Source organism: Acetobacterium wieringae (assembly GCF_001766835.1).
Lineage (GTDB): Bacteria > Bacillota > Clostridia > Eubacteriales > Eubacteriaceae > Acetobacterium > Acetobacterium wieringae.
The window spans coordinates 115,344-173,014 of the sequence record NZ_LKEU01000035.1 but is presented as its reverse complement, the minus strand read 5'-3'; the positions used below and the strand labels follow the sequence as shown (position 1 = coordinate 173,014).

At 43.9% G+C, this 57,671-nt stretch carries 51 protein-coding genes and 1 riboswitch (2 of these 52 cut by a window edge); of the genes, 5 read left to right on the top strand and 46 right to left on the bottom strand.

The genetic code is table 11. The annotated features are described in order from the left end of the window. The 15 genes from fliR to ACWI_RS13145 form a co-directional block, all read right to left on the bottom strand. On the bottom strand, nucleotides 1–225 hold the start of the coding sequence (fliR, locus tag ACWI_RS13215; protein WP_139142372.1) for a flagellar biosynthetic protein FliR. 543 nt of this gene lie to the left of the window's left edge; the window shows 225 of its 768 coding nt (coding positions 1–225); the start codon lies at nucleotides 223–225; the stop codon falls past the left edge of the window. 22 nt (nucleotides 226–247) lie between these two features. Beyond that, the gene (fliQ, locus tag ACWI_RS13210; protein ID WP_070371901.1) at nucleotides 248–514 is read right to left on the bottom strand and encodes a flagellar biosynthesis protein FliQ; all 267 of its coding nucleotides are present in this window, start codon (nucleotides 512–514) and stop codon (nucleotides 248–250) included. Nucleotides 515–529: 15 nt separating this feature from the next. Continuing rightward, nucleotides 530–1,318 carry a flagellar type III secretion system pore protein FliP gene (fliP, locus tag ACWI_RS13205; protein ID WP_070371900.1) on the bottom strand — a complete coding sequence of 263 codons (789 nt, stop codon included), beginning with the start codon at nucleotides 1,316–1,318 and terminating at the stop codon, nucleotides 530–532. Beyond that, nucleotides 1,311–1,667, bottom strand: a complete 357-nt coding sequence (locus tag ACWI_RS13200; RefSeq protein WP_070371899.1) for a FliO/MopB family protein — start codon at nucleotides 1,665–1,667, stop codon at nucleotides 1,311–1,313. The genes fliP and ACWI_RS13200 overlap by 8 nt, the downstream gene beginning before the upstream one ends. Before the next feature lie 17 nt (nucleotides 1,668–1,684). Next, a complete protein-coding gene (locus tag ACWI_RS13195) occupies nucleotides 1,685–2,047 on the bottom strand; it encodes a response regulator (protein ID WP_070371898.1) in 363 nt (120 codons plus the stop codon). A gap of 51 nt (nucleotides 2,048–2,098) precedes the next feature. Then, the gene (gene fliY / locus ACWI_RS13190) at nucleotides 2,099–3,181 is read right to left on the bottom strand and encodes a flagellar motor switch phosphatase FliY (RefSeq protein WP_084633691.1); all 1,083 of its coding nucleotides are present in this window, start codon (nucleotides 3,179–3,181) and stop codon (nucleotides 2,099–2,101) included. Continuing rightward, entirely contained in the window at nucleotides 3,178–4,191 is a 1,014-nt protein-coding gene (locus tag ACWI_RS13185) for a flagellar motor switch protein FliM (RefSeq protein WP_070371897.1), read from the bottom strand. Before ACWI_RS13185 ends, fliY begins: the two co-directional genes overlap by 4 nt. Before the next feature lie 30 nt (nucleotides 4,192–4,221). Beyond that, nucleotides 4,222–4,962, bottom strand: coding sequence for an OmpA/MotB family protein (locus ACWI_RS13180; protein ID WP_070371896.1), 741 nt, complete (start codon nucleotides 4,960–4,962; stop codon nucleotides 4,222–4,224). 20 nt (nucleotides 4,963–4,982) lie between these two features. Beyond that, a complete protein-coding gene (locus tag ACWI_RS13175) occupies nucleotides 4,983–5,834 on the bottom strand; it encodes a motility protein A (RefSeq protein ID WP_070371895.1) in 852 nt (283 codons plus the stop codon). Between the two features lie 31 nt (nucleotides 5,835–5,865). Further along, on the bottom strand, nucleotides 5,866–6,060 hold the full coding sequence (locus ACWI_RS13170; RefSeq protein ID WP_070371894.1) for a flagellar FlbD family protein: 195 nt from the start codon (nucleotides 6,058–6,060) through the stop codon (nucleotides 5,866–5,868). 184 nt (nucleotides 6,061–6,244) lie between these two features. Beyond that, entirely contained in the window at nucleotides 6,245–7,720 is a 1,476-nt protein-coding gene (locus ACWI_RS13165) for a flagellar hook-basal body complex protein (protein WP_070371893.1), read from the bottom strand. Nucleotides 7,721–7,792: 72 nt separating this feature from the next. After that, nucleotides 7,793–8,203 carry a TIGR02530 family flagellar biosynthesis protein gene (locus tag ACWI_RS13160; RefSeq protein WP_084633690.1) on the bottom strand — a complete coding sequence of 137 codons (411 nt, stop codon included), beginning with the start codon at nucleotides 8,201–8,203 and terminating at the stop codon, nucleotides 7,793–7,795. Between the two features lie 31 nt (nucleotides 8,204–8,234). Continuing rightward, nucleotides 8,235–8,663: a flagellar hook assembly protein FlgD gene (locus tag ACWI_RS13155; RefSeq protein WP_070371892.1), complete on the bottom strand. Its 429-nt coding sequence runs from the start codon at nucleotides 8,661–8,663 to the stop codon at nucleotides 8,235–8,237. Between the two features lie 13 nt (nucleotides 8,664–8,676). After that, entirely contained in the window at nucleotides 8,677–10,119 is a 1,443-nt protein-coding gene (locus tag ACWI_RS13150) for a flagellar hook-length control protein FliK (protein ID WP_070371891.1), read from the bottom strand. A gap of 389 nt (nucleotides 10,120–10,508) precedes the next feature. Continuing rightward, a riboswitch (cyclic di-GMP riboswitch) is annotated at nucleotides 10,509–10,593 on the bottom strand. A 128-nt stretch (nucleotides 10,594–10,721) separates the two neighbouring features. Further along, nucleotides 10,722–12,458 carry a Na/Pi cotransporter family protein gene (locus ACWI_RS13145; RefSeq protein WP_070371890.1) on the bottom strand — a complete coding sequence of 579 codons (1,737 nt, stop codon included), beginning with the start codon at nucleotides 12,456–12,458 and terminating at the stop codon, nucleotides 10,722–10,724. 670 nt (nucleotides 12,459–13,128) lie between these two features. Here ACWI_RS13145 and ACWI_RS13140 point away from each other — a divergent pair. Beyond that, nucleotides 13,129–14,523 (top strand): glycine--tRNA ligase, encoded by a 1,395-nt coding sequence (locus tag ACWI_RS13140; protein WP_070371889.1) that lies wholly within the window; start codon nucleotides 13,129–13,131, stop codon nucleotides 14,521–14,523. 78 nt (nucleotides 14,524–14,601) lie between these two features. On the opposite strand, the gene ACWI_RS13135 is transcribed toward ACWI_RS13140, so the two are convergent. The 6 genes from ACWI_RS13135 to uvrC all read right to left on the bottom strand — a co-directional run bounded on the left by ACWI_RS13135 (nucleotide 14,602) and on the right by uvrC (nucleotide 21,018). Then, nucleotides 14,602–14,991 carry a 4Fe-4S binding protein gene (locus ACWI_RS13135; protein ID WP_070371888.1) on the bottom strand — a complete coding sequence of 130 codons (390 nt, stop codon included), beginning with the start codon at nucleotides 14,989–14,991 and terminating at the stop codon, nucleotides 14,602–14,604. A gap of 270 nt (nucleotides 14,992–15,261) precedes the next feature. Further along, nucleotides 15,262–16,332, bottom strand: coding sequence for a peptide chain release factor 1 (gene prfA / locus ACWI_RS13130; RefSeq protein ID WP_070371887.1), 1,071 nt, complete (start codon nucleotides 16,330–16,332; stop codon nucleotides 15,262–15,264). A 61-nt stretch (nucleotides 16,333–16,393) separates the two neighbouring features. Continuing rightward, nucleotides 16,394–17,272, bottom strand: coding sequence for a DegV family protein (locus tag ACWI_RS13125; RefSeq protein WP_070371886.1), 879 nt, complete (start codon nucleotides 17,270–17,272; stop codon nucleotides 16,394–16,396). A 48-nt stretch (nucleotides 17,273–17,320) separates the two neighbouring features. After that, nucleotides 17,321–18,088 carry a phosphatase gene (locus ACWI_RS13120; protein ID WP_070371885.1) on the bottom strand — a complete coding sequence of 256 codons (768 nt, stop codon included), beginning with the start codon at nucleotides 18,086–18,088 and terminating at the stop codon, nucleotides 17,321–17,323. A 37-nt stretch (nucleotides 18,089–18,125) separates the two neighbouring features. Then, nucleotides 18,126–19,100, bottom strand: a complete 975-nt coding sequence (gene hprK, locus ACWI_RS13115; RefSeq protein WP_070371884.1) for an HPr(Ser) kinase/phosphatase — start codon at nucleotides 19,098–19,100, stop codon at nucleotides 18,126–18,128. Between the two features lie 82 nt (nucleotides 19,101–19,182). Continuing rightward, a complete protein-coding gene (uvrC, locus tag ACWI_RS13110; RefSeq protein ID WP_070371883.1) occupies nucleotides 19,183–21,018 on the bottom strand; it encodes an excinuclease ABC subunit UvrC in 1,836 nt (611 codons plus the stop codon). Between the two features lie 118 nt (nucleotides 21,019–21,136). On the opposite strand from uvrC, the gene ACWI_RS13105 reads away from it, so the two are divergent. Together ACWI_RS13105 and ACWI_RS13100 are read left to right on the top strand one after the other, a co-directional pair. Further along, the gene (locus tag ACWI_RS13105; RefSeq protein WP_070371882.1) at nucleotides 21,137–21,385 is read left to right on the top strand and encodes a hypothetical protein; all 249 of its coding nucleotides are present in this window, start codon (nucleotides 21,137–21,139) and stop codon (nucleotides 21,383–21,385) included. 294 nt (nucleotides 21,386–21,679) lie between these two features. Next, nucleotides 21,680–21,880 (top strand): cold-shock protein, encoded by a 201-nt coding sequence (locus ACWI_RS13100; RefSeq protein ID WP_070371881.1) that lies wholly within the window; start codon nucleotides 21,680–21,682, stop codon nucleotides 21,878–21,880. Nucleotides 21,881–21,963: 83 nt separating this feature from the next. Here ACWI_RS13100 and ACWI_RS18555 read toward each other — a convergent pair whose 3' ends face one another. The 11 genes from ACWI_RS18555 to ACWI_RS13050 form a co-directional block, all read right to left on the bottom strand. Then, complete coding sequence (locus ACWI_RS18555; protein WP_084633687.1) at nucleotides 21,964–22,149, bottom strand: FeoB-associated Cys-rich membrane protein; 186 nt, start codon at nucleotides 22,147–22,149, stop codon at nucleotides 21,964–21,966. Nucleotides 22,150–22,179: 30 nt separating this feature from the next. Beyond that, nucleotides 22,180–24,201 carry a ferrous iron transport protein B gene (feoB, locus tag ACWI_RS13095; RefSeq protein WP_070371880.1) on the bottom strand — a complete coding sequence of 674 codons (2,022 nt, stop codon included), beginning with the start codon at nucleotides 24,199–24,201 and terminating at the stop codon, nucleotides 22,180–22,182. Between the two features lie 83 nt (nucleotides 24,202–24,284). Next, the gene (locus tag ACWI_RS13090) at nucleotides 24,285–24,509 is read right to left on the bottom strand and encodes a FeoA family protein (protein ID WP_026395981.1); all 225 of its coding nucleotides are present in this window, start codon (nucleotides 24,507–24,509) and stop codon (nucleotides 24,285–24,287) included. A gap of 434 nt (nucleotides 24,510–24,943) precedes the next feature. Next, nucleotides 24,944–27,757: an excinuclease ABC subunit UvrA gene (gene uvrA, locus ACWI_RS13085; RefSeq protein ID WP_070371879.1), complete on the bottom strand. Its 2,814-nt coding sequence runs from the start codon at nucleotides 27,755–27,757 to the stop codon at nucleotides 24,944–24,946. Between the two features lie 163 nt (nucleotides 27,758–27,920). Beyond that, a complete protein-coding gene (uvrB, locus tag ACWI_RS13080; RefSeq protein ID WP_276495646.1) occupies nucleotides 27,921–29,897 on the bottom strand; it encodes an excinuclease ABC subunit UvrB in 1,977 nt (658 codons plus the stop codon). 150 nt (nucleotides 29,898–30,047) lie between these two features. Further along, entirely contained in the window at nucleotides 30,048–31,247 is a 1,200-nt protein-coding gene (locus ACWI_RS13075) for a S41 family peptidase (protein ID WP_070371878.1), read from the bottom strand. A 102-nt stretch (nucleotides 31,248–31,349) separates the two neighbouring features. Beyond that, nucleotides 31,350–32,519, bottom strand: a complete 1,170-nt coding sequence (locus ACWI_RS13070) for a murein hydrolase activator EnvC family protein (RefSeq protein ID WP_070371877.1) — start codon at nucleotides 32,517–32,519, stop codon at nucleotides 31,350–31,352. A 36-nt stretch (nucleotides 32,520–32,555) separates the two neighbouring features. Then, nucleotides 32,556–33,473 (bottom strand): permease-like cell division protein FtsX, encoded by a 918-nt coding sequence (ftsX, locus tag ACWI_RS13065; RefSeq protein WP_084633686.1) that lies wholly within the window; start codon nucleotides 33,471–33,473, stop codon nucleotides 32,556–32,558. Continuing rightward, on the bottom strand, nucleotides 33,463–34,152 hold the full coding sequence (gene ftsE, locus ACWI_RS13060; RefSeq protein ID WP_070371876.1) for a cell division ATP-binding protein FtsE: 690 nt from the start codon (nucleotides 34,150–34,152) through the stop codon (nucleotides 33,463–33,465). Before ftsE ends, ftsX begins: the two co-directional genes overlap by 11 nt. A gap of 380 nt (nucleotides 34,153–34,532) precedes the next feature. Continuing rightward, the gene (locus ACWI_RS13055; RefSeq protein WP_070371875.1) at nucleotides 34,533–35,762 is read right to left on the bottom strand and encodes a murein hydrolase activator EnvC family protein; all 1,230 of its coding nucleotides are present in this window, start codon (nucleotides 35,760–35,762) and stop codon (nucleotides 34,533–34,535) included. 245 nt (nucleotides 35,763–36,007) lie between these two features. Then, complete coding sequence (locus tag ACWI_RS13050; RefSeq protein WP_070371874.1) at nucleotides 36,008–37,156, bottom strand: iron-containing alcohol dehydrogenase; 1,149 nt, start codon at nucleotides 37,154–37,156, stop codon at nucleotides 36,008–36,010. Between the two features lie 233 nt (nucleotides 37,157–37,389). Here ACWI_RS13050 and ACWI_RS13045 point away from each other — a divergent pair, with 233 nt between their 5' ends. Then, complete coding sequence (locus tag ACWI_RS13045; RefSeq protein ID WP_070371873.1) at nucleotides 37,390–38,541, top strand: 1-deoxy-D-xylulose-5-phosphate reductoisomerase; 1,152 nt, start codon at nucleotides 37,390–37,392, stop codon at nucleotides 38,539–38,541. Between the two features lie 119 nt (nucleotides 38,542–38,660). Here the strand turns inward: ACWI_RS13045 and ACWI_RS13040 are convergent, their stop codons facing one another. From ACWI_RS13040 to ACWI_RS12980, 13 genes are all read right to left on the bottom strand, one after another. Continuing rightward, entirely contained in the window at nucleotides 38,661–39,860 is a 1,200-nt protein-coding gene (locus ACWI_RS13040) for an MFS transporter (RefSeq protein WP_070371872.1), read from the bottom strand. A 354-nt stretch (nucleotides 39,861–40,214) separates the two neighbouring features. After that, the gene (locus ACWI_RS13035) at nucleotides 40,215–40,883 is read right to left on the bottom strand and encodes a TetR/AcrR family transcriptional regulator (protein WP_070371871.1); all 669 of its coding nucleotides are present in this window, start codon (nucleotides 40,881–40,883) and stop codon (nucleotides 40,215–40,217) included. A 79-nt stretch (nucleotides 40,884–40,962) separates the two neighbouring features. Beyond that, on the bottom strand, nucleotides 40,963–45,234 hold the full coding sequence (locus ACWI_RS13030; RefSeq protein ID WP_070371870.1) for a PolC-type DNA polymerase III: 4,272 nt from the start codon (nucleotides 45,232–45,234) through the stop codon (nucleotides 40,963–40,965). 10 nt (nucleotides 45,235–45,244) lie between these two features. Then, on the bottom strand, nucleotides 45,245–46,309 hold the full coding sequence (gene ispG, locus ACWI_RS13025) for a flavodoxin-dependent (E)-4-hydroxy-3-methylbut-2-enyl-diphosphate synthase (protein WP_175440952.1): 1,065 nt from the start codon (nucleotides 46,307–46,309) through the stop codon (nucleotides 45,245–45,247). Nucleotides 46,310–46,318: 9 nt separating this feature from the next. Next, nucleotides 46,319–47,113: a M50 family metallopeptidase gene (locus tag ACWI_RS13020; protein ID WP_070371869.1), complete on the bottom strand. Its 795-nt coding sequence runs from the start codon at nucleotides 47,111–47,113 to the stop codon at nucleotides 46,319–46,321. A gap of 8 nt (nucleotides 47,114–47,121) precedes the next feature. Then, nucleotides 47,122–48,006 (bottom strand): phosphatidate cytidylyltransferase, encoded by an 885-nt coding sequence (locus ACWI_RS13015; RefSeq protein WP_084633685.1) that lies wholly within the window; start codon nucleotides 48,004–48,006, stop codon nucleotides 47,122–47,124. Further along, nucleotides 47,990–48,700: an isoprenyl transferase gene (locus ACWI_RS13010; protein WP_070371868.1), complete on the bottom strand. Its 711-nt coding sequence runs from the start codon at nucleotides 48,698–48,700 to the stop codon at nucleotides 47,990–47,992. The genes ACWI_RS13015 and ACWI_RS13010 overlap by 17 nt, the downstream gene beginning before the upstream one ends. Nucleotides 48,701–49,086: 386 nt before the next feature. Next, a complete protein-coding gene (locus ACWI_RS13005; RefSeq protein ID WP_070371867.1) occupies nucleotides 49,087–49,731 on the bottom strand; it encodes a helix-turn-helix transcriptional regulator in 645 nt (214 codons plus the stop codon). Between the two features lie 118 nt (nucleotides 49,732–49,849). Further along, nucleotides 49,850–50,233, bottom strand: coding sequence for a Rid family detoxifying hydrolase (locus ACWI_RS13000; protein ID WP_070371866.1), 384 nt, complete (start codon nucleotides 50,231–50,233; stop codon nucleotides 49,850–49,852). Nucleotides 50,234–50,338: 105 nt separating this feature from the next. After that, nucleotides 50,339–50,977: an ABC transporter ATP-binding protein gene (locus ACWI_RS12995; RefSeq protein ID WP_070371865.1), complete on the bottom strand. Its 639-nt coding sequence runs from the start codon at nucleotides 50,975–50,977 to the stop codon at nucleotides 50,339–50,341. Next, nucleotides 50,962–51,675 carry an ABC transporter permease gene (locus tag ACWI_RS12990; RefSeq protein WP_242871622.1) on the bottom strand — a complete coding sequence of 238 codons (714 nt, stop codon included), beginning with the start codon at nucleotides 51,673–51,675 and terminating at the stop codon, nucleotides 50,962–50,964. Before ACWI_RS12990 ends, ACWI_RS12995 begins: the two co-directional genes overlap by 16 nt. A gap of 49 nt (nucleotides 51,676–51,724) precedes the next feature. Then, complete coding sequence (locus tag ACWI_RS12985) at nucleotides 51,725–52,723, bottom strand: ABC transporter substrate-binding protein (RefSeq protein WP_084633683.1); 999 nt, start codon at nucleotides 52,721–52,723, stop codon at nucleotides 51,725–51,727. 18 nt (nucleotides 52,724–52,741) lie between these two features. After that, the gene (locus tag ACWI_RS12980) at nucleotides 52,742–52,978 is read right to left on the bottom strand and encodes a TM1266 family iron-only hydrogenase system putative regulator (RefSeq protein ID WP_228882341.1); all 237 of its coding nucleotides are present in this window, start codon (nucleotides 52,976–52,978) and stop codon (nucleotides 52,742–52,744) included. A gap of 476 nt (nucleotides 52,979–53,454) precedes the next feature. Between ACWI_RS12980 and ACWI_RS12970 the strand changes: the two genes are divergently transcribed. Then, nucleotides 53,455–55,221 (top strand): S8 family serine peptidase, encoded by a 1,767-nt coding sequence (locus tag ACWI_RS12970; RefSeq protein WP_070371860.1) that lies wholly within the window; start codon nucleotides 53,455–53,457, stop codon nucleotides 55,219–55,221. A 75-nt stretch (nucleotides 55,222–55,296) separates the two neighbouring features. Here ACWI_RS12970 and ACWI_RS12965 read toward each other — a convergent pair whose 3' ends face one another. After that, a protein-coding gene (locus tag ACWI_RS12965; protein ID WP_070371859.1) for an FtsX-like permease family protein crosses the window boundary here: on the bottom strand, nucleotides 55,297–57,671 show its 3' portion. It continues 1,093 nt past the right edge of the window; the window shows 2,375 of its 3,468 coding nt (coding positions 1,094–3,468); its start codon lies off the right edge, out of view; the stop codon is at nucleotides 55,297–55,299.

Sequence of the window (57,671 nt, the reverse complement as noted above, 5' to 3'; positions counted from 1 at the left end):
GATAAAGCCCTGAAGCATCGCCCCGATAAACTCAATCCCACTGTAATTAATTACCTGGGTCGTTCCGAGTTCAAAGACAGCAAACATCGCAATGGCCAGAGATAAACCAACTTTCACGATACTGGGGACACTGTTTCGACCAAAAATCGGATTAAAAAAAATCACCCCGGCGGTTCGACAGCTGGCAAGCAAAAAAATCAAATACTGGTTCATGTCAAATGTCACATTTATCACCCATATTTATCTGTTAGATCTTGGTGGCAATCAGCTCAAAAATCCGAAAGACCAGATCCATCATCTGTTGAAGCATCCACCCACCGGCAATAATCATCATCAGTGCGGTGATGATCAGTTTGGGAACAAATGTCATGGTCTGTTCATTGATGGATGTAGCTGCCTGAATAATTGAAATAATCAAGCCCACCAGCATACTGATCAACAGGATGGGACCTGCCACCTTCATCCCGGTAAAGATTGCATCTCTAAAGATACCAATTAAATCACCTGTACTCATTAGCTGCTCCCTTCTTTAATTGTAGGTCATGATCAGGGTTTTGACGAGTAACCCCCATCCATCCACCACCACAAACAACATCAGTTTGAATGGCATGGAAATCATAACCGGTGGCAGCATCATCATCCCCATGGACATAAGTACACTCGAAACAATCATGTCAATGATCAGAAAAGGGATAAACAGCAAAAAACCAATCAAAAAGGCCCGTTTCAATTCACTGATGATAAAGGCAGGAATCACAACGGTCATAGGCAAGTCTGCTGGCGACACGTTTTCAATACCGGTTTGGCCTGCCTGTATTGCCAGACTTTTAAACAAATCCACATCCGTGGTGGTGGTTTGCATCAACATCCATTCTTTAATCGGCACCACTGCCAAATCCAAAAATTGCTGGGTGTTTATCGTACCGGCATTGTAGGGTTGCAATGCCACCTCATTGATCTCGGTTAAAACCGGTGACATTACAAAAAAGGTGATGGCCAGCGCCAGACCCACCAGAATCTGATTGGGAGGTGTTTGTTGCAAGCCTAATGCGTTTCTTAAAAACGACAGAACAATAATAATTCTGCCAAAACACGTCATCATTAAGAGCAGCGTCGGTACAATCGCAATCAATGTCATCAGAACAATGATTTTTACCGTATCCGAGCTTTCCCCAGCCAACAAACCTTCCACCGATAACTCGGCACCATAAGCTTTTACAGCAGTCAGAGAAAACAAAATGGCTAAGACCGTAAGGCTAATCAGTATTTTTTTTAAACGCACACTTCTATTTTTTGATGTCTCAATTATATCATTCATTCTGTTTTTCCTTTTGAGAAAATGATTTTACCATACTCAAAAAGCTCTCTTTAGATAGTTCCTGCTTTTTTTGATAAGGAATGGGCTCATCCAATTGTGATAAAATTTGAATGTTATGTTCCGTGACGCCAACCAGGTACTGAACTCCCTGGATGTCAACGATAATAATTGAACCGTTTTTCCCGACAATTAATCGTTCGATGACTTTCATATGGTGTTCGCCTGATAATGATCCTGGCCGTTTGATGAACCGTTCAATATACCATCTGCTTCCATAATAGGTTAAAACAATGACCCCGATGGTTCCCAATAGTGCCAGAATAATTGAAAATACATCACTCGAACCCAATTTGAACCTGCTCTCTTTTATTTGCCAAGGGCACTATTAACGGTTTGAAGGAGACGATCTGCTTTAAATGGTTTTACGATAAAATCCAGCGCACCATTTTTGATGGCTTCGACGACCATCCCTTCCTGACCCATGGCCGAACACATAATAACCTTGGATTGGGGCTCAAATCCTTTAATTGCCTGAAGCGCCTGAATACCGTCCATCACTGGCATTGTAATATCCAGAAGCACTAAATCCGGTCGATTTTCTTTGTATTCCGCCAGGGCAATTTCGCCATTTTCAGCTTCGATAAAATCGGTATAACCACCCTTTTTTAAACTATCCTTGATCATCATCCGCATAAAAGCCGCATCATCTACAATTAAAATTTTACTCATTTTCTTCTCCTTTAATTCATGCTTTGAATTTATTATCTATACTAATTTCTGCTATTTTTTTTGTTCAGAATTATCTCTGACTTTAATAATTTCGGTAATTTTTACGCTATAGTTATCATCGACAACGACCACATCACCCCGGGCAATTAATCGTCCGTTGGCAATGACATCCACCTGATCGCCTGCCTGGCGATCCAGCTCAACAATATTCCCCAGTGTCAACTCGGCGATATCTTTTATTTTTTTTCTGGTTCGGCCCAATTCTACCGTAATCTGAATTGGCACAGACATCAGTAAGTCCAGATTATCACCAGGGATATTCATTGGTTGCTCTTCACCAAGTTTTCGATATTCATAGGGATTGACCTGCACCGGTTGTTGGGGTGGGGCATAAGCCGCTGGTGGCGGATCATTTCGAACCACCCGAGCCGGTTCTGCTGGCGGAGCCTGGGGTGGTTGCTGGTAGGCCACTTCCGGTTGTACCGGCGGGGGCGGGGGCGGGGCAACTTTTTCCTCATCGTCCATGCCACTGGCACCCATCGACATGGTTACAATTTCCCGGGCCAGAGCAGGTTCCATGGCACTGATAAATTCACTTTCAACCAGGCCTTCAATGCTCAGATTAAACTTTATACTAACCAGATTATCGCCCTTCAAGGAAAACAAATCACGAATACTGGCTTTACTGGTAGTATCCAGTAGGGTTGGCGGTGAAATATTGACAACTTTTCCCAGAAATGAAGCTAATGCGCCTGCTGCCGCTCCCATCATCTGGTTCATGATTTCACCAATGGCACTTTTGCTGATTTCATCAAACTCAATATCATCACTGGTGTCCATATCAAACAACTGTGACAAGATTTTTTTCATGTCCGACTCTTGTAACAGCAGGACATTGGCCCCTTCGATTCCCTCAACATAGTTAATCAAAACCCCGATTACTGGTTCAAGGTAAGCGAACTCAAACTCTTCGACTCCGATTGTTTCAATTCTTGGCGTCGTAATATTAACCTTGGTATTTAAAATGGTTGACATTGCGGTGGCGGCTGTGCCCATACTGATGTTCATAACCTCGCCGATAACATCAACTTCCATTCCGGATAGCTTATCTGGATTTTCTACTGCTTCTGTCATATGAATAGTTCACTTCCCCTCTCGTTAAGCTCTTTTATCTGAATCGCTCTTTTTTTCTTGTAATCACCCATTTCTCCCCTAAACCAGACTTCATCGTTGACAACAATATCAACCATCGAATTTGCCGGTTTATTCAACTTGATGATATCTCCAACTTCCAGCTCATAAATATCCTGGGAGAGTACCTCCGTATCACCTAGGACACCTTTTATTTCCAACTCCGTCTTTCTGATTTCATTGATAATATTTAAGCGTCTCTTTTCCTCTGCCTGTTGATCGCCTCTTTTGATATTCTTCTTGGTTTGAGACATTTTCTTTTTAAAGAGCATATCCAGGGTTGTCGCCGGAATACAGATGTTAATCTTTCCCTGGGTTTCATTTACTTTAATACTCATAACGATAATGACGACATTTTCATCGGCCCCAATCCCCTGAAGAATTCGGGAATTGGTTTCAATTTTCATTAACCGGGGAGAGATTTCCAGATAATCAAACCAGACGTTTTTCATCAGGTTGATCATCCCTCTGAAAAAATACTCCATAACCCCAATTTCAATTTCAGTAAACTCCCGATCTTCCTTCAAGGGCTTTCCTGAGCCACCCAATAACCGGTCAAAACTGCAAAAACCAACGTCTTTGGAAAGATCCATGATGACCAGATCTTCTTCATCTTCGCTGTCTTTAATATCAAAATCAATCAGCCCCATTAAGACCGAATCGGGGAGGGCATTATTAAACTCGTAGTACTGCTGTTCTTCCACCTCGATTATTTCTACCAAACTGTATGTCTGCAGAATTCCTGTTATATGAGAAGACACCAGCCGGGCATAATTTTCATAAATACTGAATAAATGCTTAAGTTGCTCTCTGGTAAAAAGCTTTGGTCTTCTAAAATCGTAATCTTTAACCTTCTTACCGGCCACCGGACTTGGCGCTTCCGGCTCATCTTTACCACTGATCAGGCTGCTTAAAAGGCTATCAATTTGACTTTGCGAAAGAATTTCTGCCATTTCGTTTCTCCTAAGTGTTTGTCTCTAATTCTATTGTGCAACTGTATCTGTTCCTGTCGCAATGTCACTGAAGAAATCTTCAGTTTCGGAAATAATGATTTCAACCCGGCGATTTTTGGCACGGTTTTCTTCAGTATCATTGGGTGCGATGGGCCGATACTGGCCAAATCCCACTGACAATAATTTTGCCGGATCAGTAATATAGCCATTCTGCAAGAATCTTAGCACCTCATTGGCCCGGCTGCTGGATAAGTCCCGATCATCAACTGGTGAATCAGCCTGGGCCGTGTGTCCATCAATTCGGATTGATTTTATCGTCGGCTCCACAGCTTTAAAGGCCTGGCCAATGTCTGATAAGACCTGTTGTCCGCCGGGTTTAATCCGGGAACTGTCGGGTTCAAAAAAGATTGATGACATAAACTTGATCGAAACCGCTTTTTCATATTTTTCAATACTGACTGCCTCATCCAAGCCATTTTCCTTGGTATACTGACTCAGGTATTGGTAAAGATCTTCCAGATCAACAATCTCTTCCACCGAAATATCCTCGTTTGGCGATGTTGAACCGTCTGACTCGGTCGCTGTTCCGGTCGTTTCATATACTGCTGCTGGATTAAATATCTCAACCAGTTGCTTATACTTTGCTGCATCCAGCGTTGACATCGAAAAAAGTAGGATAAAGAAGATTAAAATCAGGGTGATCATGTCTGCATAGGTATTCAGCCAGGCATCTTTATTGATTCCTTTTTTGTTTTTATTTCGCTTACCCATAGTATATTATACCCCTATTTTTAACTTTCAACAGCTTTTCCTTTTTTACCTTTGGATTTTCCACCTTTTGAAGGAGATTCACCATTTGCCTTTCTGATTTCATCTTCCGTTAAAAAGTTCATTAATTTATCTCGGATGTACTTGGGATTCTCGCCTTCTTTTATGGCAACTACCCCCTCGATAATCAGTTCTTTTATTAGCAGATCCCGCTCCTGGGCAATTTCCAATTTACTGGAAACTGGCATAAAGACACAGTTTGCCAGTACCGATCCATAAAAGGTCGTAATCAATGCGACCGACATATCGGCACCCAGGGTGCTGGCGCCACCTTCAAAGCTCATGTTTTTTAACATGTTTACCAAACCAATCAGGGTTCCGATCATCCCGAAGGCTGGTCCCAGCGCAGCGCCCATATCATATATTTTTCGTTCGAGATCATTTCGTTCCGAAATATAATCGATTTTCTGATCAAACCAGGATCTTAATTTATCCGGTTCAATGGCATCGACAATTCGCAAAACGCTTTCCTTTAGAAACTCATCCTGAATATCGGCAGCCTTTGCTTCCAGAGCCAACAATCCCTTACGCCTCGCCTCTTTGGAAAGTTCTGTCAGAATATCCACATACTCCAGAGGGTCTTGTTTACTTTTAAAAAATATCATCTTTAAATGTTTGGGGATATGTTTAAACGATTTGATCGGAAAGGAGGCGATCAGCACGAAAAATGTTCCCCCGATGGTAATAAACATACTTTGAGGATCAATGAAATTCATTAATGCCCCGATGTTAAAACCATTTGCAGAACTGAATGTCATCCCAAAAAACATCGTAAAGACGACTAGGACATAAGCAATGATTGTTGAAATTTCCATAAATTTATACTTCCTGTCAGAAATTTAGTGGTTAACGGCTGAAAATGTTGCGTTTGTATGCGATTATCTTTGATAACACCTGGGCAGAACTTTCGTTTACCACATAATGTTTGCCATTCATCAGGCGAATGGTGGTATCTGGTTTTTCTTCAATAATTTCAATGATCTCACAATTAAGTAGAAACTTTTCATTCTTTTGTTTGTTTAATCTGGTTAATTCTATCATATTTCCACCTTAAAATATATTTTTTATTTTCATAGTATAACCTAAATAGAAGTAATTTTCAACTTTTTACTAAGTAACAGCCAGATACCAAAGGGGTACTAACCCCTTTGGTATCTGGCCAGGATAAAAAGCTCATCCCGAAGGATTTTTTCACTTCGGGTGAGCTCTTCTTAATTATTATTTGCTATCGTTTCAGGTTAATCAATTCTTCCAGAATGGAGTCAGAAACAGTGATGATTCGAGAATTTGCCTGAAAACCACGTTGGGCAACAATCATGTCGGTAAATTCCTGAGATAAGTCAACATTTGACATTTCCAGGTTGGCTGATTCGGTGCCGCCGGTGCCGTTGGTTCCGGCTTTAGTCGCAATGGGCGTCCCGGAGTTGGCAGATTCCATGAAGTAGCCATTCCCATCTTGCAGTAGACCATCGTTGTTAGCGAATTTTCCAAGTGCCAGGTAGCCCAAGGTTACGGGTTTATCACTTCCGGCTTCGATTTTTCCGATGATGGTGTTTGGTAAGCCACCGCTGGTATCCAGATCCAATAAATTTGCAAATTCTGTAGCATCAACATTTAAATTAATGCTACCAGATTCTCCTGTTAATGCGATATTTGGATTCTCTGCGTCAAACTCCCAATCTTCTGGAACTGAAAGATACTCTGTCACGCCACCCTGAGTTTTGATGGTTGCAAGTACTGTAACTTCGTCACTCGGGATAATTGTCGCATTAAACGGACCGTCTCCTGTAAACTGACTCGTATCAATCTTTAATCCGGGCATTCCGGAAAAAGTCAGAATTCCGGCACTTGAAACACTTGGGGTTCCATATGCTGTAAATGGGTCTTCATTTGTATCCGTTAACTCTGTTTCCTCACCAATAACATAACTACTTCCAGATTTCGCAATGCTTAAGGTTCCAATAATATCAGTAGTTGGCGGTATCGTAAAAGCGCCTGCAAAATCTCCACTTGTCGAGTCGACTGAAACAGTGTAACCAACCATCAATTCAACATTTCCGGTATAATTCGAATCCTCTGGCACCGTTACGGAATTTAACCAGCTAAATCCTGATGCTTTCGTAAATTCTGGATCCCCAGCTTTGATCCCGGTAATCTCGCCCGATTTACCAATGGTGATACCGGTATATTTAGCCAGTTCTGCTGGTGGAACGTTAATTGCCTGAAGATCGTCAATTGCCAGAGTACCATTGGCATCAAGAACAGGATTGTTATCCACATCCAGTGGTATTCCCATGACCTTGCTACCGGCACCATCGGTTAGATTTCCCAAGGCATCAAATTTTAAATTACCAACCCGGGTATAGCGGTTTGCTCCGGCCTCCGGTTGTACAACCAGGTAGCCTTCACCGGCAATATAGACATCCAGGGCTCGACCGGTGCTGGCTCCAGAGGAAATAGTATTGAGCATATCAATGCTGGCAACCTTGGCACCATAGCCCAACTGGCTGGCATTGGTCCCGCCAGTCGTGTTGGTTGCCTCAGTAGCGGTTGATAAATTCTGATAAAGCACATCACTGAAGACCACTCGACTGGCTTTAAAGCCGTAAGTATTAACATTGGCAATATTGTTACCAATTACATTTAATTTGGTCTGGTGGGCTGCCATCCCGGAAATTCCTGAGTATAAAGATCTGATCATTTTTGATTCCTTTCTGTGCCGTTCGAAGCTTATCTGTCGGTCAAAGCTTCCAGTCTCCTCATCGAGGTCCAACTATATAAACACGGCACCATCAATATCATTGAATAGTTTATTTTTCATTTCGTTTTTGTCCATTACGGTAATAACTCGTTTATCTGCCGCATTGACGATAAATGCTGAATTATCCATCATAATTAAGGCATTGCCAATCCCTTTTTCCTGAGCTTTATCACAGGCATCGCCCAATTTTTCCAAATCACTGTCGGACACTTCAATATTACGCTGTTCTTTTCTGATACTGGCGTGTTTTGTAAATGTAACACTGTTTTTAATTTGTTGATCGAGAAGCTCCTGAAAGCTGTTTTCCGTTTTATCTGGATTCGTAACTTTTGAGGTCTGATTCGTGGGATTGGTGATTTTTTCGGTTTGTCGAATGATGGCATCATTTAACCGATAAAAATTTCCATTGATTCTGTCCGTCATTGGATCACCTCTTCTTAACACTAAATGTCAATTATTCTGATTTCGCCTGAGCCACTTCCATAATACTACTCATCGGGTAAGACACACCGTTTACAATAACCTGAGCATCACCGTCATATAAATTAACACCTTCAACAACCCCTGATACCACATGGAGCGATCCGTCAGAAGCGTTTTCTGCCAAGGTTATCTCTTTTCCAATCAAGCTCATGGAATAGACTGTTTTAGTCATTTCATTCAGTTCAGTCAAGGCCTGCACCATTGAAAACTGGGCCATCTGGGTCGTGTATTGCGAGGTATCTGCGGTATTATTCATATCCTGATTCTGCAACTGGGCCACCATCAACTTGAGAAAATCATCCATATCCATCGATGTGCCGGTTTTCTTTGTCGAAGTAGCTGTTGTTGCTGATGTCGTTGCTGCAGTACTTAAATAATTATTAATACTATCAATCGCCATTATATTTTCCTCCTTAAATCAAGTAATTCACACGGTGGTTGGTATAGTTCTGGAGATTCTGGGGAATTAATACCGGTTCGTCTTCATCACCATTTGTTGTGATGCTGTTTAATACCCCGCTGTTTTTAATAAACCGTTCTCTTAACAGAGCCTGATTTTGATTTTGATTGGGATCAGAACCATTGTTCATCATAAATGCTGCGTTCTGACTATCGCCACTTTGTTCTACCGGGGTATTTAAGTGCACCGTTTCCACTTGAACATTCTGAAGCGCCAAACCTCTAACCAATTGATTAATTTGTTTTCCCAACAGTTTTTGGGTTTCCTGGCTGACAGCCATAATATCAATGATCAGTTTTCCCTGATCGTAACTCAATTTGACATCAATATCGCCTAAATTATCTGGTGACAGGGTCATTTGAAATACCATTGGCTTGTTGGGTTCGAAATTCTGAAGAATTTTCTGCTGAACCTGCTGAGCGACCTCAGTTTTGTTCGTTGCTTGAACTTCTGCGCTTTTGTTTGAATTAACAGCGGCCATATTAATTTCCTGAACACCCTTTTCACCCAGATTCTGTTTTTCTGTTTGATTGATCTGGTTGGTTTGAACATCGATTAATTTAAATTGGTCGGCCTCTGATTCATCCGTTAATACAGGTTTGTTTGCGCCATCAACCGCAATTTCAGATTTGTTTTCCAAAGGTTGATTCCCCTGTAGCTGTTGGCTTTCATGAACGGTCTTTAAATCGGAACCTTCGACTTTGATTGACTGGCTAACCAATTCCTGATCCGGGTTGCGTCTATTGGTTGTTATTTCAACTGAATCTAACTCAGACCCAACGAGTTTTTGCAACTCCGGTTCACCTTTAATTTGGAAAACCGTTCCATCATTCAAACCTTCACTGTTTTGCACCACTACCGGTGTGACTTCTTCCCCGATTTCTTCAAATGGTGTCATACCTTCTAACGCAGGTGACAGTAATAGCTGACTACTCTCCGTTGTCACGGTGAGCATTTGCCCCTGTTCACCCATAGCTTCCGGCTCTTCAACTCCTTGAATACCTAATTTCAGGTTAAGCCGTGTCAGCGCTGTTTCGATACCTCCCTGAAAACTCTGGATAGCCATTAACTGTGCTGAATCCAGTGTTGATAAAGAACTGCTTTGCTGTCCTTCATCACTTTTTAGCTCCGCTTCCTTCGGTTCTTCAACTTGATCATCAGCAGTCGTGACCGCATCATCTTTTAGTGATGTTTGATCGCTTTGCCGTCGATTGTTTTCTGCAATCGATTTGGCTTCCCGCTGATTCTTTCGAACCTTCTCCAAATGATGATCCGCCTGGTTGATCGTCTGTTTTGACTGATTAAGCAAATCCTTAAATTGAGCACTGTTTTCATGTCCACTTGACTGACTGGTGGATGGATTTTCTGGTCCACTCATTCCTCTCAATCCTGCCATTGTCGACCTTCCTGTCGCTTGAAACTCTAAATTCATTGCCTACCTCCCTTCGTAAGTTTGATTATTACCGATACACAATCGTACCGCTAACATGATCGAACAATTCAAATTGTTCGTTTATTATAACAGCCGTAACGGCTGTGATAATCATATGTATACTATATAAGCCAAAATAACCGCTGTAAACATCTAAATCACAAATTAAATTGGATTTTAAGAAAACTCCTATTTTAAATAATAATTGTTCCCGTTAAAAGAATCTTTCCTGAAAAACAAACCGTTCATTATTATATAACAGTCAAGGAAAACCCTGCAACTCATTTTATGGTTAATTTCTGACAAAAAAAAGCAGCGACAATGCCGCTGCTCATTATGGTAATCACCATCTTAATTGCAACTGGCTGTCATGTACCACCGTATTTAGACCCTGTAGTTTTGCGTCCTTACTTTTCAATAAGTATGCCAATATTACGTTGTTGTAATATTACGATATAATCCTCTCATTGTCAATGAAAATATTACTTTCTTTAAGGTAAAATTCTTGTAAACACCTCTATTTAGCTGTATTTATCTGCGTTTTGACCCTACCAGGTTGGTTGTATTTATTGCTGACTATCTTCCATCTCATTGTCATAATCATCTTTGGCAATCAACCCCTGATGCAGTTTTAAACCTAAAATACCCTGGGCAATGTTCGAGGCATGATCACCAACCCGTTCAATATTGGTCAACAGATCCAGAAAAATGACTCCGGCATAAGGATTGCAGATTCCCTCGTTAAGACGACGGATGTGGTCATCCTTTAAGCTTTCTGTCATTTCATCAATTTCTTCTTCTTCATCAAGAATTTTATAACATAAGCTTGACTCTTCTGTTTCCATTAATTCTACCATATCTCTGAGTGTGTTGGAAGTCAAACTGATTAAATTTAACACTTCCTGATTGGCAATATCACTGAAGACGATTTTGTTAGTCGCCCGCATTTCAGCCAGCTCCCCGATATTCATGGCATGATCGCCAATTCGCTCGAGATCATGGCTCCCTTTCATGACGAAGGCCAGACGATCATTTTCTTCTTCCGACATATTTTCGTTTGAAAGCTTAACCGAGTATTCCACGATGCCCTGTTGAAATTCATCAATGCGTTCTTCCCGCTTTATTATTTCTTCTACCAGCTTTTCATTCCCATCCATGATGGATTCACAGGCGATTTTAAAATTCTTAAAACTCATTTCGGCCAGGCGATTTGTTTCTTTAACAACCTGACCTAAAGCAACAGAAGGATTATTGAGCAATCGATCATCCAGCTGCAATCCTTTTTCTTCTTCTTTCTCAGGATAGATCCGATCCAGAAAGGTGACAAAATAACCAATCAGGGGAAACAACACAATGGTGTTGGCAACGTTAAAGAAGGTATGCGCCATGGCGATCTGTCTTGCCACGTTGGGAACCGCCTCTCCACTGCTACTGATAAATACGCCGGAAATACTGACAATGAATTCATAAATGGGATTAATCGCCATGATGCTGTCCATCCCAACGAGCAGGATCATCACCCAGATGGCTCCAAAAACATTAACAAAAAGGTGGATAAAGGCCGCTTTTTTTGCGGCCGTGGAGGTGCCAATGCAGGAAATCAGAGCGGTCACACAGGTTCCAATATTGGTACCGATTAAAATGGGAATACAGATTTGGATCGCACCGGTTCCCCCAATACTGGCAAATACCCCTGACAAGGCCAGTGCCTGGAGCAAACCAATGGAGGCACTACTGCTTTGTATGATACCGGTGATCAGGGTTCCGATCAAAACTCCCAGCAGCGGATTCTTTCCATAGGTTGACAATAAATAAATGAAATCCTCACTCTCCCGGAGTGGCTCCATTGCCGTTGACATCGCAGCGATACCAAAGAATAAGATCCCAAAACCAAGCATGATACTGCCCCAATCCCTATTTTTTTTGCGGGAACTGAAAAGCGTTATCAGGGCACCAAAGCCGATGAAAACGGGTGCGAGTTCCGTCACATTAAAAGCAATTAGCTGAGCCGTGACCGTTGTTCCAATATTGGCACCGAGAATAACCCCAGCCGCCTGGGTAAGTGTCATCAGCGCAGCATTGACAAAACCAACCACCATCACCGTTGTGGTGCTTGAACTCTGAACAATCATTGTGACAACGGTTCCCACCAGGATCGCTTTAACCTTATTATTGGTCAAAACTTCCAATAGTTTTTTCATTTTTGTTCCAGCTACCGTTTTTAAGCCTTCGCTCATCATGTGCATCCCAAAAACAAATAACCCTAAACCTCCGAAAAGGCCAATCAACATTTCTAACGTCATTATTTCCTCCAAAATAATCATTGATTAAGGCAACACCTATTCCAAATTAATAAACATAATGAAAAACCAGGCATTTGCAACCTAATCTCCTTATGTTAACCAGGATAACCGAATTTCTCTAAATTATATCACCTTTTTGAATTTAACATAATTTTAACATTAACCAATCCGTAAGAGAACCTTTTTTTAACTTTTTTAATTTGCTTCTTTATTATCGTTGCATTTTTATCGTTAACCACGTTAATAAACTTTATGTAGATCATTACAGGTTTTATTTCAAGAAATAAAACGAAGTTCGTCTAAATATCAAAAGTTTGGGTTGACATCAGGGCTTGTATTTGATATTCTTCATTCTAGTTTACAAATTAATAGCAAAAGCGTTGAGAAAAGAATAACTCAGTGGGTCAATGGTTTAAAGCGAACAGATGCTGGTGGAAGATCTGTAATCAAACTCTATGAATGGCACTTTTTGAGCTGCGATACCATTAATTCCTTGGGTGATTGACTGGTGTTGCCGTGAAATTCGTTAAATTTTTAAGGTGGTTTGTCAATGTCGGCAGACAACTTGGGTGGAACCGCGGTTATACCGTCCCTTGTTTTTTAACAAGGGACGGTTTTTTTTATTAAACCTAAATGCTATTTAAGAATAATGATAATCAGGAGGAAAAAAATGTCAGAATTTACCATGGCTGAAATTGTCAGTCTTGCCAAAATGAGGGGAATTATCTTCCCCGGTTCAGAAATTTACGATGGTCTTGCCAACAGTTGGGATTATGGCCCACTGGGTGTTGAAATGAAGAACAACGTTAAAAAAGCCTGGTGGAAGAAATTTGTCCAGGAGTCACCTTATAATGTGGGTCTGGATGCTGCCATCCTGATGAACCCCAAAACCTGGGTCGCCTCGGGACATGTGGGAGGCTTCAATGATCCGCTGATGGATTGCAAAGCCTGTCAATCCCGTTTTCGGGCTGATAAGCTAATTGCTGACTACTATTTTGAAAAGGGCGAGGATGTCATTGTTGATGCCTGGTCCAACGACGAAATGAAGACTTTTATTGAAGAACACAATATTGTCTGTCCGGAATGCGGTAAAATGGATTACACGGATATCCGTCAGTTCAATCTGATGTTTAAAACCTTTCAGGGGGTAAATGAAGATACCGCCAGCGAAATCTTCCTGCGCCCGGAAACAGCCCAGGGTATTTTTGTCAATTTCAAAAATGTTCAGCGAACGACCCGCAAGAAAGTCCCGTTTGGAATCGCCCAAGTCGGCAAGTCCTTCCGAAATGAAATTACACCGGGTAACTTTATTTTTAGAACCCGGGAGTTTGAACAAATGGAACTGGAATTTTTCTGTGCGCCTGGCACCGATCTGGAATGGTTTGATTATTGGAAAGCGTTCTGTAAGAAATGGCTGTTTGACCTCGGGATGAAAGATGAAAACATCCGCTTCCGGGATCACGAGAAAGAAGAGCTTTCCCATTACAGTAATGCCACCACGGATGTGGAGTTTCGCTTCCCCTTTGGCTGGGGCGAGCTTTGGGGCATCGCTGACCGAACCGATTTTGATTTAACCCAACACCAGAACCACTCGGGAAAAGACATGAAGTACACCGATCCGGTTACCAATGAAAAATATATCCCCTACTGTATTGAACCATCGTTAGGGGCTGACCGGGTTTTCCTGGCCTTCTTATGCAACGCCATGGAAAAAGAAACGATTACCAGCGGTGACAAAACCGAAGAGCGCAACGTCATGCGGATACATCCCTTCCTGTCGGCCTACAAGGCTGCTGTCTTACCGCTTTCTAAAAAACTAAGCGATAAAGCCCTGGAAATTTCCACCCTGCTGTCAAAACACTTTATGATTGAATACGACGAAGCGGGCAGCATTGGCAAGCGTTACCGACGTCAGGACGAAATCGGTACGCCTTTCTGTGTCACCGTCGATTTTGACACCCTGGACGATGAATGCGTTACCCTCCGGGACCGCGACACCATGGATCAGGTTCGTATCCCCATCGCTGAAGTGGTCGATTATATTACGAAGCGGATTGATTTTTAGCGAACCTTTTTTTTTAAAAAAAACGATCCCTGTTCGAAAGCTTTCGAACAGGGATCATTTTTGAGTGATAAATTAAAATTAAGCTTCTTTAATTGCCAATACGTCTTGTGGACATGCTTCAACACAGATACCACAAGCGATACATTTTGAAGGAACATCCCGATCTTCTGATTTAACCAGTACGCCAAATGGACATGCTTCAACACATTTTCCACAGTTTACACATAATTTTTTACTGATCATGTATACACCTTTGGCATTTTGAGTGATGGCTCCTGCTTCACATGCTTTAGCGCATTTACCGCATTGAACACATACCAATGTTTTAGGGCTACCATCTTCTTTTTCAGTGATGCGAATACAAGCCAATTCTGAAACTGGTTCTTTGTAGAATGCGTTTGCACATGCTAATTCACAACCTAAACACTTGACACATGCTGACTGATCTGCTACGACTACTTTTTTCATTGTTACTCCTCCTTAAGGACAATCTGATCTTTTGATCAAATTTATGTTTGAATTTTTTCAACTGATTTTCATTCTACTGATAAAGCCCAAAAATGTCAACCTAATCCGGAATTTTTATAGGTATTTATCGTGTTTCGCTACTAATCTTCTTCCCGCTGATAAAATATTACAGCTCTTTGCCCGTACTCCTTCTAAACAAGGTTAATTTTTTATCAATTAATTCCCTGCAACAAAAAAAGCTCTTCACATTGGAAAAGCTTCTTTTGCTAATTATGAATGCTGTTTCAGTTTTTCAGCCTGGTCGTTGGTGATCAAGGCATTGACCATTTCATCGATGTCACCGTCGAGAAAAGCATCCAGTTGATAAACGGTCATATTGATGCGGTGATCAGAGATCCGTCCCTGGGGAAAATTATAAGTCCGAATCCGCTCGCTGCGGTCACCAGTGCCGACCTGACTTTTCCGGTTTTCGGCAATTTCACTTTGCTGTTTCTGCTGTTCAATTTCATAAAGTCTGGCTTTTAAAATTTTTAAAGCCTTGTCTTTATTTTTCAGTTGGGACTTTTCATCCTGACAGGTGACCACCATCCCAGTGGGAATATGCGTAATCCGAACCGCCGAGTCCGTGGTGTTGACACTTTGCCCCCCATTTCCGGAAGAACGATAGACATCGACTCGCAGATCATTGGTGCCAATTTCAATTTCGACGTCCTCAGCCTCGGGCAACACTGCCACCGTAGCGGTTGAGGTATGAATCCGGCCACCCGACTCAGTACTGGGAATCCGTTGTACCCGATGAACCCCGCTTTCATATTTCAGCCGACTGTATACCCCAGTCCCTTCAATGGCAAAAATGATTTCCTTGATTCCCCCGATGTCGGGAATACTGGAGCTCATGATCTCACTTTTCCAGCCTTGTCGCTCAGCATAACGGGTAAACATTCTAAAGAGATCGCCGGCAAACAGGGCTGCTTCACTGCCACCAGCTCCAGCCCGAATTTCAACAATAACGTTTTTATCATCATTGGCATCCTTGGGAAGCAGCAGAACTCTCAGCTCCTCTTCCAGTTCCACCTTCTTTTTTGACAACTCGTCCAACTCCGCTTCAGCCATTTCTTTAAAGTCTTTTTCCAGTTGTTTATCAGAAAGCATCTCTTTGGTATCGTCAATAGCTGTCAAGGTATCGGAAAACTGATTGTATTTTTGGATAATCGGTTCGATATGGGCGTGCTCCTTAACCAGTTTTTTCCATTGGTTCTGATCAGCGATCACCTCGGGATCGCTGATCTTTTCATTTAATTCAGCATACTTTTCTGCTAAAAAATCTAACTTATCTAACATGGTGCTCCTTAATTTTTATTTAATTAAATTTATATTTCGGTTGACTTGTTTTAATAAAGGTCTACTCAAATTGAAACGCTTCCTTCCATTCGTCGAAGAAAAAAACGGCCAGGGTTCCCGGACCGGAATGCGTCAAAACCGTCGAACCCAAGGGAACAATCTTAAAACGCTCAGTATTGAAGCGCTTACCGGCCATTTTGACAAACAGATCGACTAGTTCGGGATTATCGGCATGACTGATGCCGATGGTCTGTCGATCCATCTGATCCCCATTTTCTTCCAGATAATCCACCATTTTTTTAATCAGCTTCTTTTCACCTCTGACCTTGTCAATTTGCTGCAGTTCTCCAGCTTTGCTCACTTCCAGCAAGGGGTTGATGTTAAGCATATTCCCAATGATGGCAGTTCCCTTATTCAGTCGACCACCGCGATACAGATATTGGAGATCCGTCACTGTAAAGACATGTTTGACATGATCAATATAATAATTAATCCGCAGCATCAGCTCGTCCATGCTAAAGCCCTCCACTGCCGCTTGTGCCGCGCCATAGACAATGTGTCCCAGACCATAGCAAACCGCTTTGGTATCAACGACATTAAAGACCGCCTCGGGATATTTTTCTTTTAAATCCCGTTCCGCCAACGCCGCTGCCTGGTAGGTGCCGGACAGACCACTGGAAAAGGCCAGATAAATAAATGGCTGTTTTTCAGCAATTAATTCTTCAAATCGCTTATAAAAATCCCCGTAGGGAATCTGAGATGTTTTAAAGCGCACCCCTTTACGCATCTTGTCGCAAACAACTTCAGGTGAAATATCAATCCCATCACGATAATTTATTTCATCTTCGACCACATAAACCGGCATGATCTCAATGTCAAATTTTTGTTGATCGCTTTTAAGTATATCACAGGCAGAATCGGTTATGATTTTTATGTTCATCGTTGGTATCCTTTCCCACTTGATTTAAAAGCTTATTTTATCATAAAATTAGTCATTTATCAAAAACAATTCTTGGGCATACTCCCGGGGATCAGCAAAAAGTACCCGTCCCTTACTTTCCAGATAATCTATTAATCGTTTGGTCTCCAGATTCATAATCAATTCATCGGGAAAACCAACCGTATCCAAAACCTTGTCGACATAGGGAAAATCACCAATATCTGAGGCAAAGTGGGTATCACTGCCAATAATAATCGGTATTTCCAATTCTTTACAACGGTTGGCAATCCATACGCAATTCGGCTTGGAACCCTTGCGGATAAAAAAAGAACCGTTGTTTATTTCAATTAAGGTGTTGTGTTTTTTTGCTGCCTGCAAAATCGCCTCGTAATCCAGTTCGTAGGTAGGATTGCCGAGATGGCAAATAAAGTCAACCTGGGGATTGGCAATGGCCCCCAGTACCGCCCCGGTATTGATGGCTTTTGTTTGCGGTATAAAAGTGGGGGTGTGCAACGACGCAGAAATTATTTCCAGCGAGTCAATAAACGTCATCGGAATATCGGTGTTGCCATCCGCATCGATAATATTACTCTCAATCCCTTTTAGTAATTTGACATTGTTTATTTTCCCGGGAATCACCCGATAGTTGGCAAAAAACAAGGGCGTTGGTGCTCCGGGCAAAGCCGGACCATGTTCGGTGATGCAGATCATTTCCAGATTTTTTTGTGCGGCCGCATCAATTAACTCGGTGATGGTGTTATAAGCATGCCCACAGGCAATTGTGTGGGTATGGGCATCTAAAACATACTTTCTCATTTTTTAACTCTCTTTTCTATATATTTCTCGAATGTGCCTAATCGTCGGCCGGTTTTTTTTCTTCCAGTTTTTTCTTGGCTTCCCGTTTCTGTACTTCCAGGTCATTCTGATGGGCAACCCGATCACAAAAAACCTGGGCAGAATGGTAACCGTACTGCTTGGTACGATTATTGATGGCGGCGGTTTCAATGATACAGGCCAGATTTCGACCTCCCGAAACAGGAATCATCACTTCCGGCACCTCGATTCCCAATATATCCAGGGTTTGTTCATCCAGACCCAGGCGGTCATAAGGTGAACGTTCATCCCAGTTCTCCAGGCGAATAACCATATCAATTTCGACGTCCCGCTTCACGGCTCTGGCGCCATAGAGGGTTTTAACATCGATAATTCCGATACCGCGAATTTCCATAAAATGCTGAAGCAGCTCCGGAGCCGTTCCCATCAGATGACCATCCCGAATCCGTTTGACCTCAACCACATCATCGGCAATCAGACAATGCCCCCGCTTAACAATTTCCAGTGCTGTTTCGCTCTTACCAATGCCACTGGGCCCGGTGATCAATACCCCCACCCCAAAAACCTCAACCAGAACCCCATGTAAGCTGATCCGGGGGGCTGAGAGCTGGTCAATATAATTGACCAGATCGTAAAAAAGGGTAGTGGTTGTTACTCTGCTCTTTAAGAGGGTTCGACCATATTTTTGAGCCGCCTCTTCAAACAGATGGGTCTCATCCTGATCCCAACATACAATAAAACAGGGGAAATCATAGGAAAAAAAGTCATCGATCTTCTGTTTTCGGACCGCTGGATCCAGATCCAGCAAATAGGAAACTTCCACCTTACCAATAACCTGAATTCGTTTGGAGTCAAAGTGTTCATAGTAACCATGAAGCTGCAACCCGGGTCGGTTGATCCCGCTGTTTAGCAGATCCAATTCCGTTGACTGATAATAAATTTTTTCAAGTTTAATTTCTTTACAAAAATCATCCAGATTTACTTTGCCATTCATTCTTCTATCTCTTTTCATTGATTTACTGCTAATTAGTCTACTCAAGTTATTCTACCTCAAAGTTTCCATTGTTAAAAGTTTTTTATGTCTTGTTTTTAAAATACGCAAAAATCGCCTGGGCTGTTTTCACCTGCATCCCAGGAACCGCCTGGAGTTCTTCCAGGGTGGCTTTTTTGATTTTCTCCACCTGTCCAAAATGAGCCATCAGGGCTTCCCGGCGTTTTTTGCCAACGCCGGGGATTTCCTCCAACTGGGAAGCCAGCATTTCTTTTTTTCTTAAAATCTGATGGTAACCCAGGGTATAGCGGTGCACCTCTTCGGAAATCTCAAACAGAAAAACGCCCAGCGGGGTAGCCTTTTTGATCGGATATTCCGTACCCTTAAAAAAAATCCCCCGGAGTCGATGGTGATCATCCTTAACCAATCCGCACACTGCAATCTCCACCGGGTAGAGCGACACAATGCTCTCTGCTGCGTTGACATGTCCGCTGCCGCCATCGATCATCATGATTTCCGGCAAGGGCAAAAAATTATTACCCTCCGAGGCTTTCATGGCTCGTTCCATCCGTCTGAAAATCATTTCCTGCATACTGGCATAGTCGTTCTGTCCTTCCACCGACTTGATCTTAAAGCGGCGACAGGCTTTCTTGTTCAGCTTGCCTTCTTCAAACACCACCATACCTCCAACATTATTGGTGCCGCTGATATTGGAAATGTCATAGGCCTCAATACGACTGGGCGGCCGGGTTAAACCCAGCAGCTCCGAAAGTCCAACCAGGCGGCTTTTGGAGCGAATTTCTTTTTCACGTTTTTCCAGCAGCTGCTGTTTCAGAGCCAAATCGGCATTGTCCGCCACCATTTCCAACATCTTTATTTTCTGTCCCCGTTGCGGTGATAATACTGCAATTTTTTTACCGGCCAGATCCCCCAACCATTCTTCGATGACTCTTTTGTCTTCCAGCATTTCTTTCAAAATGATTTCCCGGGGAATAAAGCCACAGCTGGCATAATATTGTTTAACGAAGCTTTCCAATACTTCCCGGGAACTGACATCACCAATGTCTTCGAGAAAAAAATGATCCCGCCCCATCAGCTTCCCTTCCCGGACATGAAAAACCTGAACACAACCCAGACTCTCACTGGCAGCAAAACCAATAAAGTCCTGATCCTGTTTGGTGCTGGAACTGATTTTCTGCTTTTCGACGATATGCTCAATCCCCGCAATCTGATCCCGGTATTTAGCCGCCGCTTCATAATTCTGGGCAAGCGCTGCCGCAGTCATTTTATCGTTCAGGTTTTTTAACAGATCTGGATGTCGACCATTTAAAATATCCAGAATCGACTGGATATCCTTGGCGTACATTTCTCTGGGCACATTCCCCTGACAAGGGGCCTGACACTGGCCAATGTGATAGTTCAAACAGGGCCGACCGGACTTTTTGCCATAAGCAACCTGACGGTTGCAGGTTTTTAGGGGATAGATCTTTAAAATCGCTTCAATGGTATTTTTTACCGCATAGGAACTGGTAAAGGGCCCAAAGTACTTACCTCCATCTTTTTTATACTCCCGGGTCATCAAAATCCGGGGATATTCCTCATTAACCGTAAGCCGGATCCAGGGATAGCTTTTGTCATCTTTTAGCAGAATATTATAGCGGGGATGATGGGTTTTTATCAGATTACATTCCAGTATCAGCGCTTCCATTTCCGAATCGGTAACAATCGTCTCAATGGTTTCGATATGGGATACCAAAACAGCTGTTTTAGCCGTCAGCTGACTGGTCGAATGGAAATATTGCCGAACCCGGTTGCGTAGATTAATGGCTTTCCCGACATAGATTATTTCGCCCGGTTTATTTCGCATTATATAGACCCCGGGGTTCTGGGGCAGATCTTTTAATTTCTCTTTATCATACATAGATATCAACCTTAAATAAATATTTTTTTGGAATTTTTTGTTTATTCGTCACCACATTTTGGTATAATAATAATACTTTTTTAAACATCCGATTATTAAACAGAAAGGAAGTGTTACCATGTTTGAAAAAATAACTGTAGATGGCCACAACACCCTGATTTCATTCGGTAATTTCGAAGTGAAGATTGTTCCGAAAATTTATGGTGGATTTACCCTGACAAAATCAATTAAAGACAATCCCTTTAAAATCATCGAAATACGTGAGATAAGACTTCCACTATCAGAAAAAGAAGTTTTAAAGGAAGCGAAAGATTTGTTAAAAAGAAAATATGAGTCCATTGACTTCAACAGCTATTGTACCACATAAATCTTGAGATCAGCTTTTTTTGATCCAACTTGTTTCTAAACAAGTTGGATCCGTTCTTTTTTTGATCTTTGCTCTGACCTGATGCGTTATTTGTCATGATTCCTTTAATTTCTAAAGTGTTTGTTAAATAAATTGACAACGACCTTCATTAGGTGCTATAATGAAAAAGAATTAAAGTGTATTTATTGATTTCACATATTTTTGCAAGTCATTTTTACGTTGAAATGATTTACAAAAATATGTGTTTTTGTTTTTGCATTACGATTTACAATTAATAGTTAGGAGGTACCAAAAATGAATAACGGTACAGTAAAATGGTTTAACGACGAAAAAGGATTTGGTTTTATTTCAGTAGATGGCGGCAATGATGTCTTTGTCCATTTCTCAGCAATTATCGCTGACGGTCGTAAGAGCCTGGTTGAAGGACAACGCGTTACTTTCGATACTGAAAAAACTGATCGTGGCTTACAGGCTACCAATGTTTTTCTTGCATAATTAAGTCTTTTTTAAAAGCCCCACCAGCTGCGCTGGTGGGGCTTTTTTTCTTGCTCGCTCCTAACTACCGTACCGACCAATTATCAATCTTCTTTAGGCGGCTCCGATTTGAGATGACAGCCCGGGCAGCCGTCGCCCCCTTTGCAGCCTTCGCAGGAAAAATCTCCGGCCTTCATTTTTTTTACTTTTTTGAAAATTATATAACCCGCCGCACCTAAAATTATTGCTGCTAAAATCCAGGTAATCACTTCTATTCCTTCTTTCTTCAATTACGCTGATCCAATGCGCACAATGGAAAATTAACTAAAAATTCGACTGCCAACCTGATAAACAATTAAGGCAATGGTATAGGCTAAACCAATTTGATAAGCCAATGCAAAAAGAAAATCACGCCAGTTTCCCAATTCTTTTTTCATAGTGGCGATGGCAGCCATACAGGGTGATGCCAATAAAACAAAGATCACGAAGCTGTAGGCGGAAACCGGTGTAAAGATCAGACTGACCGCATCGGTAAAGCTGCCTTCCTGACCCGACAAAAGTACACTCATAGTACTGATAATCATTTCTTTGGCGGCAATGCCCGTTAGCAGCGCTACTGAAGCGACCCAGTTACCAAAACCCAGCGGGATAAAGATTGGCGCAATGATCTTGCCAAATACCGCTAAAATGCTTTCATCCGGCGTCTGAGCCATTTGCAAGCCTGGGGTAAAGCTCTGCAAAAACCACAACACCACTGAAGCGGCAAAGATAATTGTTCCAGCCCGGACAATAAATTCTTTGGTTCGCTGCCATACCTGAGTGGCGGTGTTCTTAAGCTTTGGCAGTCGCAACGGCGGAATTTCCAGCAGGTAACCAGAATCGGCTCCCTTAAACCAGGTTTTCGACAATACAAATCCCGATGCGAAAACCACCGTCAAGCTAACCAGATAAAGGGAGAACACCAGCAGAGTCTGATACTCAACAAAAAACACCGATGCCATCAAAACATAGATGGGCATCTTGGCCCCACAGGAGATAAAGGGCGTTAATACCGCCGTCAGCTTCCGCTCCCGTTCATTTTCCAGGGTTCGGGTAGCCATTACTCCCGGCACCGAACATCCCAATCCCACCACCATCGGAATAAAGGATTTTCCAGATAAACCAAAATGCCGAAAAATCCGATCCATAATGAAGGCAACCCGGGCCATATAACCGCTGTCCTCGAGAATGGAGATAAAAATAAACAACACCACCAACTGCGGTACGAAGGTCAATACTGCGCCAACCCCGGTAATAATGCCGTCATTGATCAGGGCAATGATCCAATCTGCTGCTCCCAAGCTCCCCAAACCAGCAGCTACCGTTACCATCAGCACATCATTGATAAACCACTCAATCCCACCAATGGTAATTTCACCCACCAGAGTAATCGATACATAATAAATCACAAACATAAAGAAAAAAAAGATTGGCAGGGCTGCATAGCGGTTCATCAGCACCCGATCCAGTCTTTCCTGGAAAGGGATGCTCTGATCTTTGGTTTTTTTTGTTGCCATGCTGATCCCATCGGTGATGAAGCGATAGCGATAATCGGCAATAGCACTGTCTACATCATGCTTTGACAGCACTTCGATTTTTTTTCTGACCATATCGATATCTGCTAATAACTCAACATTTTTAGCAATTTTCAGAAGCACTTCTTCATCTTTTTCGATTAGCTTAATGACCCGGAACAACCGTGGGTAATCGGGTAAAAGTTCAGGATACTTATTCTGAATAAGCCCGTCAAATTCATTGAATAATGCCATTATTTCCGGCGGAAAGATCTGTGGAAATTCTTTAAGTCTTTTTATATCTACGGTTTTTTCAACCTCTTTGATCAATTCGTCAATTCCGGTTTCCTTCTGGGCCGAAATTTCAATAAAGGGATAGCCGAAGATTTTTTCCATCTCCCGAACATCGATTTCCACCCCGGTTTTCTTAACCACATCCATCATGTTCAGGGCGCCGATCATCGGACAGTTCAGTTCCATCAATTGGGTGCTTAAATATAGATTTCGCTCAATGTTGGAGGCATCTATGATATTGATGATCAGATCCGGCCGTTCATCCAGCAAAAAATTCCGGGAGACGATCTCATCCATCGAGTAGGGTGCCAGTGAGTAAATGCCCGGCAAATCCACCAAGGTCATGTCACTGCTGGTGCCTCTTAAGTCTCCCTCTTTTTTTTCAACCGTTACTCCGGGCCAGTTCCCCACGTAGAGATTACTGCCGGTGAGACAATTAAACAGCGTAGTTTTTCCCGAGTTGGGATTTCCCACCAACGCAATTTTATATTTCATTTCCATTCCTCATTTCCCTTTTTCACTAAATGCTGATTAATCTTAAAATAACGAAACCACCTCAAAAGGTGGTTTTTTATTTATTACTGAACCATTAAAATATTTTCAGCATCTTTTTTCCGAAGGCTGAGGGAATATCCTCTCAAGCGAACCTCTATGGGATCGCCAAATGGAGCTGTTTTATTAACTTGAATCTCTACCCCTGGTGTTACACCCATGTCCATGAGTTTGCGACGCATTAAGCCTTCTACAGCAATTGAACCAACACATGCCTTCTGACCTGGTCTTAAATCTTTCAAAGTAAACATAAACACACCCTCTATTCTTATGGTTTAAATTTAGTTGTCGTCGCCATCATTTGTTAAAGATGGCTTTCTTTTTGTTAGCTTTATTATACTCTAATTGAAATTCATTGTCAATTAGAGTCTGTAACTTTTTATGGCCTTAAGCATTTTTTAAACGTATCAAAAAAAGAACGCTGAAACAGCGTTCTTGAGGTTATCAATGAACCACCGTACCGACCAATTGTTAATCTGTTGTTCGCTGCGCCATGCGAAATCCGCTTTGCTCCTTTCGCATTGGTCGCGGGCAGTCGCCAACTACAAGCAAGCTTGTGATTGGCTCGTTGCCTACGCGCAAATCGGACAGGCTCTGCCGTGTCCGCTCCGATGCGTAGGGTCTGACCCCTAGGTCACAACATGATGTAACAATTTTCGGTACTGGGTTAGCTCTTTTAGCTCTTTTAGCAATTCGGTAAAATTTTCTTGAGATACTGGCCGGTATAGGATTGGGGCACCCGGGCGATTTCTTCGGGAGTCCCAATGGCAATGATGGTGCCGCCGCCCTCGCCCCCTTCGGGGCCAAGATCGATGATGTGATCTGCCACCTTGATCATATCCAACTGATGCTCAATGACAACTACCGTACTGCCGCTGTCAGCCAGACGCTGAATGACATTGATCAGCTGGTGGACATCGGCAATATGCAAACCGGTGGTGGGCTCGTCGAGAACGTAGAGGGTTTTGCCGGTATTGCGTTTACTTAATTCAGTGGCCAATTTAACCCGCTGAGCTTCCCCACCGGATAATTGGGTCGATGGCTGTCCCAGTTTTACATAACTGAGACCGACATCGTAGAGGGTTTGGAGCTTTTCTTTGATTTTGGGAATATTGCCAAAAAATTCCAGGGCTTCCTCCACCGTCATATCCAGTACATCGGCGATGTTTTTGCCCTTGTATTTGACTTCCAGGGTTTCCCGGTTGTAGCGCTTGCCGCCGCAGACCTCACAGGGTACATAAACATCGGGTAAAAAATGCATTTCAATTTTGATAATTCCATCACCGCTGCATTTTTCACAACGGCCACCCTTGACATTGAAGCTGAATCGGCCTTTCTGATAACCTCTGGCCTTGGCTTCCGGGGTTTTGGCAAACAGATCCCGAACCAGGTCAAAGACCCCGGTATAGGTGGCCGGATTGGATCGGGGGGTTCTGCCAATCGGTGACTGATCAATATCGATTACCTTATCGATGAATTCAACCCCATCGATACGGGTGTATTTCCCCGGCTTTTTCAGGCTGCGATACAGCTTCTGGGAAATCCCCTTGTATAAAATCTCATTAATCAGCGTGCTTTTCCCGGATCCGGAAACCCCGGTTACACAGATAAATTTCCCCAGCGGAAAATCGACATCCAGATTCTTTAAGTTGTTCTCCCGGGCACCGACAATCTTAATTACCTCGCCGCTGCCTTCCCGACGCTTTTGCGGAATCGGAATAAAGCGCTGGCCACTGAAATACTGGCCAGTGATCGACTCCGGCACCGCCATTATCTCTTCAAGACTTCCCTGTGCGACAATCTGGCCACCGTGAACCCCGGGCCCCGGGCCAATATCGACAATGTGGTCGGCAGCCTGCATGGTTTCCTCGTCGTGCTCCACCACAATCAGTGAATTTCCCAAGTCGGTTAAGCGCCGCAGCGTTTCCAGCAGTTTCTGATTGTCCCGTTGATGGAGACCAATACTGGGTTCATCCAGAACATATAATACCCCCACCAGACCTGAGCCAATCTGGGTGGCCAACCGAATCCGCTGGGATTCTCCCCCCGAAAGTGTACCGGCATTCCGGGACAGGGTCAGGTATTCCAGTCCAACATTTTTTAAGAAATTGAGCCGGGCCTCAATTTCTTTAAAGATCGATTCACCAATCATCATTTCCCGGTCAGTCATGGTCTGCGCTTTAAAAAACTCAAGCAATTGACCAATGGCCATATCGGTTATTTCGATGATATTTCGATCATGAATTGTCACTGCCAGACTGGTGGGATTGAGCCGTTTACCGTGACAGGTGGGACAGGGGGTTTCTGACATATAGCGTTCAATTAAGGACCGCATCCGCTCCGAGGTCGTTTCCAGATAACGCCGCTCCATGTTTTTAATCAACCCTTCAAAGGTGGAGCTGTAGGTTCCTGAAAACTTGCCTTCGTAGGCGATTTCCAGAACCACGTCGCTGCCATATAGAAGCGCCTGTAAAAATGCCTCGCTGGCATCTTCCAGGGGTAACTCAATATCAAACTGATGTTTTTTTGCCAGCGCCTTGATCAGGTTATAATAATACTTGGAATCACTTTTTAAACCAAAAAATTTAATCGCTCCATTGGCAATCGATAAACTTTTATCAGGGATCAGTAGATCCGGATCCACTTCCTGATGAAAGCCCAGACCGTGACAATCCGGACACATCCCAAAGGGATTATTAAACGAAAACGTCCGGGGCTCCAATTTGTCCATGGCAATGCCGCAATCGGCACAGGCCAGTTTTTCGCTAAAAAGCTGGGACTCGCCGCCAATCACGTCACAAATCACCAGTCCCCCGGATAGCTTCAGGGCAATTTCCAGTGAATCGGACAACCGTTTGCCAAGGTTATCCTTGGCCACCAGACGATCCACCACCACTTCAATGGTATGCTTTTTATTTTTATCGAGATTGATTTCATCCGTGACTTCCATCGCCTCCCCATCAACGATAATCCGGACAAAACCTTCTTTTTTGATATGATCGATGATCTTTTTATGCTGTCCCTTTTCCTTCCGGATTACCGGAGCCAGAATTTGAAATTTGGTCTTTTCAGGTAGGGCCATGATGCTGTCGACAATCTGATCCACCGATTGCGACTGTACCACCTTGCCACACTTGGGACAATGGGGAATCCCAATCCGGGCGTAAAGCAGCCGCAGATAATCATAAATCTCGGTGACCGTCCCCACCGTGGATCGGGGGTTGCGGTTGGTGGTTTTCTGGTCAATGGAAATTGCCGGGGATAGGCCGTCAATGCTTTCCACATTAGGCTTCTGGGACTGACCCAGAAACTGCCGGGCATAGGAAGAAAGCGACTCCATATAACGGCGCTGTCCTTCAGCATAAATGGTGTCAAAAGCCAATGATGACTTCCCCGAGCCACTCAGCCCGGTAAAAACCACCAGCTGATCCCGGGGTATTTTTAAGTTAATGTTTTTTAAATTGTGCTCCTTGGCACCTTTTATTTCGATATATTTCATATTTATGTTTATTCTCTCCTTAATTATGCCGCATGAATTATTAAATGAAAAAACACCATTAAGTCATGGTCTGGTACATTCGTTGGCGGGTACTAGCCGATTCTGTAAATTAAAAAACAACTAAAATTTAGTTTCAGCCATCCCGCTATAACATCAGCTTAAGCTATCTTCGGTAATTTTTGAGATGATGAATTTCGTCCCGCAAATTGGCAGCCCGTTCAAATTCCAGGGCCTCGGCCGCCGTCAGCATTTCGACTTCGAGTTCTTTAATCTTCACATCAATATCCAGCGCTTCATCACCAATTGCATAGGTTGCCGGTTCCTCGGCCACCTTGGTCGCCTCGATAACAGCATGGATATCTTTTTTGACCGAACTGGGGGTAATACCATGGGCCTCATTGTAGGCGCTTTGGATACCCCGGCGGCGATTAGTTTCGCTGATAGCCCGATCCATCGAGGGTGTCATCTTGTCCGCATACATAATGACATGACCTTCCAGATTACGGGCCGCCCGGCCAACCGTTTGGATCAGCGACGTTTCTGAACGGAGGAATCCTTCTTTGTCAGCATCCAGAATCGCCACCAGACCAACTTCCGGCAAATCAAGACCCTCCCGCAGCAGGTTGATGCCCACCAGCACCTCAAAGGTACCCAGCCGTAAATCCCTTAGAATCTTCATCCGCTCGATGGTATCCACATCCGAATGCAGATAGTTCACCAGGACACCATTTTCTTTTAGGTAGTCGGTTAGATCTTCAGCCATTTTCTTTGTTAACGTGGTGACCAATACCCGATTGCCCCGACCGGTGGTTAGTTTGATTTCACCGAGCAGGTCATCGATCTGACCAGCAACCGGGCGAACCGTAATTTCCGGATCGATCAGACCGGTCGGTCGAATAATCAGCTCAACGGTATTCTGGCTGTGTTCTTTTTCGTATTTGCTGGGGGTTGCCGTAGTAAAGACAATCTGATTGATCTTGCTTTCGAATTCGGAAAAATTCAGCGGCCGGTTATCATAGGCTGAGGGTAGCCGGAAGCCATAGTCCACCAGGTTACTCTTACGGGCTTTATCCCCGGCATACATCCCGCCAATCTGGGGAATCGAGACATGGGACTCATCGGCAATCATCAGAAAATCTTTGGGAAAATAATCAATCAGGGTATAGGGTGGTGATCCTGGGGGCAGCCCGTTGATGTAGCGGGTATAATTCTCAATGCCGTTACAATAGCCCATTTCCCGGAGCATTTCAATGTCATAGTTGGTCCGTTGCAGAATCCGCTGGGCTTCCACCAGACGGTTGTTTTGGGTATATTCGTCATAGCGTTGGCGCAGTTCCTGTTGAATTCCAGCAATCGCCCGTTCCAGATTTTCCGGGGTGGTGGTGTGGTGAGACGCCGGGAAAATCGAGACATGGTTCAGCTCCCCATAAATCTCCCCGGTCAGGGTATCAATCTCAGTAATCCGTTCAATTTCATCCCCGAAAAATTCCAGCCGGATCGCCTTGTTTGACGAAGCCGAGGGAAATATTTCCAGAATATCGCCGCGCACCCGGAAATTGTTCCGCTCAAAAGCAATGTCGTTTCGGGTGAACTGAATATCCACCAGCTTACGGATAATCGTATCCCGATCTTTTTCCATCCCCGGACGGAGTGACAGCATCAAATTTTCATAATCAAAAGGACTTCCCAGTCCATAAATGCAGGACACACTGGCCACCACAATTACATCCCGACGTTCAAATAAAGCTGCCGTAGCAGAGTGACGTAATTTATCAATCTCGTCGTTGATGGACGAGTCTTTTTCGATAAACAGATCCGAATGCGGTACATAAGCTTCCGGTTGATAATAATCATAATAGCTGACAAAATACTCCACCGCATTATCCGGAAAAAAACTCCGAAACTCATTGGTCAGCTGGGCCGCCAGGGTTTTATTATGAGCAATCACCAGGGTTGGCTTCTGAACCGCTTCAATTACCTTAGCCATAGTATAGGTTTTTCCGGAGCCAGTCACGCCCAGTAAGGTTTGATACTTTAACCCCGCCTTAATTCCGTTGGCAATTTTTTCGATGGCCGGTCCCTGATCACCCTTAGGTTCGTATTCCGAGACAACCTTAAATGCGTGCTTCATATCTTTCATCAGCACCCTCCAATCAGTTTGATGAACATTCGTTCCATTATTCTATCACAGCTTTTTTTTAATGGCAAACAATAATCCTTATCATTTAATAAAATCTTAATTATTCCTCACCAATAGAAAAAGCATGCCGTTATGGCATGCTCATAGATTCTAATTGGTTCCACTAAGAACTTGTAAGGCTTTTTGTAGTTGAACATCTTCTTCGTCGGTGAAAAAGTTATTCTTCATAAAGTCAGTCGCTTCAATCACGATATTTGGCTCGAGACCTTTTTCGTGAATGTTGTTGCCGTTAGGGGTGAAATATTCGGAATTGGTCACCTTAAAGCCACCGCCATCAGTGAGACTGATGATTTCCTGAACAATCCCTTTTCCAAAGGTCTTGGTGCCGACCAGCTGGGCAGCGCCTGTATCCTGAAGAGCCCCAGCCAATATTTCAGCGGAACTGGCCGAGCCGCCATCAACCAGGGCAACCATTGGCAGACTAAGCTGTTCTTCGCCATCTGAGGTATATTCGGTTTTATTGCCGTTTTTATCAACCGTATAAACGACCATGGTTTCGCCCAGAATCCGATCAGCGATTTCCACCGCTTCCTTTACGCCGCCGCCGGGGTTACTACGCAAATCAATCACCAAACCGGTAATATTTTGAGCCAACAGTTCACTTAGCTGGGCTTCAAAATCATCAGCGGTTTTATCCGTAAATTCACTGATCTGGATATAGCCTTTATCGCCGATCACCCGGGATTCCACTGTTTTTGCTTCAATGGTTTTGCGTACCAATTGCATATCAATGACTTCTTCACCACGTAAGAGGGTGATATTAACGGTGGTATCAGCTGGCCCCTTTACCTTAGCCACTACCGCATCCGAACCGATCGTACTGACATCTTCACCATCCACCTTGATAATTTTATCGCCCGTTTTGATCCCGGCCTGATCAGCCGGTGTGCCTTTTTGCGGGGCAATTACATAGGTCACGCCCTGATCATCCTCTGTCACGACGACCCCAATGCCTTCATAGACGCCAGTGGCTGACTCCATATATTTCTTAAATTCTTCGGAGGTAAAATAACTGCTATAGGGATCACCCAGACTGTCAAACATGCCCTTGATGGCCCCATCAATTAAAGTGGTGTTATCAACATCCTTATAATACTCCAGACCAATCTGTTCTTTTAGCGCTAATAGTTTTTTTATCCCGGCGGCTGTTTCACTGCTGTCAACCGTCACAATCAACTTGTTGCCGATCAGATAATTGCCAGTTGTGGCCACTGTGAAGGTGATGATATTTGTGATGATCAGCACCACAATTACCACGATGAGTTTGGTTTTTTTTGACTTATTTTCCATTTTTTCACCTTATCCTAAATTTTATTATTATACAAATAAAACAGGAGAAAAGAATCATGATTCTTTTCTCCTGTTCTTTCGTTATAGTCTACAATGTTTCGCTTAAAAATATCCTAAAGGATCAACAAATGATCCGCCGGAAAGTACGCCGAAATGGAGATGGGCCCCGGTGGAATCCCCGGTGGAGCCGACGTAACCAACCACATCGCCTTTGTTGACAGTTTGGCCTGCTGATACTGCAAAACCACTCATATGCGCATACATGGCCTGGAGGCCGTTACCTAAATCAACAATAACACAATTTCCATAACCACCGTTCCAGCCGGCTGATAACACCGCACCGTTGCCCATAGCAAGGATCGGTGTTCCGGATGGGGCACCCATATCGACGCCATAGTGGGTCCGGTAATCACCCCAGATCGGGTGCAACCGGGTACCAAAGAAATCATCATCCGCGGATGGATAATAGCCCGGACACGGCCATTGATAGGTTCCGTTTGATGGGACAAAGGTCGTGCTGCCACCAGTGGTTGACCCGCCAGAAGCGGCTGCCTGGGCTGCCATCATTTCCCGAACCTGAGCTTCAATGCTCGCTGCGTTGGCTGCTTCAGCCGCCACAATTGCCTGATACTCAGCGACGATCGCCTGGTTTTGGGCCAAGAGACTGTCTTTCTGAGCTTTAATTTCCTGCTGCTGGGCTAAGGCCGTTTCCTGCTCAGTTTTTTTAGAAACTGTCTGCAGCCGGTCGGCCTCAATTTTAGCTTTCTTTTCATCGATTATTTTCTTTGTTTCAGCTAAAGCGTCCAATGATGCCTTATCCGATTCAATGATATAGCGGGACATGTCAACCTTGGTAACAAAGTCGGCAAAATCGGATGAAGTAAATAAAAACTCCAACATACTACCATTTCCGTACATGTACATAGTACGGACACGTTCGTTCATGGCTTCTTCCTGTTCTTTCCGTTTGGCTTCGGCAATATTGAGTTCTTCCTGAGTTTTGGCAATGCTCGCTTCCAATACGGCTATCTCAGAATTAATTTTATCAATGACGCCCGTGATTCGGCTCATTTCTTCGTTGGCCTTGCCGATTTCGGCCTCGATACCAGCAATCGTATTCTGGGTCATGTCAATCTGGTATTGTGCAGCCGCCTGTTTTTGATTACTTTCTGCCAGCTGTTCGGTCAGGGATGCAGCATTAACCGGAGATATCAGTATCCCCAATGTCACCATCATACCCACTATGCCTGAAATAATATGTTTTTTTGTCATCCAACAATCCTCCTGTGTTTGACTAAGTCTAATCATTTATACATCCAAGAATTTGCGAATCGCAAATACGCTACCAACGGCACCGATAAACCCTCCGTAAATCAGGAAGAAGAAAATCAATTGTCCCATCACTGCATCGGGAGAAGCCAAACTGGCATCCACTGGCAAAAATAAATTTCCGCCAACTAATCCCAAAATATAATAATAGGTGATCCGAATAATCAGGAAAGCAACAATGGCTCCCATCAACCCCAACAGCGTCCCTTCCAGAATGAACGGCGCCCGGATATAGGCGTTGGTTGCACCCACATATTTCATAATGCCAATTTCCCGTCGTCTTGCAAAAACGGTTAATTTAATCGTATTGTAAATAATAAAGATGGAAATCATTGATAACACCACCAATACCACTATACTTAAAGTATTGGTAAATTTATTGAAACTCACCAGTGCTTCCACATATTCCTGACCATATCGGACGTACTCAACCCCTTGGCCTTCAAACGACATGGCCAGGGTTTGAACTTCATCCATATCATCCGGATCAGTCACCCGGACAACAAAGGATGCTGGCATTGGGTTGTTTTCTGAATTATAACCACTGAGCAGCGGCGCATAATCTTCCAGACTGACGGTGAACTTTTCCAAAGCTTCTTCGGCACTTTCAAAGGTAACTTCTTCAATCAGGTCACTTTTCTCCAAAGCCTGTTCTATGGTTGCTTTTTGAGTGTCGGTAAAATCGGACTGGAGAAAGATTTTCAGTTCCAGTTTCGATTCCACATCTTTGGTCACTTCCTGAACATTGATGGTTAAGATCAGAAAAATCCCCAGGATAATCAACGCAGCAATTACCGACAGCACCGAAGCCGCACTCATCAGGTTATTTCGTTCAATGCTTTTTAAGGTATCCCGGACAACATTTTTGGGCATTGTTTTAATGGAACTAAACTTCATATCCGTACCTACCTGTCGCGTCATCTACTTTGAGAACACCGTCTTCCAATGTCAAAACCCGTTTTTTCATGGTATCAACGATTTCCCGGTCATGGGTAACCACCACCACAGTTGTTCCTCTACGGTTGATTTCTTCCAGAATACTGATAATCTCATAGGATGTTTCGGGATCAAGGTTTCCGGTCGGCTCATCACAAATCAAAATAGAGGGGTTGTTAATAATCGCCCGGGCAATAACCACCCGCTGTTGCTCACCACCAGATAACTCATGGGGATAGTGGTTCATCCGATGGGATAAGCCAACCATATCCAGAGCCAACGGCACCCGTTTCTGGATCTGCTTTTCAGATTTTCCGATTATTTCCATGGCATAGGCCACATTTTCATAGACGCTTTTGTTTTCCAGCAGCCGAAAATCCTGAAAGACAATCCCCATTTTTCGTCTTAAGAAAGGGATTTCTTTTTTTGACAATTTTGAGACATTAAAATTATTAATGTATACTGAACCTTCTGTCGCTTCAATCTCTCTTAAAAGAAGCTTAATAAATGTTGATTTTCCGGCCCCGCTTCGGCCCACCAGAAAAACAAACTCACCCTTATCAATAAAGAGACTGACGTTTTTAAGCGCATCGCTCTTGTTTTTATCGTAACCCTTGGTTACATTTTTAAATTCGATCATATCTTAGCCACTCCTAATTTACTTATCATTCGCTTGCTTTGACAGGGCATTTTAACACGCGCTATCCTATTTTCTGCTTAAATGTTTTTTGACAAGTTAAGATTATTTTAATCAAAAGAATGTTAATTGAAAAAGACTTCCGGGTATTGGTCCGTTTTTTGGCCTTCAAATCATTCCTCATTTGAAACTGTATTCATTTTAGCATACTTTTTGAATAATTTCATTAAAAAAATAAATATTTTGTAACAAATGTATCGAAATTCGTCCGAATTCCTGTTTTTCTATTGATTTAAGAAATTCAATTGGCAAAATAAAAAGAGAAAAGACGTTGTTCATCTTTTCTCATCATATATACCGTGTAACGGTTGGAAAAATTAATTCTAAATATAGGGACTAATTGGCGATCCATACAAACGCACTTCATAATGAAGATGAGCACCTGTTGAGTCGCCAGTGCTGCCAACCGCTCCAACGGTCTGACCGGCCGCAACAGTTTCACCTGATGATACATTAATTGCACTTAAATGGGCATATACTGCCGACAAACCATTGCCGATATCAACAATGACACAGTTTCCATAACCGCCATTCCAACCGGCTGAAATCACAGTTCCGTTTCCGGCACAGGCCACCGGTGTCCCGGTTGATGCGCCAATATCGACGCCAGCATGGAAGCGGGAATCACCCCAGATGGGATGGATTCGCCAGCCAAATTCACTGGTAATATTGCCATCGCATGGCCAGACATACGAACTGGAATATACCGGAGGAGCCGTTGATCCGCCACCGGAGCTGTCGCCACCGCCAGTATTGGTCGTATCCCCGCCTGTCGAGCCATCCGTCGTACCGGTGCTGCCGTTATTTTGAGCTGCCTGCTCGGCGGCGGCCCGCTGTTGTTCGTAATAGGCCTGTAACTGGCCTTCAATATCTGCCGATGTGGCTGCTTCAGCTTCTTCAATGGCCTTGTATTCTTCTAAGGCTGCCTGGTTTTGGGCCAATAGCTGATCCTTTTGAGCCAAAACTTCTTCCTGTTGAGTTAGTACAACTTCCTGTTCGGTTTTTTTCGCTACTGTTTTTAATCGATCTGCCTCAATGCTCAGCTTCTTTTCATCGATCACTTTTTTCGTTTCTTCCAGAGCATTCAGGGAGTCCTTGTCTGCCGTCATAATGTAACGAGACATATCTAATTTTGTAATAAAATCCGAGAAATCTGAAGCTGAGAAAATAAATTCCATGATACTGCCGTTGCCGTACATATACATCGCCCGAACCCGATCGCTCATGGCTGCTTCCTGTTCTTGCTTCTTGGCCTCAGCAATTTTCAGCTCTTCCTGTTTTTTTGCAATATTTGCTTCGATGGAAGATATATCGGCATTGATCGCGCCGATTATTCCATTGATCCGGTTTACTTCTTCATTGACTTTGCCGATTTCGTCCTCAATCCCATTGATGGTATTCTGAGTCATGTCGACTTGATACTTTGCTGCAGCCTGTCGAGCATTACTTTGAGCTAACTGCTCGGTTAACGAAGCTGCATTGACGGGTGCTGTTAAAAATGCCAAAACCAGGGAACCAGTAACGATACCTGATACAACTCGATGTTTTTTCATTTTTCCCCTTTCCCACAATTAATAATTGTGACCCTGTCTATTTGTTACTTTTACAGTAATTTTATTATTTTTGTAACGGTTGTATTATACCATAAACCTGTCGTAATTAAAACAAAAACAATAAAATAACTTGAAAATATTTTGTATAAAATGTTTAATAATACGATGTTTTTAATTTTTTCATAATAAAAAAGACACTCTAGTAATTCAGAATGTCTTTTTATATTTGTAAAAAAATGCTTAACTTAAAAAGCTGCTTTGTAGATCGCAATCACGTCTTCTTTAGTTGGACATTTGGGGTTACCACCGGTACAAATATCGGCCAGTGCCAGATCAGCCAATTCACTGAAATCTTCTTCTTTGACCCCGATTTCTTTTAGTCCGGCCGGAATCCCCACATCTTTGGAGAGTTTTTTTATGGCATCAATGGCCATAATATTGATTTCTTTCGGTTCACGGCGACTGGTGTCCACGCCCATCGCCTGGGCAACATCTTTTAGTCGATCACCAACAGCGTCAGCATTAAACGCCGTAACATAAGGCAATAGAATGGCATTGCAAACCCCATGCGGCAAATCATAGAATCCGCCTAACTGGTGCGCCATAGAATGGACGATTCCCAATCCGCCATTCGAGAATCCCATCCCGGTGACAAACTGACCATAAGCCATGACATCCCGGGCATCCAAATCATCACCATCTTCAACGGCCTGTCTTAGGCTACCAGAAATGGCTTTGATGGCTTCGAGATTAAAAAGATCAGTGAATCGTGAAGCACCGGCTGTGGTATAACCTTCAATGGCATGCGTTAACGCATCCATACCGGTGGCAGCCGTTAATGATTTTGGCATTTTGAGCATTAAAACCGGATCATTGACCGCTACGGTTGCCAGACAGTTGGGATCAACAATAACCATTTTGAGTTTACGCTCTTCATCAGTGATAACATAATTGATAGTCGCTTCACTGGCGGTTCCGGCGGTGGTATTAATCGCCACAATTGGCAGGGATTTATTGGCAGTTTTGCCAACGCCTTCGTAATCCCGTAAATCCCCGGGATTGGTAGCCAGAATGGCAATTCCTTTGGCGGTATCCTGGGGCGATCCCCCGCCGATACTGACGACAAAATCGCATTCATTTTCCTGTAAAGCCTGAAGACCAGCATTTACATTGGTAACAGTAGGGTTGGGTTTAACATCTGAAAATAAGGCATACGGAACTTTTGCTCCATCTAATACATTGAGTACATCTTGAACAATACCTGCTTCAACAAGTACCTTATCGGTTACAACTAAGGCTTTTTTCACGTTCATACGTTTGATCTCTGGCGCAATCAGTTCAATTGCTCCCGGTTCCATAATGACTACTGGTGGAAAATAATAGGTTCTTGCCATAAGAACACCTCCAAAATTATTCGTTTACATGATTATATGCCATCGAAATGGCTGAATAAATGGAAATTTTTTCTTGTTTGAGATACATTATTGAAATGATTGATCAATAACATGGAATAAACCGAACACAATAAATAATAAACGGCTTTTCTTATGATTTATCTCTTATTTTTAAGAATACTATTATATGATTTTAAAAAAATTGATAGAATTACGTTTTTAAAGAGGTAAATATGAAAAACATCAGTATTCTCGGGTCAACTGGTTCGATTGGAACCCAGGCCCTGGAAGTGGTTTCAGAAAACAGCAACGTTTTAAATATTGTCGGCTTAACCACCAATACCAGCATTGATCTGCTGGAAAAACAGATTGACACCTATTCACCCCGGATTGTCTGTGTGATGGATGGCGATACTGCACTGGTACTGGAAAAGCGCCTCAAAAAAAGGGGTTTAGCGGTGGACGTGGTAACTGGTTTAGAGGGCCTGATTGCCGTTGCCACGGCATCGGAAAATGATTTGCTGCTCACGGCGGTATCCGGAATGATTGGTCTGCAACCGACTCTTGCCGCCATTAATGCAGGCATTGACATTGCTCTGGCCAACAAGGAAACACTGGTAGCCGGTGGCCAGCTTGTAATGGATGCAGCAGCCGCCAGCGGGGTTTCGTTGCTTCCGGTTGACAGTGAACACTGTGCCATTTTTCAATGTCTGATGGGCAATAAACATGAAGAAATTGATCGGATCATTATTACCGCTTCCGGCGGGCCTTTCCGGGGATACAGCCACAAACAGCTGGAGTCGGTTACACTGGCCCAGGCCTTGAAGCATCCCAACTGGTCGATGGGAAAAAAAATCACGATTGATTCAGCCACCCTGATGAACAAGGGGCTTGAAGTCATCGAAGCTAAATGGCTTTTTAATCTGCGCAATAATCAGATTGACGTGGTGGTTCATCCTCAAAGCATTGTCCACTCAATGGTGGAATTTATCGACCATTCCACCATCGCTCAATTGGGGCTGCCGGATATGGCCCTACCGATTCAAATCGCTTTTTTTTATCCCGAACGGGTCGCCAACAATCGACCCGCTCTGGATTTTAGCCAGATTCGTGAGCTGACCTTTTCCGAACCTGATCGGATCGCCTTTCCCTGCTTACAGTTAGCCTATGATGCCCTGGAAATTGGTGGCACCATGGCTTGTGTCCTTAATGCCGCCAACGAGATTGCTGTGTCTCGATTTTTAAATCAGGAAATCAGTTTTCTCGACATTCCCCGAATCAACCGGCAGGTGATGGAACAACATCAGGTGATTGTCCATCCCAATCTTGATGATGTACTGGCGGCAGATGCTTGGGCCCGGGAAATTTCAAACGCTTATAACTAAGCACTTACGATCCAGAAATGGTACTTCTTTTAAGCGACATCTTCTGCAACTAAAAAGACAGCAGTAACTATTTACTACTGTCTCTTTTTTATTCGTCTTTATTTGCCACTAATCCCGCATTAAACCGTTTGCTTGATCTCGACGCTATTTTTAATTTTTATTGCTACCAATACCATTGAAATAATGCTACCAAGTATTAGTGTAAGTGCTGCAATTTGCCAGTCTGCCCGTGCCGATGTTAAATTAAATGTCTCACGTAAAAATTTCAGAGCATAAGGTGACAAAAACTGTCCAATCCCGGTTCCACTGACATAAATTGAAATGGCCACCGCCGCATATTTCGGGCTTGTTGCACTGGCAGCTACAGCCATCACAATCGCAGGGTTAAAAATTCCAAATCCAATTCCAAAAATAATGGCGCCCAGAATGAGCAATGTCAGGCTGTTCGCTGAGAGCAAAATCACAAAGGACAACCCCACACACAAAACACCGAATGAAGCACTATACTGTTTTAATCGTTTAGCAATGTTTCCATAGAGTAACCCCACCACAAATGCTGAAGCCGTAAAAATACTCAGAACTGTGGCGGATTGCGTAGCATTACCAATTCCATCCGCTTTCATAACCATGGCCACATTTGTCATAAAACTGAATTGAACCATATTAACCAACCCACAAGCAACTGCTAGAATGTAGGTCATCGTTGTTACTTTCTTTTCTTTTATCGCCGAATCGTCGACTTTTTCCGGTTTTTTAACCCCGGTATCCGGGAGTTTAAACCAGATAATCAGCGCAATTGGAATCACCAGTAAAAAACCAAGAAATGAAAAACGCCAATTATATGCGGCCAACATGCCACCCATCATCTGGAAAACCATTCCTGCCGCTGCACCAACCGCACTCTTGAAGCCCATCAGCTTGTTCGCCTGTTGGCCAGAGTAGAGGTCTGTAATGACCGCCGATGCCATTGGGAAAACCAAGCCGTATCCAGCACCGAAGACAAACCTCATAAATATCATAAATTGAAGATTTCCAATGAATGCTGATGGAATCCCACCGATAAAAATTAAAACCATCGCAATGGAAATAATTTTCTTAATACTTATGTATTGGGTCAACTTACCGGAAATCAGGGCAAAGAACACCATCATCAGCGAAGGAATGGTTGACAATAATTTAATTGTCTCCGGCGCCGCATCAGGAAATGCTTTTGCAATTTCGGCTAATGCCGGTGTCGTCATGCTGGTTGTATACATCAGTAATGCAACCGACAATGCAGCGATCTGAACCCATAGACTACTGTTATTACTTTTTTCCATTTTGTTTTCCTTTCGAGTGTAAAATATAAACGTGGTTAATTTATTAAACAATAACATCTTTTGCTGTTTTTGTCACCTCTTTTTTTGTTAATTATTAATTTTATACTGTTATATGCTTGTAGTAATCGTTTTTACATCGCTTTTTTTCGTAATTTTTGTTATTTCAATCGTATCATCACCATATCATTTTTTTAATATTTACCTTTATTTGTAATATTAGTTTGTATATTTTACACGTTTAATCTTTTGGAGTCGTTCCTGCTTCGTAAATTTGCGCAAAAAAATACCATCGCTCGCTGATCTCAAACCAGCAACAATGGTATTTTTTTGCATCGTTAAGCAGTTGCTAAATGCTTAACCCGCTATGACCATAAAATTTTTCTCAACTTTAAGTTGGATGGCATCAATCATCCCCCGAGACTCTTCGATGCACTGGTCAATAAAGCTATTTTCAAATCGCAGGCTCTGAAAGAGCAAACGAATTTCGAGTTCGGCCAGATACTCGCTGCTGCAGTCCAGATAACCATCATCCCGGGAGACATGGAGTCCATGAACAACAGCCAGATTTGCCAATGCCAACGCCTTTACTTCCAATCGGTCAAGTCCAAGCTTGTAAGACCGGTTGATGTTTTCGACAAACCCTACCGACGCACTTTCCGTTTTCATCAATGTATTGGTGTCACACAACTCATGATAAAACTGGTTCAAATGACGATTCAACCGACAATTACGATTTTGTATCCGAAACTCGATTGCGGTTCTTAACATCACATTGCATCCAGGGAATTTTTCGTCGATGGCCTTCTGGGTTTTTACTTTATTCGCAACCATATACTCATTATACACTTCCAGTGCCAGGTTGTTCTTATTTTTGAAATAATATGCAACCATCGCTTTGTTTGTTCCCGAGTCTTCAGCGATTTGTGCCAGTGTTGTTTTTGTAAATCCATATTCATAGAATAACTGTTTTGCAGTTACATAAATCTTTTGCTTTGTTTCCAGACCGGTTTTATAATTAGCCAACGTTTCTTCCTCGCTCTCTGATATTGATCTTATTCTAGCATAAAACGATTTTTTTGCAAGGATCGATCATTTTACACCGCTAAAAAAAGGTAATCTGATTGGAAGCTGGTAGCTGGTTGAGACAACCCTGTTTTTCAAGCGTTTCAATCACCGACTTACTGATCTTAGTACGATTCTGCAAATCCTCCCGGGACATATAAGGGCGCAGCTGCGCTTCTTCAAAGATCCGCTGGGCCGCTTTATCACCGATTCCTTCCAGGGCATTCAGAGGCGGCAGCAGGGCATCCCCAATGATTCGGAACTGACTGAAATGAGACTGATAGACATCCACATTTTTAAAACTGTAGCCCCGACACATCATTTCATGGGCAATCTCCAGCACTGTCAACAGTGACTTTTCTTTGTTGGAAGCCTTGGTGCCCAGTTCTTTAATCTGGTTCATCCGCTGCACCACCACCCCCTTGCCCTGACTGATCAGCTGGGCATCAAACTCGCTGGCCCGAACCGAGAAATAGGTAGCATAATAGGCCAGCGGATAATAAACTTTGTACCAGGCAATCCGGAAGGCCATGGTCACGTAGGCGGCCGCATGAGCCTTGGGGAACATATACTTGATTTTTTTACAGGAATCAATATACCATTCTGGTACCTTATTCTTGCGCATATCTTCTTCCCATTCCGGCTTCAGTCCCTTGCCTTTTCGCACCGCTTCCATAATCGTAAAAGCCGTTTTTGCCTCGAGACCGGCATAGATCAGATAGATCATGATATCATCCCGGGTACAGATGGCTTCTTTGATGGTGGCTTTCTTATCGCGAATCAGATCCTGGGCATTATTGAGCCATACATCGGTGCCATGGGACAAGCCGGATATCCGGATCAGGTCCGAAAAGGCTGTCGGCTTGGTGTCCAGCAACATTTCCCGGACAAAGCTGGTGCCAAATTCAGGAATTCCGCATACCCCCAAAGGCGACTCAAAATCATTATCCTTAAAGTTCAGCGCTTTCGTGGAGGTGAACAAACTCATGGTTTTTTCATCATCCAGCGGGATCCCCACGGGATCGACGCCGGTAAAATCCTTGAGCATTTTAAGCATCGTCGGATCATCATGTCCCAGAATATCGAGTTTCAGCAGTCGCCCACTGATGGATTCATAGGCAAAATGGGTGGTGACGGTATCGCTTTCGGTGTCATCGGCCGGACGCTGAACCGGACAAAAATCATAAATATCCTTGTAGGTTGGCACCACCATAATCCCGCCGGGATGCTGTCCGGTGGTTTTTTTAACCCCGGCACAGCAGGAGATCACCCGCTCCAACTCGGCCCGGGTTACTTTAAGATTTTTTTCATCATAATAATTTTTAACAAAGCCAAAGGCTGTTTTTTCAGCAATGGTGGAAATGGTACCAGCCCGGAAGACTTTGCCCTTACCAAACAACACCTCCGTATAGCGATGGGCTTCGGCCTGGTTCTCACCGGAAAAATTAAGGTCGATATCGGGTTCCTTGTCGCCTTCGAATCCTAAAAAGGTCTCAAAGGGAATGTCAAAGCCATCTTTATCAAGCTTGGCGCCGCAGTGGGGACAATCGGCGTCTTTTAAATCCGGCCCCACCCCAACCTCCGTGCTGTTGAAAAACTCGGAATGTTTACAGCTGGGACAACGATAATGTGGCGCCAGCGGATTTACCTCCGTGATCCCACAAAGGGTGGCTACAAAGGAGGATCCCACCGAACCCCGGGACCCCACCAGGTAACCATCTTCCATGGAATGGTAAACCAGTTTCTGGGCAATCAGATAGAGGACCGAGTAGCCGTTGCCAATAATCGAATCGAGTTCTTTCTTAATCCGTTTTTCAACGATCTCCGGCAGCGGTTGACCGAAGAGCTCCCGGGCCCGGCCTTCGACCATTTCTCTAATCTCTTCATCCGATCCTTCAATAACTGGCGGATAGGTGCCATCAGGAATCGGCAGGATCTCGTCAATCATCGCTGCGATTTTGCGGGGATTATCAATCACCACTTCCCGGGCGGTTTCGTCATCAAGGTAGTCAAACTCATCCAGCATTTCCTGGGTGGTTCGATAATACAGCGGCGGTTGTTTGCCAGCATCCTTATAACCTTGGCCGGTAAATAAGATTTCCCGGTAAAGGGCATCATCCTGATTGACAAAATGGACATCCCCAGTGGCCACCACCGGCTTATTCAGACTTTTTCCCAATGCAATGATCCGCCGGTTCAAAGTCTTCAGGGCCTCCTGATCCGCCACACTGTTATTATCAATCAGATATTGATTATTACCCAGTGGCTGAATTTCGAGATAGTCATAAAAGCTGGCGATCTGCTGGATCTCATCCTGAGACTTATTGTGAACCATGGCAGAAAACAATTCGCCAGCTTCACAGGCCGAACCAAGCAAGAGGTTTTCCCGATTTTTTGCCAGCAGTGACTTGGGAATTCGCGGCTTTTTATAAAAATAATTGAGATGCGACTCCGAAACGATCCGATATAAATCCTTGATGCCCGCCTGATTTCTGGCATAAATAATAATATGGTTGGTGGCATTAAGACGAATACTCCGTTCCCGGCTGGACAGGGTATTGAGGGCCTGGATTGACGTACAGCCTTTTTTCTCAGCCAGATCTAAAAGTTTGACAAATACCTTGGCCGATGCCGCCGCATCATCCAGGGCCCGGTGATGATTCTGAATATCAATTTTAAAATGTGAGCAAAGCTTTTTCAGATTATGGCGGGTAATCTGGGTCAGCAGACAGCGGGACAGAGCCAGGGTATCCACTGCAGTATTTTCCCGAACAATGCCATGATCAACTAAGGCCTTATTTAAAAAACTCATATCAAAAGGGGCATTGTGGGCAACCAGGATGGTCTCACCGGCAAAATCTAGGAATTTTTCCAGTGCCGCCCGTTCTTCCATCCCATCGGCCACCATCTGATTTGTGATATTGGTCAGATTTGTGATGAATGCCGGTATTTCACAATGGGGATTGACCAGGGTTGAAAAGCTGTCGATGATTTGTTTATTTTTAATGCGAACCGCCGCAATTTCAATGATCTTATGATTACCCGGTACCAGACCGGTGGTTTCCAGGTCAAAAAAAGTAAATTCGCCACAGAAGTCCTGATCCTGATTGCCATAAACCATGTTCAGTTGATCTTCAACCAGATACCCCTCCACCCCATAGAGCACCTTAATTTTTTTCTTGCGGCCCAGTTCCATCATTTCCGGATAGGCCTGCAGTACACCGTGGTCGGTGATACCGATGATATCATGCCCAAAATTGGCGGCCTGCTTCATGATCTGATCGACCTTGCTGACCGCATCCATGGCACTGAACTGGCTGTGCATATGAAGCTCCACCCGTTTTACTGGAGCATCATCGGTTTTGATGGTTTCTTTGGAAAGATTGATGTTGCGGGGATATAACATCATTTCCTGGGAATATTCATCATAATTGATTTTGCCTTCTACCAGATACCAGCAGCCTTCGTTGATTCCAGCGATGACCTCTTCTTTGTCGGTAAATAGTTTACCGGTAATACTGTTGGTATTATCGGTGATATTAAAGGTCAGCAAGGTCTTATTATTTTTCAGTGGCCGGGTATTGACTCCAAACACCCAGCCCCGGATGACCACACTTTTTCCTTCCGATTCGCCGTTGATATTAAAATCGATATTCTTCAACCAATCCCAGGAATTGGTTATTTTTTTTCCAATGACCACATCGCCGGGCTTTTCAGCCTTGGGAAGTTTGGCCGGGCTTTGGGTAGCGCCTGAATTGGATGCACTGCTGCTTGAAGCAACCGGCTTAATGGCCGCCAATCGTTTTTCCAGATCCTGCTGACTTTTTTCTGCCACCGAGCCTTCATCGGTGAAACGCACCACCAATTCTGATTCCAGACCATAATGCTCGGCAATCAGTCGTTTAAAACGACCCGTAAAAATCGCCAGCGCTTCACCATCCAGTTCTCCGGTGGATCGCCCCCGGACATAAAAGGTATTGCCTTCGGCAATCAAGGTATTAATCAGCAGAATATTGGCAATCTTCTGATTGATGCCAATCAACAACTGACTGACCCCCTGGCCATCGGTAGCCAGAAGATGCTCACCATCCTGATAGTTTAGTGGTGCCACCTCGATTTCCAGGGCCTTGGCATAATCAAATATTTCCTGCATTTCTTTTTTGATAAATTCGGTGTCCGTTTGTTTTTTCGGACTGGAAAATTTAAAAATCAATTCCTCGTTTCTGGAATTGATTTTTATACTATCGGTAATCAGATGATAATCCGCTATTATTTTTTGATATCGTTCCTGTCGTCGGGTTAAAATACTCAAAGATCTCGCCTCACATTTTTTCTATTTCATCCATTAACACCGAGATAATTTCATCCTCGGCAATGCTTTTTATTATTTCACCCTTTTTAAATAATACTGCTTTATTTTTTCCGCCAGCAATGCCAATATCCGCGGCCTTGCCTTCCCCGGGGCCATTGACAATACAACCCATCACCGCAACCTTGATGTTTTTTTCAACGGTTCGCAGCTGCTTATTAATTTCTTCGGCGATACCGATCAGATCAATTTCAGTGCGGCCACAGGTGGGGCAGGAGATCACTTCAACCCGGGGTCGACGGCCAGTGTATAAGCCAATGTCGCTGAGAATATCCCGGGCAACCTCGATTTCTTCCCGGGGATCACCAGTGATTGACACCCGCAGGGTATCCCCCAATCCATTGAGAAGCAGATAGCCGATGCCCAGAGCGGATTTAACCGCCGAGCTGCGCAGGATTCCGGCCTCAGTGATCCCCAGATGGAGTGGATAATCATAACTTTTAGAAAATTGTTCATAGGATTCGATGGTGAAGCGCACATCCGAAGCCTTCATCGAAACCACCATATTATCAAAGCCAGCATCTTCCAGAATCTGGATGTGGCGTTGGGCTGACGCGACCATCCCGGCCGGGGTGGCCTGACCCCCGTTTTTTATCAGGATTTCTTTTTCCAGGGAACCGGCATTGACGCCAATCCGGATCGGGATGTCCCGTTCAGTGGCCATGGCAACAATTTCCCGGATGCCCCGTTCCGAACCGATATTCCCTGGATTGATGCGCAACTTATCAACCCCATTTTCCATGGCACTTAAAGCCAGTCGATAATCAAAATGAATATCCGCCACCAGGGGAATACCGATGCCCTTTTTAATCCCAGCAATCGCTCTGGCCGCCGCTTCATCAGGTACAGCCACCCGGACAATCTCACAGCCACCAGCTTCCAGACTATTAATCTGGGCAATCGTCGCTTCGATATTTCTGGTATCGGTATTGGTCATTGACTGGATGGCAATAGGGTTTTCACCACCAATGGCTACCCCGCCGATGTTGACCACCCGGGTCTTTTTTCGTATTTTCATATCCCTCTCCTATGCCGCCAAACGCATGACATCATTCACAGCAATCAGAATTGCCAGGGCAATCAAGGCGATAAAACCAAAATAATTGATCTTCATTTCCAGTTCGGGACTGAGTTTCCGGCGCACCACCATTTCAATCAAAATAATAAAGATCCGTCCGCCATCCAGCGCTGGCAATGGAAACAGGTTGATGATCCCCAGATTGACACTGAGCATGGCAGTAAAGGCCAGTAAAATAATCAGTCCGCTCTGTAAAAAGGTATCCACCATCGATACCATGCCAATCGGACCAGCCAGTTGATCCAGACCCACCTGGCCGGTAAACAACATCCCAAAGCTCTGAAAAATCAGACCGGAAAACCGCCAGGTGTTTAAAAAGGCCGTGCCGATGGCATCAAAGACATTGGTATGACCGGTAAACAGGGCCACCACAACCAGGCAAACCACTGCAAAAATGATGTTCATCGCCGAACCGGCCACCAGTACCAGCAGCTTTTGGCCCCGGCTTTTGGCTTCATAACTGCGGGGATCAATAGGGATATTGGGATCTCTGGGAATCAGGTTTCCGTCTGTATCAAATTCCGGTTCTTCACCCCGCATTTTACAAAAACCACCCACCGGAAAGGCCCGAATTGTGAACAGGGTTTCTTTGCCCTGTCGGCCAAACAGTTTTGGCCCCATGCCAATGGCAAACTCTTCGACAAAGATGCCAGTTTTTTTGGCAACCATAAAATGTCCCAGTTCATGCACAATCACCAGGACACATAAAATCAGTAGTGTAATCAGGATGGTATAGAGATTCAAATTTTCACCTACGCAATGCCAATGGTTAGTTTGGCAAAAATATAAATTAGCGGAATAATAAATAGGATACTGTCAAAGCGATCCAAAATTCCGCCATGACCGGGCAGGATGGTGCCAAAATCTTTTATTTTGGCCTTTCGCTTAATCATCGAGGCGGTTAAATCGCCACACTGTCCGGCGATGCTGCCAAAAACCCCAACAACCAGATATAAATACCAGGGCAACACAAAACTGAAATAGGAGCTCAGAATGGTGCCGTAAAGAATGGTACATAAGGCCGCAACGACTACACCACCGACTGAACCGGCGATGGTTTTTTTGGGACTAATCAAAGGCGCAATTTTACGGTTGCCAATTGATTTGCCGATAAAATATGCCGCTGTATCAGTTGTGAACGCAATCACAAAAATCAGCCACATATAGTAGGGCCCTTTATTAACCGTTTCAAACAAAAACAGGTGACCAAACATAATCGGCACATAAATAAGTCCCATCAGGGTCGCACTGCCACGCTCAATTCCCGCATTTCCAGATAGGATTTCATAACAGAAAATAATGATAAAGGCTACCAGCAGAACCGGCATCAGAAAGTAATAATCCAGCTTAATGGTCACCATCAGCATCACCGTCAGAATAATCATTAAAACCACATTCATTTTTGGCCGTATCATTTTATTGATGGCACGGGTATATTCCATTGTTCCGACAAATGCCAGGATTGACACGCCGACAACCAGGATAAACCCTCCGGTATAGAGTATAAAAATAAGCAACGGCAGACCAATGACCCCAGTCCAGATTCGGGTTTTCATAGAGCTCTTTTCAGCCCGTCGATTTTCAGCCAGTGCCCGTTCTGCCCGACGACTCTCAAGACTGCTACTCGGCCGATCCATAGCGCCGATTCCTTTTCTGATAATTTTTAATCATTTCATAATAGACGTCGACTTCAAAATCAGGCCAATAAACGTCTGTAAACATAAATTCGGAGTAGGCCATCTGCCACAGCATAAAATTGCTAAGCCGGCTTTCCCCACCGGTCCGAATCAACAGATCTGGATCTGGTTGACCTTTGGTGTAAAGTTGATCACTGATGTGCTGTTCTGTCACGGCTTCCGGATCAATCCTCTGAGCGATCAGTGCTTTGACGGCATGAAGAATTTCATCTCTGCCACCATAATTCAGGGCAATATTTAACACCAGCCCAGTATTTTCTGCGGTGGTGCTCATAGCCTTTACAGCGGCTTCTCTGACTTTTTTTGCCAGTCCATTTACGTTGCCGATGACATTAATTTTAACATTGTTTTGATGGAGTTCGCCAACTTCTTTATGAAAATACTCAACCGCAATATTCATCAGTCCATCAACTTCTTCGGGACTCCTTTTCCAATTCTCAGTTGAAAAAGCATACATAGTAATTATTTTTATTCCAGCATCAGAGGATGCCCGGACAATTTTCTTCAATGTCTTCATGCCAGCATTGTGGCCAAATAACCGGGGCCGATTTTTCGCCTTCGCCCAACGGCCATTACCGTCCATGATTATGGCTATATGTTCCGGCAGATTATCGCTATTTAACTGACTCGTCATATTGCACCTCTATTTCTCTTATATTTAGGCAATTGTTTTCTTGTTTGTAATATCAATATTATATGCTATTTTAAAAGATTTGTAAATTCTCTCACCTGGAGCTCAATTGAAACAAGATTTCCTTAAGACTCAATTCTCCATCTTCATAACAGCTTTTTCTCCGTCAAAAAAGGAAAAACCTCAGGCTAAGCCTGAGGTCTTCCTGGAAATTATTGTGAAAATGAGAATTATTGATATCAATATAACATCTTTCAGGCAAAAAGTAAACGATTAAATAAAAATAATTTTATTTTTATTCTGATTAAGAATAACCTTAACCATTTTAACGTTGCGTTTATCATTTTAACCGTTACCCATAGAATTAAAATCGTCGCTGCTTACTATAATCATTTTTTTGTTGCTGAAAGATAACGATACAGAGTCGGCACCGATACCCCCATACACTTGGCCAAATACCAGACCGTGCCCTTAACCGAAAAAGTACCCATCTCATTGAGTTTTCCGACCAGTTCAATTTTTTCATCCTTGGATAAAGACTTCAGTTTTTTCAACAGATCCCGGGAGATGTGATTTAAATTATTGTCGACCAATTCTTTGACATCAATGTTTATTTTATCCGGGCCTTTTTCTTGTTCAGCGGTCTCTACGAGCGGTGGCCGGATCATCTTATCCAAGAGTTCTCTGGCGGCAATTAAGTCCTGGCAATCCGAGTTGATACAGATCATCCCGATTAAAACGTCATTTTCATCCTTAATAAACCATGATGCCGATTTAATTGATTCTTTCTTCTTGAATTTTTTGGGATCATTGTTCATATAGGGTACTTTTTTGTGCACTTCACTTCTGAGAATTCTCAGATTCGTTTCAGTAATCGGATCACCAACCTTCCGACCGCTGATATGGCCATTGCGAATCGCAATCACGGAATGATGCCAGTCCGTCAGATCATGAAGTACCACTTCCGTATTATCGCCCATAAAATCGGCTAAAAAATCTACCAGTGACACATAGTTCTGCAATTTTTTGTTCAAACTTCCCCTCGCTTTTTTCATCGTCACATTCAGTCAATAAGATACCCATGATCATTTGCCGAAACGGCATGACCATGGGCGTTTAAATTATTCGATCTGTTTTTCAGCATTAGTAATCTTATTTTACAGCAATGGCTTCAATTTCGAAAAGTGCTGCCTTGGGCAAAGCCGCTACCTGCATACAGGAACGGGCAGGATACTCTGCCTGGCCTTCAAAGAATTCGGCATAAATGTCATTGACCACCCCAAAATCAGCCATATTTGCCAGAAACACCGTGGTTTTAACAATATCGCTCCGACTGAATCCAGCCTCTTCCAAAACAGCATTCAAATTGTCCAAACCTCGTTTAGCCTGCTCCGCTACGCCTTCTGCCAATTCACCGGTTTCCGGAATCAGACCCAACTGACCCGACGTGTATAAGGTATCCCCCACTAAATAAGCGTGTGAATATGGCCCTACTGCCGCCGGGGCTTTCTTCGCAATTATTGCTTTTTTATTCATATTGACTTCTCCTTAAATTAGTTTTTTGCCTATCGATTCAGTTTAACATACGACTTAACAATTTTCACCAGGTAACTCCATTCAATTTAAATATTTTGATTACAATCAAACCCGGATTTCTCTGCTGAGCAGCTGAACCGGTTTGTCAGAAAAGGTCAACACTTCCTGAGCCAAGCGACTGATTTCATCTTCATTGTGACTGACAAAAATCACCGTCCGTTTGTCTTGGGCCCAGATCTTTGAAAAATCGTCGATCAAACGATTTTTAAGCGCACAGTCCAGACTGCTAAAGGGTTCATCCATCAGCAGCAATTCGGAAGGGTATAAAAACGCCCGGGCAATCGAAACCCGCTGGCGCATCCCACCACTGAGTTCCGAAGGATAATGGTCTCCCACCGTTGCCAGACCTACCAATTCCAGCATCGCATCGATGTCGGCATCATGAAGACTCGGCTTCTTAATCGATTTTTCTTTAAAGACAAAGCGCAGATTTTCCCGTACGGTTCGCCAGGGCAGCAAGCGGGGCTCCTGAAAAATATACGAGATCGACTGAAAGTTAATTCCTGCTATGGTTCCACAATCAGGTTGTTCCAGACCACTACAAAGATTGAGTAGGGTGGTTTTGCCAGCCCCGGAGGGCCCGAGAATGCCAGTTATTTTATTTTTTTTAATCACCAGATTGAAGTTCTCAAAAATAGTCTCTGCCCCATATTTTTTACTGAGGTTTGTTATGACAATGGACATTGGCCCTCCTCCTTTCGATTATTTCCAATCACATGGAGGGTGATCTTTTCAATGGCAAGGCTACAGATCACGATGACAAGTGTCCAGGAAAACAACAAATCGGTTTCCAGATATATTTTGGCATAATACAGATTCATCCCGATGGATGGCAAGGCATTGGCCAGGACTTCAGCGGTAACGGTAACCTTCCAGCCCAGACCGATGGCATTCATCAGTGCTGAAACCGCAAACGGTTTAACCGATGGTATATAAATATCCCGGATTATTTTAGTTTGATCGACATTATAAATTTTAGCCATCTCCAACAGCTTTTTATCGGTGGTTCTCACCCCCTGTACCACATTAGTCCAAGTGACTGGAAAACAGATCAGAAAGGTGACTACTAGCGGTACCACCCCCGAGGCAATCCACAAATTAATCAGAATAATCACCGAAACCACGGGCAACGATTTGATGGTACTGACAAACGGATTCATGATCTCATAAAAAGCTTTGTTGAGTCCGCCAGCCAGACCCAGCACCAGACCCAGCGCCACTGAAATAAAAACCCCTCCGAAAACCCGTAGCAGGGTTGCCCCGATACTCACAAAAAACTCAAAATCCCCTGCCAGGATAATCACACCTTCAAGGGTTTTAAGCGGCGATGGCAGCACCAGTGGGCTATCGACCCACCAGGCTGCCAGGGCCCAAAGAAGCACCCAAAAAATGGCGACTCCTATTTTTTTTATGATCCTATTGAACGGTCTTTTATTTTCCAAGAACGTAGAACTCTTCACCAGGAACTTTTCCTCCAACAGCTTTTGGTTCAAAACCGGCTAATATGGTGTAGTATTCATTTAAAGACTGCTGAGCCTCTTTAACTGGAATAAAGACAATATTACAATTGGGAATCGCTTTCTCAGCCAGGGACGCATCGGTCATGATCCCAGCTGCCACAATATTTTTCGCCCCTTCGGCCGGGTTCTCATTGACTGAATCAATTGAGGCTTCGTAGGCTTCTAGGAATTTCTTTAGTACCTCAGGGTTCGCTTCAGCCCACTCTTTATTAACAACCAATGTTGTCATTTGCAGTTGCGAACCGTTGCTGGCCGCTTCCCAGGCTTCTGACATATCCACAGCGATTTTGATATTCGGTTTTTTTGTTGTAATCGTCGTCACAAACGGTTCCGGAATCATCGCAATGGTGGCCTGTCCAGCCGCCAATTGTGTGACTGCTTCACTGTGTTCCGCCACATAATTAATAGTGACATCAACACCTGGTATCAAGCCATTTTTTTCCAGTAAGTAATTCAGCACATATTCCGGGGTTGAGCCCTGTCCGCTGGCAACAATGGTTTTTCCTTTTAAATCAGCAATACTGGCTACCCCAGCGGTTTCATCAGCAACGATATAAAGCACGCCCAAGGTGTTGACCGATCCCAGAACAACCTGTCCCTCAGTTTTATTAAACAACACTGCGCCCAGGTTGCTGGGCAGGGCGGCCAGCTGAAATTCTCCGCTGATCACACTGGCCGTCAGTTGATCCGGTGCACCGGCCACAGTAAATTCGGTGGTCACATTTTCTCCCAGATTGACGCCGTTAACAATCATTTCGGCCATTCCCATTCCAGTTGGTCCTGCCAGAGTTCCAACCTTAACAGTTTGTGGTTCTGCTGGCTTTGCCTGACAAGCAGTAAAAGACAGGATCATCCCCATCATCAAGCCAGCCAGCACAATCATTTTCTTTGTGTTCATTTTTTTAATCATTTTCTTCTTCATCCTTTACTAAAACTCTTTTTTTGAAACAGTTAATTTTGAATGCACTTCTTTTAATTTACCCAACTGACCGTTTAAAGAATTTATCTCGTCCATATTACCGCATAAGGTGACGCAAACAATGGAGATGCCTTTATCCGAAAGTGGTAAGCCCATCCGACCAATGACCAGCGATTGATAGGATGCAATAATCCGATTAAACGCTTCCTGAACTTCCTGTGGATTTTCTAAAATTGCAGTTAGCACCGCTACACGTTCGATGTTCGATCACTCCTTTCAAATTACTCAAAAAAACTTCCTGTTAAACAGGAAGGCAGCAATAAAACAATCTGCTGATGCAGATTTGAATTTTAAACTAATTCCTTCCAAATCAGAACTTCTTTTTTGTCAGGTAAACACATTCAATTGTAATCATTTTAACATTTATATAGTTTATTTAAAAGAAAAAGAAGCTGTAAAAATTCGATTTTCGATTCATATTTCGAAAAATACCGGCTTGCGTATTGATGCTTCTTTTCTTTTGATGAAACGACAGTTCGTCTTAATAAACCAATTCGCAAGCCAGGCTTATAAATTTCAAAATCATCCCTCATTTCGACTTCATTATGCAGTAAAAATAAGGTAATCACGGGATAATTGTGCTACAATTATTTTATAAGTATTTTGAGTTGTTACTCTGAATTCGTGTTGTGGCAACTAGATAAATATCCAAGGAGAGTTCCATGAAACCAAAAACGAAACACCTACTGTGTTTGTTTAGCATTGTGCTGTCAATGTTTTTTCTGCCAGCCCCAATCCTAGCCAATGAATCAACTAAAACAGTTGCTATAAACAATCCCAGTGAAGTGAGTGGGGAAGCGCAAATGACTATCAATACCCTGTCCGAAATTCCTGATGTGGACAGCACCGGAAACATCGATTCGCAGGTCGTAATCATTTACAAAAATACCAGTCCCTTAAATGTTCAAAGTCTGTCTTTATCGACCAATGAGGTTGTCTCCGGCGAAACGATCTCAGATCGAGTTGATGTTTTAGAGGTAAAAAGCGATGTCGACATCGATGCCTTTATTAAAACCATCAATGAAAACCCCAATGTTCTGGTGGCCGATCGCAATTGTATCTTAAGAACCTATGACCTGCCAAACGATCCGTATGTAACCGATGGGAGCGCCTGGCAGTTTGTAAGCATTGGCGCTGATCAAACCTGGGATCAGGTAGCCAATTCTGAAACCGTTGGTATCGCTGTTTTAGACACCGGTTTAAATACCAGCCATCCCGATCTGGTTGGCCGAATCATTGCCGGTTATGACTATGTCAACAAGAGCGATGCGGTAACGGATCAAGATGGTCACGGTACCCTGGTCAGCGGTTTTATTGCCGCTACTGCCAATAACGGCATCGGTCTTTCTGGTGTCGCTGGCACCGCCAATATAAAGATTGCCCCCTACCGGGTCGGAACCAAGGGTCTCTCGGTGGCCAATATCTGCGCTGCTCTGATGGATGCTGCTGATCGCTCTGATATTAAAGTCATTAATATGAGTTATGGCGGTTATGAATACAATAACAGCGAGGCTGCCGCTATTGCATACGCAAAAGACCGGGGCAAGGTTCTGGTTGCAGCAGCCGGAAATGAGGGAGAACCAACAGATCCGGAGGCCGGACTCCCTTCTTATCCAGCTTCCTACGATGGCGTTATTTCGGTGGCCGCTACCACTCGAACCAATGAGCGGGCTACCTTCTCCCAGTATAACAGCATGGTCGATCTGGCTGCTCCTGGTGAAAATGTCTATACGACCTCAATTTCTAATGGTTACAAAAGCGACAGTGGCACCTCTTTCTCTGCTCCGATTGTTGCCGGTGCCTGCGGCGTGTTGCTGGCTGCCAACGGTGATTTAAGTGCCCGCGATGTCGAAACGGCTCTGACAAGCACTGCGCTTGATCTGGGTGATCCTGGCAAAGATGATGCCTTCGGTTATGGTTTAATCCAGTTGGATCAGGCCTTACAAAAGGTTGTCACGGATAAACCTTTATCGGTCTTATATAAAACCCATATTCAAAATCTTGGCTGGGAACCGCTCTTTAAACGAAATGGCGAGCTCAGCGGCACTTCCGGTTTAGGTTACCGCCTGGAAGCCATTCAAATTCTCTTGGATAATCCTGGCTACGACCTGGGTATTGCCTATCACACCCATATCCAGGACATCGGCTGGCAGGATTGGCGTTATGACGGCGAGCTCAGCGGTACGTCCGGAGCAGGATTACGGCTGGAAGCCATTCAGATTAAACTCACCGGCGCCGATGCCAATCAATTTGACCTCTACTACCGTACCCATGTTCAAAATTTGGGCTGGCTGAGTTGGGCAGCTAACGGCGAACAATCCGGCTCCTCCGGCTACGGCTACCGCCTGGAAAGCATTGAGGTAAAAGTTGTTCCCAAAGGAACCCCCTTTGATACCTCCGGCGATTCGTTTATCACTAATCCGGTATAAAACACCCCCACAGATTGACAACAAATTTAAAGCCGACTGAAAATTTAAAACTTTCAGTCGGCTTTTTTGTCCAAATTATTCAATTGATTTGAGTGATTCCACCATGCTGATTCGCTTGATCAGTGGGGTCATTAGAATATTAACTATAAAGGTAAAAGCCAGTGTAAAGACCACCGAGTAAATAAAACTGGTTGGCTCAATTTCCCGGGCAAACATGGCAATATCGGTTTCCACGGTGTTGATGATAAACCCATCCAGCAGAACGCCTAAGAATAAACCAACCACGATCCCAATCGCCGAAAGGACAATGTTCTCCCGAAAAATATATTTGTATACTTCCATGTCATAGAAACCCAAGACCCGGATGGTGGCAATTTCCCGGACCCGTTCCGAAATATTTATGTTGGTGAGATTATAAAGCACCACCGCTGCCAACGCCCCCGCCGAAATAAGCATCACAACGACTACAATACTCAAACTGCTGAGGCTGTCTGATGATGATTTAACAATGTTTCCGGTAAAGTTCACTGCCACCACCCCATCTTTGGCCAGCCACTCATTGGCAATGGCATTTTCCAGGTCGGTATTGGTATCGGGAATATTAACGTAGGCCATATTCACCATCAATGGGTTTCCAAAGGCTTTTTCATAAACGGCTGGCGATAAGTAAAGATAATTTTCCAGATAATTTTCGGTGATGGCACCTAAAACCACCTCGTGACTTTCGTCATCATTGTAAATCCGGATCGTGTCCCCGACCTTAAGTCCCAGACTATTGGCAACTTTTTCCGATAAAACAGCACCAGCCGCTTCCAGATTAATGGCTTCTCCAGAACTTCTGTCCTGCAGGTGAATAAAATGATCAATCTTCGCCGCTGTTTCCGGTACAAACAGATAGGCAGCTTTACCACTCTCCGTTCCCGCTTTTTCAATGGTCATCTTGGACTGATGGGCCAGCATATTTTCACCAAAACGGCTATCACTATCCAGCATTTTTTTGAAATTGGCTTTTTCGGCCAGCGTTCCTTCATTTTTTAAAGCCATGTAGCCATCAAAAACGGTAATGTTCTCAAACTGCCGGGGGATCATCGAGAAGATTGCATCCTGAAGCCCGAACCCGGCTAGAATCAGGGCCGTGCACCCGGCGATCCCAATCACGGTCATAAAAAATCGACCCTTGTAACGCAGCAGATTACGGGCAGTCACTTTTTCAATAAAACCCAATCGTTTCCAGATAAACGGAATGCTTTCCAGAAAAATTCGTTTTCCGATTTTAGGAGCCTTGGGGCGCATCAACTCCGAAGGGTGTTCTTTGAGCTCATAATGGGTAACAATCACCGCCGCCGCCACGGTGCAGGAAATCGCAATTAAACAGGAAACGATAATCGGCAACCAGGGCGGTGCAATGACTAAATCGGGCACCTGATAAAGCAGACCATAGGCACTGGAAATTAGATACGGCAGCGTATTGATCCCGATAATTAAACCAATTGCAGAACCAATGCTACCTGCTAATAAGGCATAGATAAAAAACTTCGAGCCGATCTGATAATGCCGGTAACCCAGCGCTTTCAGAGTTCCAATCTGGGTTCGCTGTTCTTCTACCATCCGGGTCATGGTGGTAAAAGACACCAGCGCTGCTACCAGTAGAAAAATAAGGGGAAAGACCCCGGAAATATTATCAATCCGCTGGGCATCCTCACCATAGCTGGTATAGCCGGGGTTATCATCACGGTTGAACAGATACCATTTTCCAAATTCCAGATCGCCGATTTTCGCCTCTGCTTTGGCCAGCTCATTGGCTGCATTGGCCAGTTCGGCCTCACCCTCGGCCCGTTTCTGAACCAGCTGGGCTTCGCCATCAGCTAGCTCCCCCCAGCCAGCCTCTAATTTGGCCTGAGAAGCAATCAGGGTTCCCAGTCCCTCTTCCTTGCCCGCCTCGAAGGCAGCAATCCCGGCATTGAGCTGTTTCTTACTGTCGGCCAGTTTTGTCCATCCGGCCGACAACTGATTCTCACCATCGATTTTGGCCTGGGCCAGAGCAGCTTCTGCCTGGGGTAGCGTCGCTTCCAACTCGGCCAGCTGGATTCGCATCCCGTTTAGCTGGGCCTGAAAAGCATAAATATCATCGATCCCCTGCTGGATCTGATCTCTTCCAGCGTAAGCCTGGGATAAGCCCGCTTCGACTCCGGCAATCTGGCTGTTGATCTCAGCCAGTTGGGCTTCTAACGCAGCCAGCCGTTCCTGATAATCTGGAGCAGTCGGATCCAGGCTCTCAATCTGGCCTTCAACTCCGACCTGCAGCGCTTTAAGGTTTGCCAAGGCACTTTCACCCTGGGTAATCTGGTTTTCCAGCTCAGCCAGCTGAGCTTCCAAGTCCGGCAGTTGACCTGAAGGATCCTGCGCTTCCATTTGAGCAATACCGCTTTTTAACTCACTGATACCCTGGC

Excerpts from the sequence above, each read along its gene's own strand:
- fliQ (WP_070371901.1), bottom strand. The coding sequence starts at position 514 with ATGAGTACAGGTGATTTAATTGGTATCTTTAGAGATGCAATCTTTACC.
- fliP (WP_070371900.1), bottom strand. The coding sequence starts at position 1,318 with ATGAATGATATAATTGAGACATCAAAAAATAGAAGTGTGCGTTTAAAA.
- ACWI_RS13195 (WP_070371898.1), bottom strand. The coding sequence starts at position 2,047 with ATGAGTAAAATTTTAATTGTAGATGATGCGGCTTTTATGCGGATGATG.
- fliY (WP_084633691.1), bottom strand. The coding sequence starts at position 3,181 with ATGACAGAAGCAGTAGAAAATCCAGATAAGCTATCCGGAATGGAAGTT.
- ACWI_RS13185 (WP_070371897.1), bottom strand. The coding sequence starts at position 4,191 with ATGGCAGAAATTCTTTCGCAAAGTCAAATTGATAGCCTTTTAAGCAGC.
- ACWI_RS13180 (WP_070371896.1), bottom strand. The coding sequence starts at position 4,962 with ATGGGTAAGCGAAATAAAAACAAAAAAGGAATCAATAAAGATGCCTGG.
- ACWI_RS13175 (WP_070371895.1), bottom strand. The coding sequence starts at position 5,834 with ATGGAAATTTCAACAATCATTGCTTATGTCCTAGTCGTCTTTACGATG.
- ACWI_RS13170 (WP_070371894.1), bottom strand. The coding sequence starts at position 6,060 with ATGATAGAATTAACCAGATTAAACAAACAAAAGAATGAAAAGTTTCTA.
- ACWI_RS13165 (WP_070371893.1), bottom strand. The coding sequence starts at position 7,720 with ATGATCAGATCTTTATACTCAGGAATTTCCGGGATGGCAGCCCACCAG.
- ACWI_RS13160 (WP_084633690.1), bottom strand. The coding sequence starts at position 8,203 with ATGACGGACAGAATCAATGGAAATTTTTATCGGTTAAATGATGCCATC.
- ACWI_RS13155 (WP_070371892.1), bottom strand. The coding sequence starts at position 8,663 with ATGGCGATTGATAGTATTAATAATTATTTAAGTACTGCAGCAACGACA.
- ACWI_RS13150 (WP_070371891.1), bottom strand. The coding sequence starts at position 10,119 with ATGGCAGGATTGAGAGGAATGAGTGGACCAGAAAATCCATCCACCAGT.
- ACWI_RS13145 (WP_070371890.1), bottom strand. The coding sequence starts at position 12,458 with ATGACGTTAGAAATGTTGATTGGCCTTTTCGGAGGTTTAGGGTTATTT.
- ACWI_RS13140 (WP_070371889.1), top strand. The coding sequence starts at position 13,129 with ATGTCAGAATTTACCATGGCTGAAATTGTCAGTCTTGCCAAAATGAGG.
- ACWI_RS13135 (WP_070371888.1), bottom strand. The coding sequence starts at position 14,991 with ATGAAAAAAGTAGTCGTAGCAGATCAGTCAGCATGTGTCAAGTGTTTA.
- prfA (WP_070371887.1), bottom strand. The coding sequence starts at position 16,332 with ATGTTAGATAAGTTAGATTTTTTAGCAGAAAAGTATGCTGAATTAAAT.
- ACWI_RS13125 (WP_070371886.1), bottom strand. The coding sequence starts at position 17,272 with ATGAACATAAAAATCATAACCGATTCTGCCTGTGATATACTTAAAAGC.
- ACWI_RS13120 (WP_070371885.1), bottom strand. The coding sequence starts at position 18,088 with ATGAGAAAGTATGTTTTAGATGCCCATACCCACACAATTGCCTGTGGG.
- hprK (WP_070371884.1), bottom strand. The coding sequence starts at position 19,100 with ATGAATGGCAAAGTAAATCTGGATGATTTTTGTAAAGAAATTAAACTT.
- uvrC (WP_070371883.1), bottom strand. The coding sequence starts at position 21,018 with ATGTATGATAAAGAGAAATTAAAAGATCTGCCCCAGAACCCCGGGGTC.
- ACWI_RS13105 (WP_070371882.1), top strand. The coding sequence starts at position 21,137 with ATGTTTGAAAAAATAACTGTAGATGGCCACAACACCCTGATTTCATTC.
- ACWI_RS13100 (WP_070371881.1), top strand. The coding sequence starts at position 21,680 with ATGAATAACGGTACAGTAAAATGGTTTAACGACGAAAAAGGATTTGGT.
- feoB (WP_070371880.1), bottom strand. The coding sequence starts at position 24,201 with ATGAAATATAAAATTGCGTTGGTGGGAAATCCCAACTCGGGAAAAACT.
- ACWI_RS13090 (WP_026395981.1), bottom strand. The coding sequence starts at position 24,509 with ATGTTTACTTTGAAAGATTTAAGACCAGGTCAGAAGGCATGTGTTGGT.
- uvrA (WP_070371879.1), bottom strand. The coding sequence starts at position 27,757 with ATGAAATATATCGAAATAAAAGGTGCCAAGGAGCACAATTTAAAAAAC.
- uvrB (WP_276495646.1), bottom strand. The coding sequence starts at position 29,897 with ATGAAAGATATGAAGCACGCATTTAAGGTTGTCTCGGAATACGAACCT.
- ACWI_RS13075 (WP_070371878.1), bottom strand. The coding sequence starts at position 31,247 with ATGGAAAATAAGTCAAAAAAAACCAAACTCATCGTGGTAATTGTGGTG.
- ACWI_RS13070 (WP_070371877.1), bottom strand. The coding sequence starts at position 32,519 with ATGACAAAAAAACATATTATTTCAGGCATAGTGGGTATGATGGTGACA.
- ftsX (WP_084633686.1), bottom strand. The coding sequence starts at position 33,473 with ATGAAGTTTAGTTCCATTAAAACAATGCCCAAAAATGTTGTCCGGGAT.
- ftsE (WP_070371876.1), bottom strand. The coding sequence starts at position 34,152 with ATGATCGAATTTAAAAATGTAACCAAGGGTTACGATAAAAACAAGAGC.
- ACWI_RS13055 (WP_070371875.1), bottom strand. The coding sequence starts at position 35,762 with ATGAAAAAACATCGAGTTGTATCAGGTATCGTTACTGGTTCCCTGGTT.
- ACWI_RS13050 (WP_070371874.1), bottom strand. The coding sequence starts at position 37,156 with ATGGCAAGAACCTATTATTTTCCACCAGTAGTCATTATGGAACCGGGA.
- ACWI_RS13045 (WP_070371873.1), top strand. The coding sequence starts at position 37,390 with ATGAAAAACATCAGTATTCTCGGGTCAACTGGTTCGATTGGAACCCAG.
- ACWI_RS13040 (WP_070371872.1), bottom strand. The coding sequence starts at position 39,860 with ATGGAAAAAAGTAATAACAGTAGTCTATGGGTTCAGATCGCTGCATTG.
- ispG (WP_175440952.1), bottom strand. The coding sequence starts at position 46,309 with ATGAAAATACGAAAAAAGACCCGGGTGGTCAACATCGGCGGGGTAGCC.
- ACWI_RS13015 (WP_084633685.1), bottom strand. The coding sequence starts at position 48,006 with ATGGATCGGCCGAGTAGCAGTCTTGAGAGTCGTCGGGCAGAACGGGCA.
- ACWI_RS13010 (WP_070371868.1), bottom strand. The coding sequence starts at position 48,700 with ATGACGAGTCAGTTAAATAGCGATAATCTGCCGGAACATATAGCCATA.
- ACWI_RS13000 (WP_070371866.1), bottom strand. The coding sequence starts at position 50,233 with ATGAATAAAAAAGCAATAATTGCGAAGAAAGCCCCGGCGGCAGTAGGG.
- ACWI_RS12995 (WP_070371865.1), bottom strand. The coding sequence starts at position 50,977 with ATGTCCATTGTCATAACAAACCTCAGTAAAAAATATGGGGCAGAGACT.
- ACWI_RS12985 (WP_084633683.1), bottom strand. The coding sequence starts at position 52,723 with ATGATTAAAAAAATGAACACAAAGAAAATGATTGTGCTGGCTGGCTTG.
- ACWI_RS12970 (WP_070371860.1), top strand. The coding sequence starts at position 53,455 with ATGAAACCAAAAACGAAACACCTACTGTGTTTGTTTAGCATTGTGCTG.